60 protein-coding genes and 1 pseudogene (2 of these 61 cut by a window edge) are annotated in these 57,078 nt (G+C 38.9%); 25 read left to right on the top strand and 36 right to left on the bottom strand.

Annotated features, from left to right (window positions below; translation table 11 throughout):
* The 3 genes from BTO08_RS20755 to BTO08_RS20745 all read right to left on the bottom strand — a co-directional run.
* Positions 1-1,349, bottom strand: partial view of an ATP-binding protein gene (locus BTO08_RS20755; protein WP_105062462.1) — the 5' portion only. 382 nt of this gene lie to the left of the window's left edge; the window shows 1,349 of its 1,731 coding nt (coding positions 1-1,349); the start codon lies at positions 1,347-1,349; its stop codon lies off the left edge, out of view.
* On the bottom strand, positions 1,349-1,885 hold the full coding sequence (locus tag BTO08_RS20750) for a heme NO-binding domain-containing protein (protein WP_005364648.1): 537 nt from the start codon (positions 1,883-1,885) through the stop codon (positions 1,349-1,351). Before BTO08_RS20750 ends, BTO08_RS20755 begins: the two co-directional genes overlap by 1 nt.
* A gap of 162 nt (positions 1,886-2,047) precedes the next feature.
* Entirely contained in the window at positions 2,048-2,569 is a 522-nt protein-coding gene (locus BTO08_RS20745; RefSeq protein ID WP_005364653.1) for a hypothetical protein, read from the bottom strand.
* A 266-nt stretch (positions 2,570-2,835) separates the two neighbouring features.
* On the opposite strand from BTO08_RS20745, the gene BTO08_RS20740 reads away from it, so the two are divergent.
* From BTO08_RS20740 to BTO08_RS20730, 3 genes and pseudogenes are all read left to right on the top strand, one after another.
* Positions 2,836-3,294, top strand: coding sequence for an Ivy family c-type lysozyme inhibitor (locus BTO08_RS20740; protein WP_105062461.1), 459 nt, complete (start codon positions 2,836-2,838; stop codon positions 3,292-3,294).
* A gap of 159 nt (positions 3,295-3,453) precedes the next feature.
* Positions 3,454-4,408, top strand: a pseudogene (gene dmeF / locus BTO08_RS20735) (CDF family Co(II)/Ni(II) efflux transporter DmeF).
* Positions 4,371-4,787: a MarR family winged helix-turn-helix transcriptional regulator gene (locus BTO08_RS20730; protein ID WP_005364659.1), complete on the top strand. Its 417-nt coding sequence runs from the start codon at positions 4,371-4,373 to the stop codon at positions 4,785-4,787. The pseudogene dmeF and the gene BTO08_RS20730 overlap by 38 nt, the downstream one beginning before the upstream one ends.
* Before the next feature lie 117 nt (positions 4,788-4,904).
* On the opposite strand, the gene BTO08_RS20725 is transcribed toward BTO08_RS20730, so the two are convergent.
* Positions 4,905-5,240 (bottom strand): hypothetical protein, encoded by a 336-nt coding sequence (locus BTO08_RS20725; RefSeq protein WP_005364661.1) that lies wholly within the window; start codon positions 5,238-5,240, stop codon positions 4,905-4,907.
* Between the two features lie 210 nt (positions 5,241-5,450).
* Between BTO08_RS20725 and BTO08_RS20720 the strand changes: the two genes are divergently transcribed.
* On the top strand, positions 5,451-6,089 hold the full coding sequence (locus BTO08_RS20720) for a glutathione S-transferase family protein (protein WP_105062459.1): 639 nt from the start codon (positions 5,451-5,453) through the stop codon (positions 6,087-6,089).
* 363 nt (positions 6,090-6,452) lie between these two features.
* Here the strand turns inward: BTO08_RS20720 and BTO08_RS20715 are convergent, their stop codons facing one another.
* Complete coding sequence (locus BTO08_RS20715; RefSeq protein ID WP_105062458.1) at positions 6,453-7,244, bottom strand: nitroreductase family protein; 792 nt, start codon at positions 7,242-7,244, stop codon at positions 6,453-6,455.
* 432 nt (positions 7,245-7,676) lie between these two features.
* Here BTO08_RS20715 and BTO08_RS20710 point away from each other — a divergent pair, with 432 nt between their 5' ends.
* The 3 genes from BTO08_RS20710 (at position 7,677) to BTO08_RS20695 (ending at position 11,919) form a co-directional block, all read left to right on the top strand.
* Positions 7,677-8,369, top strand: a complete 693-nt coding sequence (locus BTO08_RS20710; RefSeq protein ID WP_105062457.1) for a hypothetical protein — start codon at positions 7,677-7,679, stop codon at positions 8,367-8,369.
* 455 nt (positions 8,370-8,824) lie between these two features.
* A complete protein-coding gene (locus tag BTO08_RS20705) occupies positions 8,825-9,616 on the top strand; it encodes a hypothetical protein (protein WP_146108452.1) in 792 nt (263 codons plus the stop codon).
* A 707-nt stretch (positions 9,617-10,323) separates the two neighbouring features.
* On the top strand, positions 10,324-11,919 hold the full coding sequence (locus BTO08_RS20695) for an LA2681 family HEPN domain-containing protein (RefSeq protein ID WP_105062454.1): 1,596 nt from the start codon (positions 10,324-10,326) through the stop codon (positions 11,917-11,919).
* A gap of 373 nt (positions 11,920-12,292) precedes the next feature.
* Here BTO08_RS20695 and BTO08_RS20690 read toward each other — a convergent pair whose 3' ends face one another.
* Positions 12,293-13,777 (bottom strand): transcriptional regulator, encoded by a 1,485-nt coding sequence (locus BTO08_RS20690; protein ID WP_105062453.1) that lies wholly within the window; start codon positions 13,775-13,777, stop codon positions 12,293-12,295.
* 349 nt (positions 13,778-14,126) lie between these two features.
* Here BTO08_RS20690 and BTO08_RS20685 point away from each other — a divergent pair, with 349 nt between their 5' ends.
* Positions 14,127-14,342, top strand: coding sequence for a DUF3955 domain-containing protein (locus tag BTO08_RS20685; RefSeq protein ID WP_105062452.1), 216 nt, complete (start codon positions 14,127-14,129; stop codon positions 14,340-14,342).
* Between the two features lie 82 nt (positions 14,343-14,424).
* Here BTO08_RS20685 and BTO08_RS20680 read toward each other — a convergent pair whose 3' ends face one another.
* Positions 14,425-15,522: a YdcF family protein gene (locus BTO08_RS20680; RefSeq protein WP_105062451.1), complete on the bottom strand. Its 1,098-nt coding sequence runs from the start codon at positions 15,520-15,522 to the stop codon at positions 14,425-14,427.
* Between the two features lie 356 nt (positions 15,523-15,878).
* Here BTO08_RS20680 and BTO08_RS20675 point away from each other — a divergent pair, with 356 nt between their 5' ends.
* Positions 15,879-16,265 (top strand): lysozyme inhibitor LprI family protein, encoded by a 387-nt coding sequence (locus BTO08_RS20675; protein WP_105062450.1) that lies wholly within the window; start codon positions 15,879-15,881, stop codon positions 16,263-16,265.
* 114 nt (positions 16,266-16,379) lie between these two features.
* On the opposite strand, the gene BTO08_RS20670 is transcribed toward BTO08_RS20675, so the two are convergent.
* The 3 genes from BTO08_RS20670 to BTO08_RS20660 form a co-directional block, all read right to left on the bottom strand.
* A complete protein-coding gene (locus BTO08_RS20670) occupies positions 16,380-17,012 on the bottom strand; it encodes an SDR family NAD(P)-dependent oxidoreductase (RefSeq protein WP_105062449.1) in 633 nt (210 codons plus the stop codon).
* Positions 17,013-17,263: 251 nt separating this feature from the next.
* Positions 17,264-17,950: a hypothetical protein gene (locus BTO08_RS20665; protein ID WP_105062448.1), complete on the bottom strand. Its 687-nt coding sequence runs from the start codon at positions 17,948-17,950 to the stop codon at positions 17,264-17,266.
* 163 nt (positions 17,951-18,113) lie between these two features.
* Positions 18,114-18,977: a LysR family transcriptional regulator gene (locus BTO08_RS20660; RefSeq protein ID WP_105062447.1), complete on the bottom strand. Its 864-nt coding sequence runs from the start codon at positions 18,975-18,977 to the stop codon at positions 18,114-18,116.
* Between the two features lie 196 nt (positions 18,978-19,173).
* Between BTO08_RS20660 and BTO08_RS20655 the strand changes: the two genes are divergently transcribed.
* From BTO08_RS20655 to BTO08_RS20640, 4 genes are all read left to right on the top strand, one after another.
* A complete protein-coding gene (locus tag BTO08_RS20655; protein ID WP_105062446.1) occupies positions 19,174-19,779 on the top strand; it encodes a glutathione S-transferase family protein in 606 nt (201 codons plus the stop codon).
* A 23-nt stretch (positions 19,780-19,802) separates the two neighbouring features.
* A complete protein-coding gene (locus BTO08_RS20650) occupies positions 19,803-20,105 on the top strand; it encodes an NIPSNAP family protein (RefSeq protein WP_105062445.1) in 303 nt (100 codons plus the stop codon).
* A 19-nt stretch (positions 20,106-20,124) separates the two neighbouring features.
* On the top strand, positions 20,125-20,601 hold the full coding sequence (locus BTO08_RS20645) for a DUF3291 domain-containing protein (RefSeq protein ID WP_105062444.1): 477 nt from the start codon (positions 20,125-20,127) through the stop codon (positions 20,599-20,601).
* 99 nt (positions 20,602-20,700) lie between these two features.
* Positions 20,701-21,147: a GNAT family N-acetyltransferase gene (locus tag BTO08_RS20640; RefSeq protein WP_105062443.1), complete on the top strand. Its 447-nt coding sequence runs from the start codon at positions 20,701-20,703 to the stop codon at positions 21,145-21,147.
* On the opposite strand, the gene BTO08_RS20635 is transcribed toward BTO08_RS20640, so the two are convergent.
* Both BTO08_RS20635 and BTO08_RS20630 read right to left on the bottom strand, forming a co-directional pair.
* A complete protein-coding gene (locus tag BTO08_RS20635) occupies positions 21,125-22,294 on the bottom strand; it encodes a YibE/F family protein (protein WP_105062442.1) in 1,170 nt (389 codons plus the stop codon). The genes BTO08_RS20640 and BTO08_RS20635 overlap by 23 nt on opposite strands.
* 76 nt (positions 22,295-22,370) lie before the next feature.
* Positions 22,371-24,494, bottom strand: coding sequence for a bifunctional metallophosphatase/5'-nucleotidase (locus BTO08_RS20630; RefSeq protein ID WP_105062441.1), 2,124 nt, complete (start codon positions 24,492-24,494; stop codon positions 22,371-22,373).
* A gap of 199 nt (positions 24,495-24,693) precedes the next feature.
* On the opposite strand from BTO08_RS20630, the gene cutA reads away from it, so the two are divergent.
* Complete coding sequence (gene cutA / locus BTO08_RS20625) at positions 24,694-25,011, top strand: divalent-cation tolerance protein CutA (protein WP_105062440.1); 318 nt, start codon at positions 24,694-24,696, stop codon at positions 25,009-25,011.
* A gap of 250 nt (positions 25,012-25,261) precedes the next feature.
* Positions 25,262-26,284, top strand: a complete 1,023-nt coding sequence (locus BTO08_RS20620; RefSeq protein ID WP_105062439.1) for a methylenetetrahydrofolate reductase — start codon at positions 25,262-25,264, stop codon at positions 26,282-26,284.
* Positions 26,285-26,389: 105 nt separating this feature from the next.
* Here BTO08_RS20620 and BTO08_RS20615 read toward each other — a convergent pair whose 3' ends face one another.
* From BTO08_RS20615 to BTO08_RS20605, 3 genes are all read right to left on the bottom strand, one after another.
* Complete coding sequence (locus BTO08_RS20615; RefSeq protein ID WP_105062438.1) at positions 26,390-26,689, bottom strand: hypothetical protein; 300 nt, start codon at positions 26,687-26,689, stop codon at positions 26,390-26,392.
* A 164-nt stretch (positions 26,690-26,853) separates the two neighbouring features.
* A complete protein-coding gene (locus tag BTO08_RS20610) occupies positions 26,854-28,326 on the bottom strand; it encodes a DASS family sodium-coupled anion symporter (RefSeq protein ID WP_105062437.1) in 1,473 nt (490 codons plus the stop codon).
* Between the two features lie 127 nt (positions 28,327-28,453).
* On the bottom strand, positions 28,454-29,320 hold the full coding sequence (locus BTO08_RS20605) for a LysR family transcriptional regulator (RefSeq protein WP_105062436.1): 867 nt from the start codon (positions 29,318-29,320) through the stop codon (positions 28,454-28,456).
* A 103-nt stretch (positions 29,321-29,423) separates the two neighbouring features.
* Between BTO08_RS20605 and BTO08_RS20600 the strand changes: the two genes are divergently transcribed.
* Positions 29,424-29,798, top strand: coding sequence for a YybH family protein (locus BTO08_RS20600; protein WP_105062435.1), 375 nt, complete (start codon positions 29,424-29,426; stop codon positions 29,796-29,798).
* 65 nt (positions 29,799-29,863) lie between these two features.
* Here the strand turns inward: BTO08_RS20600 and BTO08_RS20595 are convergent, their stop codons facing one another.
* The 3 genes from BTO08_RS20595 to BTO08_RS20585 all read right to left on the bottom strand — a co-directional run bounded on the left by BTO08_RS20595 (position 29,864) and on the right by BTO08_RS20585 (position 34,206).
* Positions 29,864-32,284 carry a molybdopterin-dependent oxidoreductase gene (locus BTO08_RS20595; RefSeq protein ID WP_105062434.1) on the bottom strand — a complete coding sequence of 807 codons (2,421 nt, stop codon included), beginning with the start codon at positions 32,282-32,284 and terminating at the stop codon, positions 29,864-29,866.
* Between the two features lies 1 nt (position 32,285).
* Positions 32,286-33,386 (bottom strand): NapC/NirT family cytochrome c, encoded by a 1,101-nt coding sequence (locus BTO08_RS20590; RefSeq protein WP_105062433.1) that lies wholly within the window; start codon positions 33,384-33,386, stop codon positions 32,286-32,288.
* Between the two features lie 316 nt (positions 33,387-33,702).
* The gene (locus tag BTO08_RS20585) at positions 33,703-34,206 is read right to left on the bottom strand and encodes a cyclin-dependent kinase inhibitor 3 family protein (protein ID WP_105062432.1); all 504 of its coding nucleotides are present in this window, start codon (positions 34,204-34,206) and stop codon (positions 33,703-33,705) included.
* A gap of 170 nt (positions 34,207-34,376) precedes the next feature.
* Here BTO08_RS20585 and BTO08_RS20580 point away from each other — a divergent pair, with 170 nt between their 5' ends.
* Positions 34,377-34,925 (top strand): flavodoxin family protein, encoded by a 549-nt coding sequence (locus BTO08_RS20580; protein WP_105062431.1) that lies wholly within the window; start codon positions 34,377-34,379, stop codon positions 34,923-34,925.
* Between the two features lie 12 nt (positions 34,926-34,937).
* Here BTO08_RS20580 and BTO08_RS20575 read toward each other — a convergent pair whose 3' ends face one another.
* On the bottom strand, positions 34,938-35,804 hold the full coding sequence (locus BTO08_RS20575) for a lipase family protein (RefSeq protein ID WP_105062430.1): 867 nt from the start codon (positions 35,802-35,804) through the stop codon (positions 34,938-34,940).
* Positions 35,805-36,134: 330 nt separating this feature from the next.
* Between BTO08_RS20575 and BTO08_RS20570 the strand changes: the two genes are divergently transcribed.
* On the top strand, positions 36,135-37,832 hold the full coding sequence (locus BTO08_RS20570) for an SgrR family transcriptional regulator (protein WP_105062429.1): 1,698 nt from the start codon (positions 36,135-36,137) through the stop codon (positions 37,830-37,832).
* Positions 37,833-37,897: 65 nt separating this feature from the next.
* Here BTO08_RS20570 and BTO08_RS20565 read toward each other — a convergent pair whose 3' ends face one another.
* Both BTO08_RS20565 and BTO08_RS20560 read right to left on the bottom strand, forming a co-directional pair.
* Complete coding sequence (locus BTO08_RS20565; RefSeq protein ID WP_005364730.1) at positions 37,898-38,116, bottom strand: helix-turn-helix domain-containing protein; 219 nt, start codon at positions 38,114-38,116, stop codon at positions 37,898-37,900.
* 9 nt (positions 38,117-38,125) lie between these two features.
* The gene (locus tag BTO08_RS20560; protein WP_105062428.1) at positions 38,126-38,677 is read right to left on the bottom strand and encodes a DUF2975 domain-containing protein; all 552 of its coding nucleotides are present in this window, start codon (positions 38,675-38,677) and stop codon (positions 38,126-38,128) included.
* A 272-nt stretch (positions 38,678-38,949) separates the two neighbouring features.
* Here BTO08_RS20560 and BTO08_RS20555 point away from each other — a divergent pair, with 272 nt between their 5' ends.
* The gene (locus BTO08_RS20555) at positions 38,950-39,318 is read left to right on the top strand and encodes a hypothetical protein (RefSeq protein WP_105062427.1); all 369 of its coding nucleotides are present in this window, start codon (positions 38,950-38,952) and stop codon (positions 39,316-39,318) included.
* Positions 39,319-39,357: 39 nt separating this feature from the next.
* On the opposite strand, the gene BTO08_RS20550 is transcribed toward BTO08_RS20555, so the two are convergent.
* The 4 genes from BTO08_RS20550 to ltaE all read right to left on the bottom strand — a co-directional run bounded on the left by BTO08_RS20550 (position 39,358) and on the right by ltaE (position 42,906).
* Positions 39,358-39,819, bottom strand: a complete 462-nt coding sequence (locus tag BTO08_RS20550) for a hypothetical protein (RefSeq protein ID WP_105062426.1) — start codon at positions 39,817-39,819, stop codon at positions 39,358-39,360.
* Positions 39,816-40,778, bottom strand: coding sequence for an ABC transporter ATP-binding protein (locus BTO08_RS20545; protein WP_105062425.1), 963 nt, complete (start codon positions 40,776-40,778; stop codon positions 39,816-39,818). Before BTO08_RS20545 ends, BTO08_RS20550 begins: the two co-directional genes overlap by 4 nt.
* Positions 40,778-41,620 carry an ABC transporter ATP-binding protein gene (locus tag BTO08_RS20540; RefSeq protein WP_105062424.1) on the bottom strand — a complete coding sequence of 281 codons (843 nt, stop codon included), beginning with the start codon at positions 41,618-41,620 and terminating at the stop codon, positions 40,778-40,780. Before BTO08_RS20540 ends, BTO08_RS20545 begins: the two co-directional genes overlap by 1 nt.
* A 278-nt stretch (positions 41,621-41,898) precedes the next feature.
* A complete protein-coding gene (ltaE, locus tag BTO08_RS20535) occupies positions 41,899-42,906 on the bottom strand; it encodes a low-specificity L-threonine aldolase (RefSeq protein ID WP_105062423.1) in 1,008 nt (335 codons plus the stop codon).
* Positions 42,907-43,151: 245 nt separating this feature from the next.
* On the opposite strand from ltaE, the gene BTO08_RS20530 reads away from it, so the two are divergent.
* Positions 43,152-43,445 carry a hypothetical protein gene (locus tag BTO08_RS20530; protein ID WP_105062422.1) on the top strand — a complete coding sequence of 98 codons (294 nt, stop codon included), beginning with the start codon at positions 43,152-43,154 and terminating at the stop codon, positions 43,443-43,445.
* Between the two features lie 92 nt (positions 43,446-43,537).
* Here BTO08_RS20530 and BTO08_RS20525 read toward each other — a convergent pair whose 3' ends face one another.
* The 3 genes from BTO08_RS20525 to BTO08_RS20515 are packed head-to-tail and all read right to left on the bottom strand — an operon-like array spanning position 43,538 to position 45,763.
* Entirely contained in the window at positions 43,538-44,875 is a 1,338-nt protein-coding gene (locus BTO08_RS20525; protein WP_105062421.1) for a sensor histidine kinase, read from the bottom strand.
* Positions 44,865-45,524, bottom strand: a complete 660-nt coding sequence (locus tag BTO08_RS20520; RefSeq protein WP_005364746.1) for a response regulator transcription factor — start codon at positions 45,522-45,524, stop codon at positions 44,865-44,867. Before BTO08_RS20520 ends, BTO08_RS20525 begins: the two co-directional genes overlap by 11 nt.
* Positions 45,521-45,763 (bottom strand): PepSY domain-containing protein, encoded by a 243-nt coding sequence (locus BTO08_RS20515; protein ID WP_230626936.1) that lies wholly within the window; start codon positions 45,761-45,763, stop codon positions 45,521-45,523. The genes BTO08_RS20520 and BTO08_RS20515 overlap by 4 nt, the downstream gene beginning before the upstream one ends.
* 352 nt (positions 45,764-46,115) lie before the next feature.
* Here BTO08_RS20515 and BTO08_RS20510 point away from each other — a divergent pair, with 352 nt between their 5' ends.
* On the top strand, positions 46,116-46,442 hold the full coding sequence (locus tag BTO08_RS20510; protein WP_105062419.1) for a peptidylprolyl isomerase: 327 nt from the start codon (positions 46,116-46,118) through the stop codon (positions 46,440-46,442).
* A gap of 222 nt (positions 46,443-46,664) precedes the next feature.
* On the top strand, positions 46,665-47,324 hold the full coding sequence (locus BTO08_RS20505) for a tellurite resistance TerB family protein (protein ID WP_105062418.1): 660 nt from the start codon (positions 46,665-46,667) through the stop codon (positions 47,322-47,324).
* A gap of 60 nt (positions 47,325-47,384) precedes the next feature.
* Here the strand turns inward: BTO08_RS20505 and BTO08_RS20500 are convergent, their stop codons facing one another.
* The 3 genes from BTO08_RS20500 to BTO08_RS20490 form a co-directional block, all read right to left on the bottom strand.
* A complete protein-coding gene (locus BTO08_RS20500) occupies positions 47,385-47,705 on the bottom strand; it encodes a hypothetical protein (RefSeq protein WP_105062417.1) in 321 nt (106 codons plus the stop codon).
* A gap of 161 nt (positions 47,706-47,866) precedes the next feature.
* Positions 47,867-48,148, bottom strand: a complete 282-nt coding sequence (locus tag BTO08_RS20495; protein ID WP_105062416.1) for a hypothetical protein — start codon at positions 48,146-48,148, stop codon at positions 47,867-47,869.
* A gap of 153 nt (positions 48,149-48,301) precedes the next feature.
* Positions 48,302-49,270 carry a hypothetical protein gene (locus BTO08_RS20490; protein ID WP_242446314.1) on the bottom strand — a complete coding sequence of 323 codons (969 nt, stop codon included), beginning with the start codon at positions 49,268-49,270 and terminating at the stop codon, positions 48,302-48,304.
* A gap of 491 nt (positions 49,271-49,761) precedes the next feature.
* Between BTO08_RS20490 and BTO08_RS20485 the strand changes: the two genes are divergently transcribed.
* Positions 49,762-50,040: a hypothetical protein gene (locus BTO08_RS20485; RefSeq protein ID WP_005364766.1), complete on the top strand. Its 279-nt coding sequence runs from the start codon at positions 49,762-49,764 to the stop codon at positions 50,038-50,040.
* Between the two features lie 3 nt (positions 50,041-50,043).
* Here the strand turns inward: BTO08_RS20485 and BTO08_RS20480 are convergent, their stop codons facing one another.
* From BTO08_RS20480 to BTO08_RS20460, 5 genes are read right to left on the bottom strand one after another with little or no spacing between them, the layout of a single operon-like run.
* Positions 50,044-50,985, bottom strand: a complete 942-nt coding sequence (locus BTO08_RS20480; protein ID WP_105062414.1) for a hydroxymethylglutaryl-CoA lyase — start codon at positions 50,983-50,985, stop codon at positions 50,044-50,046.
* A complete protein-coding gene (locus tag BTO08_RS20475; protein WP_242446313.1) occupies positions 50,969-51,772 on the bottom strand; it encodes an enoyl-CoA hydratase-related protein in 804 nt (267 codons plus the stop codon). The genes BTO08_RS20480 and BTO08_RS20475 overlap by 17 nt, the downstream gene beginning before the upstream one ends.
* A gap of 16 nt (positions 51,773-51,788) precedes the next feature.
* Positions 51,789-53,396 (bottom strand): carboxyl transferase domain-containing protein, encoded by a 1,608-nt coding sequence (locus BTO08_RS20470; protein ID WP_105062412.1) that lies wholly within the window; start codon positions 53,394-53,396, stop codon positions 51,789-51,791.
* Between the two features lie 10 nt (positions 53,397-53,406).
* Positions 53,407-54,567, bottom strand: a complete 1,161-nt coding sequence (locus BTO08_RS20465) for an isovaleryl-CoA dehydrogenase (protein ID WP_105062411.1) — start codon at positions 54,565-54,567, stop codon at positions 53,407-53,409.
* A 31-nt stretch (positions 54,568-54,598) separates the two neighbouring features.
* Positions 54,599-54,985, bottom strand: a complete 387-nt coding sequence (locus BTO08_RS20460; RefSeq protein WP_105062410.1) for a MerR family transcriptional regulator — start codon at positions 54,983-54,985, stop codon at positions 54,599-54,601.
* 201 nt (positions 54,986-55,186) lie between these two features.
* Here BTO08_RS20460 and BTO08_RS20455 point away from each other — a divergent pair, with 201 nt between their 5' ends.
* Positions 55,187-56,461 carry a thiolase family protein gene (locus BTO08_RS20455; RefSeq protein ID WP_105062409.1) on the top strand — a complete coding sequence of 425 codons (1,275 nt, stop codon included), beginning with the start codon at positions 55,187-55,189 and terminating at the stop codon, positions 56,459-56,461.
* A 41-nt stretch (positions 56,462-56,502) separates the two neighbouring features.
* A protein-coding gene (locus tag BTO08_RS20450) for an enoyl-CoA hydratase/isomerase family protein (protein WP_105062408.1) crosses the window boundary here: on the top strand, positions 56,503-57,078 show its start. 624 nt of this gene lie beyond the right edge of the window; the window shows 576 of its 1,200 coding nt (coding positions 1-576); it begins with the start codon at positions 56,503-56,505; its stop codon lies beyond the right edge, outside the window.

Raw genomic sequence — 57,078 nt, 5'->3', positions numbered from 1 at the left:
TTAGGCTTCCTAACTTTGGCATTAAAATGAGCATGATCACTAATAGCAAGGGGTAAGGAAACATTAAAGCAAGCCCCACGCCCGAGCGAGCTTTCAACGCGGATTGAACCGCCCATTTGTTCACATAGTTGTTTACAGATCACCAATCCTAGCCCTGTGCCTTCATGGCTTCGCTTGCTGGTATTATCCACTTGGCTAAAAGGTTTGAATAACTTGTGTTGGTCTGAGTGGTCAATACCACAACCGCTGTCTTTTACCGTAAATTGTAGATGTTTGTTTTGCCACCAGAGCTTTGCGTGTACAAAACCTGCTGGGGTAAATTTAATCGCATTAGAGATCAAATTAACAAAAATTTGCTTAATTCTATCTTCATCACCAATGAAAATTTTCGGTAAGTCATTGGAGTAGTAAATATTAAAATCTAATCTTTTTTCGTGGGAACGATGGGTAAAAATATCTTCTAGTTTTACCGCTAACAAATGACAATCAAAGGGTTTTTCAATCAGCTCCAACATACCTGCATTTATTTTGCTGTAGTCGAGTAAGTCATTAATGATCGCCCGTAGCAATTCACCTGAGTGATTCAATGTGGTTAAGAGTTTCTGTTGGTCATTATCAAGCGGTGTATCTTGCAGTAATTCAGCAGCACCAAGAAGTCCATTAAGTGGTGTACGTAATTCGTGGTTGATCATAGCGAGAAAGTCACGGGTTGACTGCTCCGAATCTTCTGCACGTTTTTTAGCATCAATAGCTTGATTAAATGTTATTTGCCTACCAATAGCGGATCGAAATAATTCACCAAACAGCGCCATATGCTTTTGAATTGCTGGCAATCGGTCGTCGGTACATATAATTCTGACGGCTAATACACCTATTTTCCCTCTGTTATTAATAATATTTATCCAAAGGGTATGGCCGCTTTTATCCCATAATGAATTGGTTGATTCTAGCTCTTCTGGAGGCTCCCATTGTTGTAAACGACCGCTGGAGTAGCTACCTGATATATTAATATTATCGGCAGGGTCAATGGTGATATGACAACCTGATATGTAATGACCATCAACGAGGCTGTCTAATAATTGTTGAATACTTTCCCTTGTCGCACTGTGCTTTAAAAATAATCGGGCATAACGAAGTAACAAGTTTTCCATTTTGTTCTGATAGGTTAAAAGCTCAGAATCAAATTTTGCCTGCATTTGTAACTTTTCGTACGAATCATTAAGCATTTGATTTGCATTATAAAGCTCATGACTTTTCGCTTCTAATAACTTTTCAGCGGCTAATCTTGATGCATGTTCGCGCTCGAGTTTTTGTTTTAATAAAGCAATATGTTTTTCAGGATCGATCATTAATTATCACTCAATGACAAATGAAAGCGGACACTGTTTTTGCTCGTTGTTGGTTCAAGTACGATATCAAGATGTTGCTCAAAATAATCCGCACATCCCTCTAATAAACCTAAACAGACATAACCCATGCATCGAGCTGAATGATAGTCCATTGTCAGGGTTGTTTCTGTTTCATTAGAGAATTCAAAGCGAGGAGGCGTTGTATCAGGGTAAAGTTTTTTTACTTCTTGGTGTATGTATGACTCCACACTGCGAATAAAATCAAAGGTGTTGGAATCGGTAAAATCATAGTTGGGTAATAAAGTGAGTAAACGGGGGAAAACAGCGCGGCCAAACGTTTGTTGAAGGTTTTCGGGAGAAACGCCAGTGACCTTATGTAAACAAATAATCAGTTTGACTAATCGTTGGTGCTCATAGCTACCAACAGAGGTATATACACCCGGATCGTCTGCCATATCTAGCATTGACTGGCACACTTCCAGATCGAAAGTACGTTCAACAATATCGAGAAATTCAGTAAAAATAATCCCTTTCATACTCTTCTCCGATGTCTTCTAGATATAGACTCTAAACACGTAATGCAGGAATTAAAGTCTGTAACTTAGTATGGCAGAGATTGAAGGTTCGTCAAAAACAACAGGTTAGTTGTTGAAGAAAGGGCTAAATCACGAAGCTGATTATTAGCTTCGTGATTATTCTTATTTTTGGATAACGACAGCTTGCGAGAATTGCTGTGCTGAATGGATAAGGTAATTTTCCATATCCGTTATTAATTGCTGCTGGTTCGGTAACGGCAATGCATACACGTCAGACACAAGGCTATATTGCTCACCATCTTCTGCATGAGTATAAATCATGCCACATGCGGCAGGTTTACCTTTGAAAAAGCCAACATAAAGTGTCGCTTCTGCATTAGGCTCAAACATAATTTGAGTTAAATACTCTATAACAGCTTCTTTTTCTTGTTCATTTTCCCATTGGGATGCACGAACTAAAGAATAGCGAATAGTAAGAGGGTGGCAATCAACAGGGTAGAAAGATAAAGAGGGTTCGAGTGCCGATAAAGGAGTATCAATGCAATGCGTAGTTAAAGCTGTTTGAGATAGTTGATACAGTTCTAATCCCTTTACACTTAGCGGTGTTGGAAACTCAGCATCGGTAATATGGCTTGCCATCCAAGCGTTTTTTAAAGTAATTAGTTGTTCTGTAATAACCTGCATATCGTCACTTCTTTTATTTAAGTGCTTATACCTTAACTTAATTACGGTAAAGAAGGTATGTTAATTCAAGTAATTGAATGAAAAACACACACATATGTAAGTGTAACGTCAGTATTTTGCTTGTTTAATAATGTTTGCCAAATTATAGATACTTTTTGCTCTTATATTGGATAGGGTGTGAGCCGAATAAGCGTTATCTTGTAAAGAGTATTAGTGCCGCAGGCATAAAATGATTTGAGCGGTACTCAAATTTAGGAATGAATAAAATGAAAAAGCTATTACTAGCAACATCCATTGTTTTGTTACTTGCAGGTTGTAATGACCAAGCACCTAAAGATCAATCGCCAACAGATCAAACGCAAACTGTCGCCACAACTGAAACCGTTGTTGTTGAGCAAACTCAATCTGTCGCGCCAGAAACGCAAAAAATCCCTAAATGGGTATCAGAAAATAAAGTGACAGCGCCGCTAGATAATATTGTAGATGGTGATGAAACTTACAAAGCCGTTTCTTATTGTAAGCCGCATGATTGTGCCGGTGATTTTATGATCACCCTAACAGGTAAAGACAACAAAGCATACTCCATGGTAGTACATGTTAAAGATACCAATGGTGCTATTACCAAGCCAAGTGAATACGCGAGTTACCAATTTATTGGCAACCCTGATGACAACATGAAAGGGTTGCTCCAACAAGCGTTGCTACAAAATCCTAACTGGAAATAAACCTAGCAATTATTGTTATAAATCATAAGAAACGTGCCGTACTCGTAACGGCACGTTTTTTTATGCCTGAATTTTATTGGCAACCTCCATTGACATTGTTTGATGATCAAACTAAATTTACGATCAAATAATTTGATTATCAAACTAAATGGCAGATTTATGAAGTTGGAACTACAACACGATCATGATTTCTCATCTCATGATCAGCAGGGAGAAAAAGGGACGCTGTATGTGCTCTTACTGACTCTGACAACAATGCTTATCGAAATTGTTGCAGGGACAGTTTATGGCTCTATGGCCCTATTAGCGGATGGATGGCATATGGGTACCCACGCTGCCGCATTTTGTATCACGCTATTTGCTTACCGTTACGCAAGAAAACACAGCAATAATGACCGTTTTTCCTTTGGTACTGGCAAAGTTAGCGTGCTGGGCGGATATACCAGTGCGATTGTATTAGGCATTGTTGCGGTGTTAATGATTGCGGAATCTATCCACCGTTTATTTAACCCACACGCGATTCAGTTTAATGAAGCGATAGTGGTTGCGTGTATTGGTTTAACCGTAAATTTAGCCAGCATATTTTTACTTAACGGGCACGGTCATGATCACGGCCATAGCCACGATCATCATGATCACAGCCATGGGTATCATCATCATCACGACCACAATTTAAGAGCCGCTTATTTACACGTGCTTGCTGATACCTTGACCTCATTACTTGCCATTGTTGCGCTATTGTTCGGGAAATATTATGGCTGGGATTGGATGGATGCAGTTATGGGCATTGTTGGTGGGTGTGTGATCATTAAATGGACAATGAACTTAATGAAGCAAACAACCCCGATCTTGTTAGATGAGAACATTGATTCAGACTATAGAAAATCTATCCATGATGCGCTGTCACCTTATGCAAAGGTTATGGATTTACATATCTGGAAAATTAGTGGTAATCACTATTCTGCAGCGATAACACTACAGTCAACCAGAGACTTTATCATTGATGATTATAAACAAATCCTGTCAAAATTTGATAAGATTAGTCATCTTACTCTCGAAGTACACTAATAATAATCATGAAAAACATAGAACGCCTAAACCAATTACTGACTGAATTTTATGACAAAATGTCATCATGGGAGCAATCTGTTGTTAAAGAAACAGGTTACACCTTGGCGCAAGTTCATACGATTGAAGTTTTAGGCGTTCAAGGCCCTCTAAGAATGAAAGAGCTTGCCGATAAATTGGGGATAACAACGGGTACATTAACCGTTCAAATTGAGAAATTAGTGAAAGCGAACCTAATTGAACGTTGTGCTCACCCAACAGATCGCCGCGCGATTGTGGTGACGTTGACAGAAGCAGGGCAAGCCATTCATGTTAAGCACAATCAATTGCACCTCGACTTAGTGAATGATTTAACCATGCACATCGAGCCTGAGCATGAAGAGGTATTAATTTCGTGCATTGAAAAGATGAATAAAGAGTTTTAAACGAACTTTAAAATCAACGTATTGTTTTACAACAGTCGGTTATTCATTGAGCTATCTTGAAACAGTTGCCAACTTGTATAAACAGTGTTGGCAACTTCTTATCTAAAATATCGAATTTTATACTAGCTCAACAGGGCCGTGATCATCACAGTGATCGCCATGTTGATGATGTAGCCTACCATTTACAATGTAATCAATATGATCACCATGTTGGATAGCCTCATGACCACAATCAGGGCCGTGAACATGATCGCCACATGCATGACTATGATTACATTCATTAGGATGAGCATCATCAAATTCGATGACATGTTCATCACAATGATCACCATGCGGATGGTGTAATTTACCATCAACTAAATAATCGACATGACCATCATGACGAATAGCGGTATGACCACAATCAGGACCATGGGTATGATCTTCGTGCGAATGAGTGTGTAAACAAGACATTATCCAATCTCCTTTTAATCGATAAATGCCATTTAATAATATGCAATCAACCTTTTATGTTTATGACAGATATGTAGAAATGCGATTTATCTCACGGGTTACAACGGGTTATAAATCAATAGTTTCATTAAATTCATGCTTTATTTAGTAAGATAGATGTGTGATTTTTAAAACGAATGATTAATCTGTTTTACAGGCAAGGAGCCAAAATTGTTCAAGCTTTACTATTACCCCAATAACGCGAGTTTAGCGCCGCATTTTTTACTTCATCATGTAAAAGCGGATTACCAACTATTGCTGGTGGATAAAAAGTCTAACGTTCAGAAGTCAGCCGATTATCTGAAACTCAATCCAGCAGGGCGCATACCGACATTGGTGATAGGGGAGCAAGCCATCTTTGAAAGCTCTGCTATATGTATGCATATTTGCGAACTCCATCCACAGTCAGGGTTAATGCCAGCAATCGGAAATCCTTTACGCCCGATGTTTTATCAATGGTTAGCGTTTCTTAATAACACCTTACAAGCCGAGTTAATGGTACGTTATTACCCACACCGCCATACCAATGATGCCGAGACGATTCCGAATGTTGTTGCCGCGCAAGATGACAGAATTGCTGATGCACTCTCGATTATTAATAACCAACTAAAACACAATACATATTTGCTTGGTGACAGCCTAACCGCTTGTGACTACTTCTTATTTATGTTGGCAGAGTGGTCGTTACCAATAAAACAATCACCACTGACATTTCCATATCTTGCAAAGTACCTAACGAACCTTTGTGATAACCCGACCATTAAAGCCGTGTGTGAAATAGAAGGTATCGATCTCACGCCGTTTAAATAACAAACGCCTGTTAATATCTGTGTTTTCTGTACCTAGGCTGACTTGCAGATTGAATTAGCGCGTAACTGTAACAAGATGTTTATGCGCTATATTCAAGTGCTTTTTAAATGAAGTAGTTTTAGATAAAACACCATTCAATTATAAAAAGCGCGCATTAACCATGAAACTACTACTACTCATATCTTGCTTATTTCTGTCGGCTTGTAGCTTAACCCCAGATAAGACATCGCCTAAATGTATGCCCTTACCGGTAGGTGTGATTCTTTGTGGTATATAGCAAGTAATTATTGTGATTAGCAAAAGCAGAAGGTGGGGAGAACTGGCGGAAGACTCATTCATTCCGCCATATTGTTAGGCAAGGGATCAGTGCTTAATAATCACTTCGCTGTTGTCTACACGATGGCGGTCGCCATAAATGCCATCTTCAGCACGAGGGCCACAACCGATAATCATCGTGATTTCATCTTTAGGGTTTAAACCAAGCAGTTGCTTAACACGCTTAGAATCAAAACCTTCCATTGGGCAGGTATCGTAACCTTCCGCGCGCATTGCCGTCATAAAAGTCATTGCCGCAAGGGATGTGCTTTTATGTAAACACACACGTAAATCCGCTTTGCTCACTTCACGTACCATCGGCTTTTTACGCCCTAAATACGCCACAATTACCTTACGAATAGCGCCCATAATGCCAAAGCGATCGTTACGATATAAAAACGGGATCAGCTTCTCGTAGTATTTAACAGCGCGTTTAGATGTAGCATCTTCACGACCATCAAAGGCATCACGAATTTGTGCCGCATTCATTTTCGCACGTTGTTTCCACTTATAAGGCGTAGTGGTGATAACAATTAACTCGCGTGCCGTTTTTGCCGCATTTTGTCCCATACACAGTTTTGCAAGTTGCTCACGTTTATCGTCACTGATTACACGATGAAATTGCCACAATTGCATGTTTGAACTGTTAGGGGACAAGGTTGCGAGGTTAAGTGCACGAGTTACCGCTTCATGATCAAAAGCGCTGTCTGCATCATATTTACGTACCGAACGACGGCTATGCACCAATTCGGCATATTGTTCGGCTTTGGACGATGTTGTTAATGGTGAAGGCGCTGGTGAACTAGACGCATTGCGTTCTTTTTCAGGTGTATCGATCATGTTGTAAACAACCTATATAAGATGAAAATCGCTGTGCGTATTTCTACCTGTTATTGGTTTGTGAAGCAAGTCGGTGATCACAATGAGTTAACTATTCGGCTAACTCATATTTGCCCCATTGTGTGTTAGAACTTTTACTCATTCATATCGTGTTAACGTGACTTTGATTAGCTTTATTTAGTGTATATGAACAGTTTAATGAACCGTGGTGATTTTATTGCATGAGTTCTGATTTTAATAAGACTCATTAAATATATTTTTTACTTTTCACACCCTATTTCAAATCTGTGGTGTGAAAAAGTGCTATTAACCTCATAATATGTAACGATTATATCGTGTATAATATAAGTATATTTTTACGTAAAAGTAAGAATGCTTATTAATATACTGTTATGAAGATGCGGAAAGTTTTTAAATTGGAATATATTTACAGTGAAGAAATCTCTTAAAGAGAACCCTACGTTATTGCTTACGTTTGGGTTTATCTACATCTCAATCCTAGGCTATTTTAGTTCTAGTAAATTCCTCAACTATTTCAATATCAAAGCAACGGATTACTTTACCTTTGAAGATTTTGTTCTTTCTATTGTTAGGGAGGGAGATTTGTTTCTATTTCTACTACTCATTATTCCAGTAAGCTATATGCAATTTTTCTGGTTTTTGTGCCAACAGAAAAGTCATGCCAAAAGGATTAGTGATCTTATAGATGAGATCGATTGTGCTGGAAATATTGAAAATTTATCTAAAGAAGGGAAAGAAAAATTAGTTACTAAAGCTGAGAAGTTAAAGATGTATAAAATTGCTCTGGATAGCTACCCTGAGAAAATTAAAAAGGCAATCTCAAGTGCACCAATATATTTTTGTCTCTTAAGCATACCTACGGCATGGCAAGTTGCTAACTTAAACTACTTAGATGTTAAAACAGGTCAAGTTGAATCTGTAAGATTTGAGGTTAGGGATAAGTTAAAAGAGCTGGATGCTAAGAAACCATATGTATTATTGCTTAGAACAACAAACCATACATTCTTACTTAAAGACAAGGGTGACAATTCAAGCGCTATGGTAATTCCAAACAGTAATATTATTTCTGTCTATTATGGTGCGAGCAATGAAAAATCTTCATAATAAACAGTTCAATAGGGATTCGCAACGCATGGCATTTTCACTATGCGTTGCTCACCCTTTAACAGGGCATTAACCTTACTTTTTTATACTACTAGCCTAAATAAGCAAATTGCCTAACTCGAATTTGTTTACATTCAAATCAGCCAGATCTACGCTGACGCAGCTATGTTCCCTCCCTTATTACCATTTACGTTATCAATAAACAATTTTAAACAAAAAATACAAACAAGCTCATGATATTTATGAGTTAAATAGATTATGATCGTAGGGCCTTAGGGGCATTAAAATAAGAATGCTTACTAAGTAAGCTGTAAGCCTTTATTTTAGATTGTTCTAAATGAGTAAGTTGTATGTTATTTAAGCTACATCCTGTTGTAACAGTCCCATTTATATACTTTTTAATTGTGTCGAGACTTTTTTATCGATATGCATTAGGGACTGTGTGGGGAGTATTCGTGCTGAGTCTTCTTCTTTATTTCAATAGTGAGGCGATACTGGGTACAACTCCAATCTCATTCCAAGATCTTTTTGTTTATCTGATGTTGGCAAGTGAAACAACTAAAGCAGCCGTTCTAAGTTCGTTGATCACTATCATCGGTTTTATAGTTGCTTACGCCACTGCGTCGGCAAACTGGAAAGATCAGATGAGGGCTAACTTAAAGGTACAAGCTTCTTCTGATTGTATTGGATTTTACTCCGAAGCATCTAGAAACGTGTCTACATGCGTCATTTATGCGAGAGCTCTAGTATCTGCGGTTGAAAAAATACGAAGTGGTTGTACAAAAGAAGAGGCCGAGTTCTTAGTATATTATCAACGTAGTAATTTAGATAAATTTCTTTTGGCTAGGGAATCCATGATTGCTTCGAGTATTAATTGCCACACATTCCTATCTAAATATGACACCATCTTATTTTCTACTCCCGGCGCTAAAGAAAATGTCGAGCTTGCGAACGAGGCATTGTCCAAATTAGTAAATGACTTATGGTTTAATGTTCCATATAAAGTTGCTCCAGATACAGACCAGATAGGTACCTTTCTTGCTCAAGTGGATGTGATAAAGTGTAAAAAGTTCTTATCAACAGCTAACGAGTATGAACAAGCGCTAGCTTTCCATTCAGGTGCGACTTCAGGTGTTTTGCTAGATCAGATCGTTGGTGCAAGTTGGGCTACTACGAAAACTCAACTAAAAAATTATCGTAGTGTATGGCATGAGATGAACATTTTGTATCGAAGACATAAAGGCTAAAAATCTGTTTAAGAGTGATTCGCAACGCTTGGCATTTTTGCTATGCGTTGCGTTTAGTGTTTAAGGTGGTATACAGGCGCTTCGGAATTGCGTTGCTCACACCTTAACAGGGCGTTACCCTTACTTTTCTTAATACTACCAGCCTAAATAAGCAATTTGCCTAACACGTTTTTTCCACATTCAAGCTAGCTAAACAATGCTCCTGAATGTTACAGATCTAACCTTCATTTCCAGTCAATCTGTCAGTTATAAGATACAAAATTAATGGATGACGAAAAATAAGACTTGGCTCGATTGGATATTATTGTTTTCGCTGCAGCGTAACGCCTCAAAAACTATCATTAAAATATGTAATTAATTGATTAATAGTTATTTCCACTAGTATATTGGCCAAAATGGTTGGAAGCTGGAGTGTATTATAACGATCTTAGTCTAATAAATTGTTAGCCTCACAAATTAGAGGTTGAAAATAGAAAATGAAGACAGAAGCCAACAACTTACAGAACTGAGAATAATTCGAAATGCACAGGTGCATTCAACCGCTGAAAATATCGACAAAAAAGCTATCTAACTGGGCGTTGAGATAGTTGAAACGTTACTAAAAAATTAAAAGTTTAACAAGCGTATACATAAGCCAGCAGTTTCTTTACAGCCTATTACTCGGGCGTAATACGCAATTCTTATTACAAATAAAAATGGGATATTTGATGGTAGGAGATCTATTTGTAGAAAAGCATCGAGCTATTTATGCTTTGCTTGATGTCGGTGACTTTTCCATGGCTTTTACTAAAGCTCTAGAATTACTTAAAACCATCGAAGCCTCGAATGGTAATGATAATACTGAGTATTATTTAAAGCTTTTTAATATGGCTGGCTCTTTCATTGATATTGGGTCAATGAAAGCTGACATTGAGATAGTGACTATTGGTTACAAGCTAATGAACGATCATCAATCGAAAATGTTAGAGCTAATACCAGATAGTGATTTCTATTATAACTTTGCAAATGCCAAGTCGAGTATGATCTCTGAACCAAACTCGTTTAATCATACATTTGATACTATAGAAGAGCTTGTCCAGCTAAAGCATTTGTACTGGAAAGCGCTAAAAGCAACAGTTACTACTAAGAATGAATCTCCTTATGAGCTAATTGTCAATTTAGCGAACTCGCTAAAGCGTCAATTCCGCCTTGTCGAAGCTCTTAGATTATATGATAAAGCATTAAGTCTAAATTATCAGTGTACTCAAGCATGGGTAAATCGTAGCGAAACATTATTGATGTTAAACACCATTACATCGAGCCATTCATTACAAATGCTTGATCAGATTGTGTCAGGGTATAGGGAAGCAAGTAAAGGAGCCGAAATTCCTGACAGTTGGGCTAACTATTATCTTGATTTGGCGCAATATCACCAAAAGAAAATTGATGAGCTTTGTTTAAAAGAGAATATCACTAGAAATAATGAAGATAGTCATGAAACAGAAGCTGAGTTTAATGAACTTAGCGATTATAGAAAGTACTGTCTTGAAAATCATTTGTCTCTTTCTGAACACGGTTTGTATTGTCATTGTGCTGGAAGCGCAAGGGATGACTTAACAATACCGAATTTGAGCGGAGTAACTGGGGACTTTATAGTTCCAATGGAAATGGTTTTGAATCGGTTAAAGTCTGAATTTTCTTTTGCAAGAAAACTTTATTATGACTATTTAACTCAAGAACAAAACGAAGACTTACTGCATGAGTCTTGCTTTTCCGAATTATTTAATGATGAACTGCTGGGTGTGGACGTAGAAAAGCTCAGGACATCATTTAGATTGTGCTTTGGTATTCTTGATAAAATTGGAGTTGCTGTATGCGAATTGTTTGATTTGTATCCATCAAATAGAAATGTCTCATTTCAAAGCTTTTGGCAGCTTGACCGTGATAAAAGACGAGAGAAGTTTGAAGCAGTAAGATCCCCTGGACTATTGGCATTGTATAGTATTGCTAGCGATCTAAACGATCGTAAAGACGGTGAGTGGGCGTTCTTCAAAGCATGGCGCAACGATTTGGAACACAAGTTCGTTGTAGTCCATAAAGGAGACAAACCAAATGATTTATATAACTCTTACTGTTTTGTCGATGATATGGCTTTTATTAAAGAATCCGATTTTATCAATTCTCTCGAACACATGCTGCAAATCACTAGATCTGCGATCTTTTCTTTCACGTTGATGGTACGGCATGAAGGGACAAGAGAAATAGATGACAATTCGATAATATTATCACAGAGCATGAATAGGCAAGATTTCAAAGATTGGTAAATTGCGTATAACAATGACCATGGCGAATATGTAGTCGCTTTGGGTTGAAGTTTTGCTTATCTGAGTTAATCCGTGAAAGGATCAATTAGATTAAACGCTAACTCGAAAATGTCCATCAACGAGTCAGTAGAGCTGTGCTGACTCTGTGATGAGTTGTAACACACCTTTGCCCCAAAACGTCATGTCAGCACCGCTTCTTACTTGGGTTTGAATTCGAGAGTTTTGTAATATTTGTACTAATGACAGGCAAAAAGCAAGACCTGAACCTGATTTAGGGCGACCAGCTCACAACTCCACTAGATAAGTTTATAGAACAACTTATCTAGTAGAGAGCAGCAAAAAGTCACTCGGGTGAGTAGCTTTCTTTAACTAATTAATCGCCTAATCTTTCTGATTTTACTTGAGATAAAACGCTAATTACTTCAGTTTGAAACTGTTCGATTGAGCATTCGAAATGATGGAACTCATCATAGCACCGGTTGAATGCCCGGCCCTGAAAGCTTTTATACCAACTGATATCGGTTAACCTATATTCTTCGATATGAGGTTGTATTACATCTATACAGTTCATTTGGAGTAGCATCAAAGATAGTTTTTCTAGAATCATAGAACCAAAGAAATGTTTGGATATATAAGCTTTGAGTTCTTCCTCATCCATTTTATTTACGTAAGTGATATGTTCTTCAACTAACCGGTCATAAATCTCCATATATTTTGACTCTGAGTAACACTCAAGTAGTGCTGTAGACTCAGCGATTTGTTCTCTAGTTAAATACCCAAAGAGTTTCTCTCTTAATTCAGCTCGTTTTTGTATCTCATGTTTCATTTTATCGAAGTCGGGTTTATATACTCTGATTTCAGTTTTGGTTTCAGCTCGTTTATAGTCCGTTCGATATTCATCTACAGGTTTATAGTCAAAATATACTTCAAATATAACGCCGATAGCTTCCGCACTTAGATGCTTTGGTTCATTAATCATATTGAGACTATGGTTTAAGTAGTGATTGCATTTGATAGCGGAAATCGTTTTGCTATATATGCCGCCTGATAATCCATATTTATCTCTAACTACTTCTTTTGCTTGTGCTGCTATTGGTTCACCTTCTTTATCTTCATACTCAGCCAACACCAACGATATTGATTGTAGATCGTGGTATGAAAGTTGATTTGGTGTGTCAACCCAAGAGTACTCATATTTCATTTCCTGAGTTATTTGATCCTGAAAATCAAAAAGCTTAAACAACATAGTAAATCTGAGTTCAAGTATTCTGATGTTAATAAGCGGTGTTTCAGCTAAGTGAACTTGGCTATCGTTGCTGGCTGGGTATCTGAAAGTTTGGCCTGTAGGATCAATATCGGCAATATCTTGGATGTAAGGGTCTAACAATGGAATGAGCTTGCTGAAACGCGAGTCTATTACTGATGCATATTCGGTTACCAGATTCCACAGTTTAGATAGATCGTGTGTGGATGCCTCATCTATTGTAGGAAAGGGGTCTAGCTTTCCTCTTAATGAACGATCTTTTGCAACTTTGGCGTCTCTATGCTGTTTTAGCTTAACCTCTCTTTTTGAGGCTAACATTCCTAAGTCTTTCCACCATTTTTTCAGCCGTAATTCCACAGCATGTCTCATGTTGAAACAAATAGGATAAACCAAAAAGTCGAGGTGAGTTCTAAACTCAGAAGATTCTTTCGCTGATCTAATCAGTTCGAGTGCGGCGCTTGAAAAACCAAGAGCATAATCTGTATTTGAACGAGCTTCTCCTTCCGGAGCAAAGCTGCCATTATTACCAACAGTTGCATTCAGGTGAGTCGTTTCACCTCCCGAGAAAGTATCGTTTTCAATTCTTTGGTTCATTATTATATCCTGCAATATGGCCAACATACTATTCGATGAATAGCATATTACTACGATTGGTAATTGGATGATATTTAAATGAAATATGCGTTGGCTTGTGAACCAATGGGGGCAGGTCTTGCTTTTTGTTAGTTAATTTTTGCCATACGCTAACTAATCCGACTTTTACTAAATAAGCAAAACTACTAACTTACTTTTGTCCAAAAACGAGTTAGCCATCTCCATGAACTGTGTGATCACAAAGCGATTATTTCGGTACTGAGTTAGCGTACTTTTTAAAGTAGATTAGATAAGGTATGTACAATCCACAGTGGGTTTCGCTTAAGTGAGTATTTAAAGGAAGGCTCAGATGACGTTAATCAGTAGATACAGAGTAACTATCCTCTTAAGTCTTATCGGGTGGGGTTGTCTGGCTATATACGCTTATGAAGGTTCTTATGTCGATGACAATGGCGTGTTAATTGAATCGTTTGGTTTTATTCCTCTGTTTTGGTTGTTTCAATTATTGGCATTGGTGAGTCTGATTTATACCGCCTTGAAACACAGAAAGCGAGGTAAGGTATAAGGTTTAAATAAAAGCGATGCTGTATCTCTACGGCATCGCTTTTTTATTATCTTTTCTTCTCAAGTAAAGTGGGTTTTAAACCTTAACGTGACTCCAACGGATATGAACGGTAACTCCACATACCATAAGTACGTAATGCATCACGGTAAATACCTAACAATTCACCATCGTTCGGTGTTACTAACTCTTTTAGTGGTTTGTCTGGGTAACTTACCGTATCAAAAGTGATGCTTTGTGGGCCAGTCTGCCAACTTGCGATCTCAAACAGGGTTTGACCACGGCGAACATGGCTTGCCGAGCTAATAATTGTGGCATGTTTAATATGATGGCGTGCTAACGCATAGCTACTGAATAGGGCATTATCCACGGTGCTGGTGGCGTAGTTCTCTTCAATAATACGATCTTTACTAATGCCTTTTTCAATAAGCCAATCTGCCATTAGCTTACCTTCGGTTTTATGGTTCATTGGCACACCACCTGTTAATACGATTAACGCATCAGGGTTGGCTTTTGCCATCGCAAGGGTTGTTTCAAGACGTTCAACTAAGATGGGATGCATCGAACCATCTGGGTTTAGTGCATAACCTAAGGTGATGATTGCGCCTTTGTCGTCTAACTTGCCTTTCGCTGCTTTCTCTTTTAGTGGTGTTGCCACAATGCGATCAACAGTTGTGAAAATACGCTCAATATCAGCCGCTTTGCCCGGGTTTAATTTGGCTAATGTTGCCATATGCTTGTCAGATTCAGCTTGGTTGCCTTTGAAACGCTGCCAAACAGCAAGGTAGGCATGTAAATCGACATCATCAGGTGCAACCGAAAGAGCTTGTTGGAAAAGTGAAATGGCTCGGTCTGCATTCTTGTTGTAGATCTGTGCATTAGCAGCAGAAATCAGTAAGTCGGTACGGTATGGTTCTAATTGGTAGGCTTCAAGTAATCGGTTGGTTACGATTTCCATATTGCTTGGCATTTTGGCGGTAGAGCCTGCATGGGAAACACGAGCCGGAGATTTAAACGCTGTTACTGCATCATTTAATAGTTGATCGACAACTTGACGCTTAGTAACGAATTGCGAGTAATCGGTAGAAGATTGAACCGTTGCGTCGTTAGCTGCAAAAGAATATGGCGCAGCAGTGAGTGCTAATGCACCACTAAGGGCTAGGGCAAGTAGGTTACTTTTCATCAATATATCCAGAGTTTATTGCTGTTTATTGTCATGGAAGTGATTTTTTATTCTATTTTTAATGGGTATATAAACTGTGAAAAGTATCCCGTTTTGTAACCTTTTGTTTTAATGATATTTGTTATTGTGATTAATCTCTTGTAATTGAGCTTTAGTGATTGATTATTACTATGCTTGCTTATTTTAACTGTTAACAATGAAATTCTGCATTGTAGGGCTTTAGTCTTTTGGTTTGTTGGCTAAATAGTATGCAAATCAGACATATAGCCTGTATTGTTTTGGAATAAAACCATTTACCATCTAATATTCAGTTACTTAAGATTGTGGTTAGTGATGGGGATGAACAAGGAAGTATGATGAAAAAACGGTTTTATTACCCAATGGTTGCGGCTTTCATTTTGCCAACCTTCTTTAACACTGCGTTTGCCGATTACAGTAAAGAGTTTGATCAGTGTATTGATACTTGGGGAGCCTCGACTCCATCCGTTGTTAAATGTATGAACGAGGAATTATCGAAAAGGGATAGATTGCTTAATACGGCTTATAAGCAATATATGGCGAGAATCCAAGATTTTCGTAAAGAAGATTTAAGAAAAACCCAACGATTATGGATTCAATACAGAGATGCTAAGTGTGGCATGTTTTATCATAGTGAAAGTGGCTCTGGTGGGTTAGAAGATTTAAGTGATTGTATGATTACAGAAACTATCCAGCGCACTAAAGAGCTAAAAGAGGGTTGGTAGTGTAAGCATGAAAGGGCGGTAATCTCTTTCTATCAAGTTATAAAAAAGCCCGATTTTTTAAATCGGGCTTTTTTATCTATTCGTTCTGGTTCTTATTTGCTAATAACGTGATGGTTAGTAAGGGGCGATGCTTGGATCAATACACTGGAAAATCTGACCATTAGCATCATTTCTTAACAGCAATTCATGGCTTAATCGTGCGACTTCTCCCCGTGTAATCGCGCCGTGAACTTCTTTATGTTGTGATAACTCGCCTAGCTGGGTTGGCTCGCCATCTTTTAGTCCGCCAGGTCTTAGAATCGTGTAATTCAAACTGCTGCTTTGTAGCCAAGCTTCAGCGAGTGTTTTTTCACGCACTGCGCTGCCAAAACCCGCTTTGGCGCGGTCTGAAAGGTATTGCCAACTATCACCACAACCCAGTGAAGTAATTAACAATAAGTGTTGTGAAGTGCTTTGTTCTAATGCATTTGTTAAGTAGCGGTGACCAATGTAATCGACAGGTGTATCAGAGCGAAAACTGCCCATTGTAGAGATATTAAAGGTGTTGTCGGGCAGTGCTGATACCGCCGCTTCAACTTGTTGTTTATCTGTTGCGTCACAACAAACGGACGTTATGTTGTGCTCGGCAAGCTTGGTATTTTTATTAGGGTTACGTGCTATGGCGATAACGTTCATGCCTTGAGCATAAAAGTAATCTACCATTGCTGCGCCTAATCCAGTTGAAGCACCCCAAATTGCAATATTCATTACGTAAAAATCCATCTCAAATAACAGTAATGATAATAGTTTGCATTATTCTAATGGCGGAGTCATTAATTTGGTTGATTATCTGTTTGTTATTAGTCTGCCTTAGTGGATTGCGCCAAAGAAAAAACGTTGCCATCTCAGTGATGACAACGCTTTGATTTATTGACTGGTTTTTGTTTCAAAGCCTGCGCTTGCCTAACTCTCTTTGTTTTCAAACAGGGCGTTTGAGTCTTCGGCTTAGCCGCTTAACATTATTCTGTTAGTGGTAACTCTACCTCACCGGTGGCACTGGTTCTCCAGTTAAAGGTTTTATCGTCTTTCCCTGTAATTTTCGCTGTGCTGTTTGCCAGCCAGCTATGTTGGCTATTGGTATCTTCATCATAATCAAATGGGGTAGTACCTAAAGATTCTGCCGTCCAATAGGTGACATCTACGGTTTTATCGTCACGGAAGAAGCCTCTGAACGATGCGCTATCTGATCCTGTTTCATTCACAATAAAGTGAATCGCGTTATCATCAACAAGGCGATAATTTAATGTGCCATCGCTAATGCTAGCAGCATGAAACTTGACGTTATCTTTGGTTTGAATTTTGAAGTCGGTTTCGCTAGAACGGGTAATATCAAGCGTGCCGCTGATCAGCGAAATGCTAGAAAACTGAGTTTGGCTTACTGCGTCTTTATGATCGGCGATGTTACAGGTAAAGCCAGTGAGCGCTATATTAGAATTTCTTTCTGATTCAGCAGTAAAACACTGACCACCAATATAAATAATCAATGTATTAATGTCGGTTGAGATCTGGGCATAATTTTGTTTTTGTTGGCTCGATAAGCTATCGATATTTAGCCCAACGGTTTCTACAATAGCATCTTCAGCATCATTTGAACCACACCCCAGCAATAAAGCCGATGCCAAAGCTAAAAGACTCCATTTTTTCATAGCATATTCCTATTGTTTATGTATGAAAGATCCCAACAAAAAAGTCAGTATCTAAGTAATCGTACTTTTGAGATTAGCTAAAGCTTTTTGATTTGAGTGTCTTGAAAGTAATACTGTTATTCAATTAAAGATAATCGTTTCTTATTTAATAGGCGCTCAGTGTTTAGCACTTTTCTGCCGCAAATTGTTCACACTGGTAACGATCAATCATGCGGTTGATACTTTCAGGTGAAAGTAAGAGGTGTGGCTTACTCGGCAGTGATAACACTATATCAACCACGGGTAAGCTAGGCAGATGAGGGGCGGTAAGCTCAATTAAATCATTCGGCATGCTGCATTTCGCCATCGCAGAAATTGCCAAGCCTTGCCTCACTAAGCCTTTGTTGGCTGTTGCGCTGCTACAACAACTGACAAGTTGATAATGTCGGTTACGTTTTATTAAGCCTTCAATGGCTGCACTGTGGAATTTACAGTCGCGTTGGAATAATACAATCGGTAAGGGTTGTTGGTTAACAATGTCGTGATGTGGCGAGCCAACCCATATACCTTTGTCGGTTTGGAGAAAGTAGCCTTCTTGCGAGGTTGGCGAACGCGTAACAATAGCGAGATCAAGTCGATTACTGTCGAGTAAACCTTTTAAATGTACGCTTGGTGCACAGGTGATTTGCAGGCTAATGTGTGGGTGTTCTTCACGGAGCAGAGCCACAATATAGGGCAAGATAGATTCAGCATAATCATCAGGACAACCAAGGTGGATGGTTTGTTGCGGTAACTTGTTTTTAAGCTCTAACAAGGCTTCATCGTGGGTTGCGATAATTTGGGTAGCATGCGTTGCTAAGCGTTGCCCATCTTCTGTTAATACCAGCATTCGACCATCTTTAGTAAATAGCTGAGTATTGAGCTCATCTTCGAGCTTTTTCATCTGCATGCTAATCGCAGATTGAGTTCGAAAACTTTGCTTTGCTGCGCGAGTGAAACTGCCTGTTTCTACGAAAGCTAAAAAGCTTCTTAATGCATCAATATCCATATGAGATCCCTCTATTTAGCAATAAAAACATAGCGTTAAATTACTCTTATAACAAGTGATAAATACTTCAATATTATTGATAGTTGGTATTCGTATTTTACGATAGTCGAATGGTGCTTTGCTGATTACAGTTAACTTTGTCAATGAGGGCAGGAAAGTGCTTTTAGTATGAATCCAGACAATACAAGGAGTGGTTATGGTTGTGTATGGCGATTTACAGTCGGGAAATTGTTTGAAAGTGAAATTGATTTTGTCACTGCTAGGAATTGAGCACCAGTGGCAGCATATTAATATTTTGGAGAACGAAACCCATACGCCTGAATTTTTAGCACTGAACCCTAATGGAAAAATCCCTGTTGTAGTGTTTGATGATGGTCGGGTGCTGTATGAGTCGAATGCGATTTTGAGCTATTTCGCAGAAGGCTCTGAGTATTTACCCCAAGACAATTTTCTAAAAGCTAAAGTCTATCAATGGTTGTTCTTCGAGCAGTATTCGCATGAACCTTATATTGCGGTAGCACGTTACATTCAAGTCTATTTGGGTATGCCAGCAGACAGAGTTGAACAGTATGAAGCGTTACATGCAAAAGGCTATAAAGCCCTCGATGTGATGGAGCAGCAATTGTCGAAATCAAACTTCTTGGTAGGTGACAATGTCACGATAGCGGATTTTGCATTATATGCTTACACCCATGTAGCTGATGACGGTGGTTATGATTTACGTGGCTACCCACACATTAAGCGTTGGTTGAAAGCGGTGGGGCAGTTACACGCCAGTGTTGATATGGAAGAAGCGGTTTAGTGTGTAATTAGAGGGATAAAGGCATGATCACTTGTTATGTTAGATACGTTATTGATCCGAAAAAGGTTAATGAATTTGCATCTTATGGACGCAAGTGGCTGCCTTTGATAGAAAAGTTTGGCGGAAAACATCACGGTTATTTCCTTCCATCTGAGGGTGCTAATAATATCGCCTTAGCTTTATTTAGTTTTGATAGTTTAGCTGCTTATGAACAGTATCGAACCGATTCTATGTCCGATCCTGAATGTATAGAGGCGTATAACTTTGCAGAGCAGACAGATTGCATTATCAGCTATGAACGTAGCTTTTTTAAGCCGATGCTTTGAATAAGAGGGATGACGAATCATGAAGCTGGCACAACTCAATATCGCAAAGGCAAAATACCCATTAGATGCGCCTGAAATTAAAGAGTTTGTTGATAACTTAGATAAGGTGAATACGATCGCTGAAAACAGTGATGGCTTTGTGTGGCGCTTAAAAGATGAATCTGGTGATGCGACAAATATTCAGCTATTTGATGATCCTTCTATCATCGTCAACATGTCGATTTGGGACTCGGTGGATGATCTTAAAAACTTTATGTTCCGCACGCATCATAAAGACTTTATGCGCCGTAAAAGTGAATGGTTCTACCGCTTAACTGAAGCTAATTATGTTTTATGGTGGATTGAAGATGATGAAATTCCTACGCCACAACACGCTGTGTCGCGACTTGAGTATTTACGAGAGCATGGTGAAACGCCTTATGCCTTTTCATTTAACTCCCGTTTTACGCCAGACGATTTGTTGTTGCTTGATGAGTTAATTTCTAGCAAGAGATGAGAGAAGGGTATTAAAAATTCAATCTCAGTTTGTTTGTCAGTTGGCGGCTATGATTGGTATTAATGGGGAGAAGAATCTAAGCAAAAAAAGGTGTATGTCATGTTTACTGTTAAAGAAGCCACCCTTGATGATTTAACTCACGTTGCGCCTTTGTATGAGGCATATCTGACTTTTTATGAAGTAGATTATAGCGAGAAAAACCCACTTCAATACCTGCAACAACGCTTAGGAAATAAAGAGTCGGTTATCTACTTTGTGGTTGATGAACAAGGGCAATATGTTGGTTTTACTCAGTTATATCCGCTGTTTTGCTCGCTTGAAATGAATCGTACTTGGTTGCTTTATGATCTGTTTGTAACCGAATCTGCTCGCCAACATGGGGTTGCGCAGTTGCTGCTTGATCGCGCTGATCAGCTAGCGAAAGAAACTCAGGCCTCTTTCATTATGCTAAGTACTGCTGTCGATAACTTAAAAGCGCAGAACTTATATGAAAAAAATCACTACGAAAAAGACACTGAGTTTTTTACTTATCTAAAGCATTGTTAACGTTAGCGTTGATTACTGGCTTTTCATTACTTTGATAGTTAAAGATTTTACTAGCAATAAAGGCAGTAAATGGAATGGTAAGCACAATACCTATGCTGCCTGCTAAACCGTGAATAATGCTTAACGCGATCACTGGGGTATTCATAAACTGTTCAACAGGCATTGAAAGCCCCCAGACCATCATGATAGTGGTGAGCGAGCTACCTGCAAACGCTAAAATTAACGTGTTTGTCATGGTTCCCATGATGTCTTTGCCTATGTTCATGCTGGCAAGCATCAGTTGTTTGGGAGTGAGTTTAGGATTGGCTTGTTGCAGCTCTTGATACGATGAAGCAATTGAAATGGCAACGTCCATCACGGCGCCTAGCGCGGCAATCATAATGGTGACAAACATCAGCCAACGCACTTGAATAGGATTTTCTGTAGCAAGGTAAATGACATCCTCACCTTTATCTAAGTAAATACCTGATAGGTGTGCCCATTCGCCAAAGGTTTGAGCAAAAATACCCGCCATGATAACCCCAACTAAGGTGCCTAATATCGCACACAGACTTTTCTTGTTATAACCAGAAACTAGGATGAAATTAACGACAATTTTTATTGCCATTAATTCGATAGTGACCAAGGCTGGGTTTATTCCGTCAAATATGGCTGGAATTAATACGCCAATGATCAGTGCGGCAGTGAAATACAGAGAAATCACAGCGTTTAAGCCTGCGCGCCCACCAAAGAATAAAATAAGCCCTATAAAGACCAGTGCCATGGTGTAAATGGGAGTAGTACGTTGGTGGTTAAATGCCCAAAAATGGCTGCCGTGAATGGTTTCGCGGATCATCAATATGAATTCTGATCCTTTATCCAATAACACGTTATGTTGACGACTTAGTGGGTTATTAATTTCAACGGTTTCATTGGCATGTTCACCTTCAAGTACTTTGATTTTTAGGTGTTGTGTACCGCGATAAATCCCAGGCGCTAAATCATCTTCAAATACATTTTCTTCTATGATGTTTTCTACTTTTGCAGAAACGAAATGCTGAGACTGTGTTTTATTTGGATGGAAAGATTGGCTCAACAAAGGGGAGTAAAGAAAAATAGCTGTTGAGAGCGCAAAAATCATGATCGGGAAAACGTATTTTTGAAACATGTGGCCTACAGAGATAGTCAGAGAAAAAAAGCGGTAGAGGGTATCTACCGCTTAGGGTCTTGAAAGCTATAAACGATTAAATTTTGTTATTTGGATCAACAGTCCAGCTACAGCCAAGGTTTAGTGCTTCTTTCGTTGCACTGCCGTCTGCTTTATAGGCTTTGTTTTCGAAATAACTGGTTGGATCGTTCATGTTTAACGCATGACTAATACTTGGGTATTTCACATTATCTGGGTTGATATGAATACACAGTTGTTGATGAGTAAACTGTTTCCAGATATCGCTATTAGCACGGTTCTTTGTGATTTCACCGTTCGGTGCTAACTGCTTAATTTGCCAGTTATTCGTAGTGTTTAGGTGCTCATCGTTGATGCTAATACCGTTATGCTCTGTTACATAAGCGGTGATCATATCTCGGATTGCAGGTACTGTTGCATCACTTGAATCGTAGAACACATCATCTTTCGTGAACCAACCGTTAGTGACCCCTTGGGTACCAAAGCGGTATGAGTTCAGTGCCAGTTTGTATGTCGCATTTGGATCAAACGCTTTGCCGTCAACAAGGGTGATGTCAACACGTTCACCTGCAGGCTTTGTAAGGTCAACGGTGTATTCAATGGCACCATCGAATAAGTCGTAGTTATACGCTTGAACTTCTGGGTTAAATGAAACGGTTAAATCACCTTCTTTGTAAGTATTGAAGTAGTTGTATGACCACTCCATGTACTCTTTAAGGTGTGCACCTGTGATGTTTACGCCAATGAGTGCGTTATCGTATTTGTACAGGTTTGCGGAGTCTTTACGTTGGTAGTCTTGACCATCACGTAGGTTAGAGGTGTCGCTAAATAACGCAGCAGCAGAAATTGTTGCACCTGATTTTTCACGCTCAATGAACTGAATTAAGTCAATCAGTGCGCTGTCTTGTACTTTTGCTTTGTGAATGGTGCTGTATAGTCGCGTGCCTAAGTCATCAACAAAGTAGTCATCGTTTGTTGCTTCATCAGCACCGCCACCGTTAACAAAGTCACCGTCTACTTTGCCCAAAGTTTCACGAGCATCTTCTACAGAACGATCATGAATATCTTGGTATTCATCAACCATGTTCTGATTTTCTGCGATCTCTTTGGTATCAAGGTTAGAAAGGGTGGTATCAACGATTTTCCATTTACCTGACGCATCTTTTTCAACGTCAATTTTCGCCATTGCTAAATCTGAACCCCATTTACCCGGTTCAATGATTTTTACTGAACCTTGGCGATTACTGTCGTCGTATTTACCTGATTTTGCTTTGTCTTCAACTAGGCCACTTTTTACACTGATGTCGTTACCGTTAGGATCGCCTTTTTTCACGGTTTCAATATAAGTTGCGTGTTCGTGTCCTGCCATGATCACATCAAACTTGTCAGCTAGCTCTGCGGCAATGTTGTATACACCAACACCTTGATCGGTTCGACCTAAGTGCAGCGCACCGACAATAATATCCGGCTGGTGGCGAGCAATAACATCGTCAACGACAGCACGTGTTGCATTTAGCTCGTCTTCAAACTTTAAGCCTTTGAAATGCTCTGGTGCTGATGCTTCCCAGTTAGGTACATAAGAAGGAGTTAAACCAATAACCGCTACTTTACAGCCGTTAACGTTATAAATTTGGAAGCCACGCAGATAGTTTGCGTTATTTGATTCCCATTTGATGTTGCTAGAAATTACCGCGCCATCGAAGTGTTCTAAATTACGGTCAAGGAATGAGCGATCAAAGTTAAATTCGTGGTTACCGGGCACCCATAAGTCGTAATTAAGATATTGTAACGCTTCGATCATTGGATGCGTTTCCATATCATTAAATAGTTGTGCTGAGTTCCCTTGTACCGTATCACCGATATCTAACAGAATAAGGTTAGGATCTAAAAGGCGTTGTTGCTCTAAGATAGTAGCAATACGGGTTAAACCTGCGTGTTTGTCTTCAGCATCAATGGCGTAGTCATAGCCGCGTAAGCGACCGTGTAAGTCAGAAGTTGCGGCTAATGTGATCGTTTGTTTACTTACTTGCTGATCACCTTTACTCACCACTTCTGGGGTGTGGGTCAGTGTTTGTCCATCAATAACTTTATTGTTGTCATCATGGTGGTGATGGTCATCATTACAGCCAAAAAGGGCAATAGAGACAGCTAGGCTTAATGATAGAATTTTAAATTTGCGCACTATTCGAGTTCCTTAACGAATAAAAGATAGTTTCTCTGTAGGGGAGAAACGGCGCGATAATAGGGGGCAAATGTAAGCGTCGTGTCAGAGTTATATGATGCTTCTGTCATTGATGTAAAGAATGAGACATTGCTTGTAAATTCTTATTCTGAATAATTTGAAATATTAAGATAAAAATATTAATAAGGGGGAAATAAGCATGACTGGTCAATATTGTGTTGTTTTAACAACGTTTTCAGATCCTAAAATAGGGAAAACAATTATCAATGAGCTGATTAGCCAGCGTTTAGCGGCGTGCGTACAGGTGATGCCTATTCAGTCTTATTATCATTGGCAAGGTGAAGTGAATTGCGATCAAGAGCAGCAGGTGCTCATTAAAACAAAAACAACACTGTTTGAAGAGGTTAAAGCCACGATTCTTGCGCTTCATGATTATGAAACCCCTGAAATCATTCAACTACCGATAACAAATGGTTTTGGTGATTATCTTTCATGGATTGACAAAGAATGTCGCTAATTTAACCCAGTAAGTGAAAAACAGTGACTTTTCTTTGATTTATCTATTATGTTTAGGTAAAACTAAAGCGTATATTGTGTTGCTAATTTGATAAATAACATAAATTTTCACCTTAAAAGAGAACGGAAAGGTAAGGCAACACACAAGGATGAGATAAACCGTGGCAAAAGACATTGCTGCGGTTTTATAAAAAATTAAGCAGGTGTTATCTATTGGGTAATACACTGTGACAACATGGAAGTGAGCATTTATGTCGGAACAATATCAACCTACCCCTGAATCTGAACTGCGTGTCCGTTATAACGATATTACACGCGGTGTTTATTTTATTGGTACAACACCACCAAAAACCAGTACACCGATTGAAGATGTTGAAGGCATTGCTGATCGTTTAGTTGATCGTATTCGTGATCTCGCGATTGATGGTTTGATTGTTTACGATATTCAAGATGAAGCATCACGTACCAATAAGCCTCGTCCGTTCCCTTTTAAATCGACCCATGATCCTCGTCATTACTCATCACTATTGAATAAGAAAACAGATCGTCCTGTGATCACTTATAAGAGTGTGGTGCAGTCGGAAACGGAAGCGTTTGATGAGTGGCTAAATGAAGCGTGGGATGAATACCGTGTACGTGACATGGTATTAGTGGGTAGTCCATCAGCGAAAAATGATGTTTCATTGCCATTATCTACGGCATATCAAACGCTGGCTGAAAACCGTAATGACTTCTTTACTGGCGGCATTATGATTGCTGAGCGTCATGCTAAGAAAGGTAATGAGCATGAACGTTTGATTGAAAAGTATAAGCAAGGTTGTAACTTCTTTATTTCTCAAGCTATTTACGATACTCAGGCGACGATTGATATTCTGACTCGTTACGCGATTGAGTGTAAAGAGCAAGGCTTAAAACCGCAGCGTATTATCTTAACCTTCTCACCTTGTGGTAGTGCAAAAACGTTAGAGTTTATTGAGTGGTTAGGTGTAAGCGTTCCAGAAGCAACAAGTTTGCGTATTTTGAATGCGGAAAACCCACTGCATGAATCGATTAAGATGTGCTGTAACAGCTTAAATCAGATCTTGGATGCGGTAGTGGAGTATGACTTACCACTAGGCTTAAATATTGAAAGCTTAACTAACCGTAAAGAAGAAATTGACGGTTCTATCTTACTTTACAAGTTGCTACGTTCGTCAATGGACAGTCATTTAGCAAAGCATGAATTCCGTTTGTTAAAGCGTAAAGCTCGCGCGAATAAACTTGCATCTGCTTAAATTGTTCTAGTAACAAAGATTGCAAATAAAATGGCTACCGACTTGAAAGAGCGGTAGCCATTTTTGTATCTGTTTCTTTTTCAATTCTCTTTAGAGAGAGTAGCGTTAAGGTTTAGGTATTTGGCAATTCTTTTCTGATGCGGGTTCGCAGCCTCCGGTACATAAAATATCACCAAGGTCGTTTTTTATCGCAAAGCCACCATCTTGTTTGGAGCATTGGTAGTTATCTTGTCGGTCTTTGATGCATTGCCCTTTACCACATAGTGGGTTGCCGAGTTTATCTGCGTAAATATGACCAAAAGGCGGCGGGCATACATAGTCACCTAAGGTTGTTTTTAGACAGTAACTAGCACTCCATGACGGGAGAGAAAACAAGAGTAATGTTGCTAATAATATCGATCTCACAATGTATTCCTTTTCGCTAGTTTTAAAGCTGTAACGTTATATAAGTTATATGGCTTATTAAAAATCTGGCTATAGACCAAATTATAATGAAAAAAATGGCTACCATGTGGGTAGCCATTTTTGTGTTGTTACTTATTAGTAGTCGGTTACCGATAATAGTTCAATCACATTAAACCCAGTATCGACCACCAAATTAAGCCTGTGGTCATAAAGATAATGGCACCACCAATGGAAATGACCAGTCCGATTTTCATCCATTCTTTATCGTTGTGGTATTGGTAGCCCATCAAAAGTGGATTACGGGCGTGACTATAAGTGGTTAAGTTACAGCCAATGTTAGTAATACCGGCAACCGCTAAAATAGCGATTAATGGATTAACACCTAAGACCATTAAGGAGCCGATAATTACAGGCCCAAGTGCCACGACTTTCGCTGTACCCGACGCAAAAAAGTACGCTGTTAATAAGTAAAAGCCCATCATCACAAGCAAAATAAGGGTAGGACCTGCATTGCCCATACTGCTACTGATCATATCTGAAACGCCATGTCCCACCCAACCAGTAAAGCCTAAGGTTTTTAATTGGCTTGCCATGCCCATTAATACCGCGAACCAGATCAAGGTATCCCATGCGCCTTTTTCTGCTTTAACGTCATTCCAATTTAAAACGCCAAGCACTAATAGTGCAGATAAACCAATAAATGCTGCTGTGGTTGAGTGAAGGCTTAGTGCTTTACCGCCTACCCACATTATGATTAAGGCGATAAAGACGGCGATCAGTTTCCATTCTGCTTGTGTCACTTTGCCCATTTTCTTTAATTCAGCACGGGCAAATTCAGGCGCTTCAGGAGTTTTTTTGGTTTCTGGATTAATAAACTTATAAAGAATAAAAGGGATGGTGATTAATAACGCTAATGCAGGAATTAATAAGTACATTGCCCAATGGGTAAAAGTCATATTGATATTTGCAACAGAGGCTGCAATACCGACTAATGCTAAGTTACCTGCAAACCCTGTTTGAAAACCTACAGCTGATGCATCGTTCATTGCACTGACCGATGAGATCAAATACTTGCCCAGCTTACTGTCGTCTTTATTAATGGTTTTCGCGAGAGAATCGGCAATAGGAGAAACAATGGCGGAACGTGCGGTATTGCTAGGCGTTGCAGGCGCAATAAGGAAATCAGCCACACCTAAACAATAAGCAATACGCAGTGAAGATTGACCGAAATAACGTAATAACACTAACGCAATTCGGCGACCTAATCCTGTTTTGGCGAAGGCTCTTGCGATCATAAAGGCGATCACAATAAGCCAGATCAAGACGTTATTAAAATTGCTGGTGGCTGCCATAATTGCTGCTTTGGCGCTGGTTTCACCTCCTGCGTGCAATACGGCATAAACCGATACTGAAATAATAGCGACAGCACCTGTTGGTAAAACATTAGCGACAATCGCAGCAATCGTTGCAATAAAGATAATTGCGGTGTGGTAGGCCGGTAATGATAAACCTGTAGGAGGTGTGAATTGCCAAGCGAAAATACTTAGGAGAATGATAACAACAGAAGGGATAAGTTTAATCGCTAATAGCGGCTCTGTAGGACTGGCTATAGACGATGATTGTTTCGCGTGTTCCATAAAAGCTCAACAGTAATCAAATTATGCTCTTATGGTATTTAAAAGGTAATGCGTTGCCTATGATCTGGATCAGGAGTTACTACCTCTGATAATGATCTTTTACGTGATATTTAATATGTCAGACATATTATGCTAACTGCTTTTCTAGCGCAGTGATACACAGTGTGACTGCCAATGGCGGGGTTTTATCAAAAGGGCTTAACGCATAAATTGGATTAGTGGCTAGACTCATATTTGGCAATAGTGATGTAATTGTATTGTCGTTGTGTGAATGCAGTTGAGACAGATAAAAGTCAGGAATAATTCCGATCCCTGCGCCTGCTTTGATTAATGCCACACAACTGTGAAAGGAATTGGTTGTGCAGTGGGCTTCTGCTTCATAAACCAGAGATTCGCCGTTCGTTGCAGTGAATGTATGTTCAATTTGTTTGCCTTGCCATTGATTAGCAATATAGGGCAGTTGGTGAATATCGGTTGTGTTTAATTGTGTTGAACCACACAGCACGTCTTTAAATTTACCGAGTCGTTTTTGCTTAAGATTACTGTCTTGCGATTGTCCTACGCGGATCGCTAAATCAATATCATATTTCATTAGGTTAACGTGCTGATCATCGCTGATAAGCTCTGGTTTCAACTTTGGGTATTGCTTCATTAAATCGGCAATAACAGGAGACACTAATGTGTCCATTAAGGCATTAGGCGCGGTAATACAAAGTCTTCCTTGTGGCTCTGTTTGCATTTCTAGGGCTTGATCCCACGCAATATCAGCAATGTTATTAATTTCACGGCAGCTTTGATAAAACGCTTCGCCAGCTTGGGTTAGTGTATGGCGGCGAGTGGTTCTTTTAAGCAACGTAATGCCAAGTTCTTGTTCTAATGCTTTTAGATGTTGGCTTACGACGGATTTAGATAAATCAAGTTTGTTTGCCGCTGCGGAAACTGAGCCTTCTTCCACGATGTGAGCAAAAATCGACATTTGTCTTAGCTTGTTCATGATTGTTCTCTTTTATTAAACAGTCATTTCTATTATCTCTGTTTTTCGCAATAAGTGATACGGGTAATCTTGCAATCAAATCACAGAATAAACGGAGACAATCATGGTAGATCACAAGGTACTTGAGGCATGTAAAGCAGCGCTAACGGCATGGCAACAGGCATTTAATGGTCAGGATGCGAAAGGATGTGCAGCGCAATACACTAAAGAATGTGTGATGGAAGCGCGTCCGTTTGGTGTGTTTGAAGGCAGAGATGCGATTGAAAACTTCTGGCAAGGCATTATTGATCAAGGCTTTGATGATGTGAATTACACCGATGTGTTATGGGAGCCTGAAGGTGATGATAGCTATATTTTGACAGCGAAATGGACCATGAATAAAGCGTTTGGTGTGGTTCACAAAGAACATTGGGCTATGCAAAGTGACGGTAGTGCAAAATTAGTATCAGATTGCTTTGAAGTGCAAGGTGAACGTTAAACTAAGCATAAGAAGTTAAAATAAAAGGCTGAGCCATATGATATGGCTCAGCCTTTTTAGGCGGTTTATGCTTTCACAATTTTGGGGCCATCAAAACAATCAATATTAGGTGTTGAACCTTGATATTTTTTGATTTTGACTAAGCATGTCTGTGCTGATGGTCCTTGAGACCAAGATGACGCACCACGATCCGCCGTTAATATGTTTACATTGCCATACAAACAGGTATCACCGTCAGGGCTATACCAACCACCTTCTTGTGTTGCCAATACACCTTGGCTCACTTTATCTGAAACAATAGCACCTAATAAAACCTTACCTTTCGCGTTATATGTTTCGACAATATCCCCCGTGACAAGGTTAAATTCTTTCGCATCAGCAGGGTTAATCCATAGTGGTTCATGCTGATTGGCGTTAACAAGATCTCGCAACTCTTTCACGCCACAAAGCTGTGAGTGAAGCCTATTTGTTGGGTGTAGCGATATTAGGTGGAAAAACTCACCTGATGAACGATCTTTCCAATCTGACGTCTCCATCCAACTTGGATAGGGCGGGCAATCTTTAAGGTTTGCATTAGCTATTTTTTGTGAAAATAGCTGTATTAAACCAGAATCAGTCGCTAATCCATCAAGGTCTGGATCTTCTTTAAAGTCGGCATAACGTACAAAATCATTTTGACCGGGATATTCAAAAATAGCGTTATCTTGGGTCCAGAACTTCTCAAACACAGGCATGTTGATACCTCGGTTTTGATTATCGGTGTATGCCTTATCGTAAAACTCTTTTAGCCACTGAATTTGGGTCTTCCCTTCAGTAAACTGTTTTTCACGGTCGAACTTAGCTGCAAATAAACGCCATATTTCAAAGTCATCTTTTGACTCATACATCGGCTCTACCAGTTTTTTCATACCAATAACACCACGGTTAGTTGCATTACCGTATGGTATTAATTCATCACGCTCCCAAACTGTTGTTGTTGGTAACACTAAATCTGAGAAACGGCAGGTTGCAGTCCATTGACAGTCAATCGTTGCGATAAAATTGAGTTTATTTAATGCTTGTTTGAGTTGGTTTACGTCTTGATGAGTCGATAATGGATTAGCACCAGCAACAACAAAGACCTTTAAGTCAGGGTAAGTAATATCTTTACCTTTAAACGGTACGACTTTTCCTGGATTGTTGATGACATCCACCATACGTGATGTAGGGAAGTATGGAGTACTCGTATAGGGCTTATCATACTTCGGTGATGCATCTTTTACTGTTGCGCTCATTACGCCAAGTCTTGAACCGTTTGAGGTTGCTGCGCCTGCATCATTTGCATTATATCCAAAAGAGAAGCCGCCACCGGGCAAACCAATCTCGCCAATCATTGATGCTAATGCCACTAAAGACCAACAGTAATGTTCGCCATGCTCTGCGCGCTGTGCAGACCAACCACTAGAAAGCAGGGTACGTTTAGTGGTGAACTTTTTAGCAAGTGACTTAATGGTAGTAACTGGCAGTCCACAAATTTCCGATGCCCATTCAGCTGTCTTTTTTACGCCATCTTTTTCACCTAAAAGGTAGGCAAAAAATTCTTCATGACCATCTGTGTAATCTTCGATGAAGCGCTTATTATACGTTTCTTGTTCCAACAGCTCGTAACAAAGTCCCAGCATTAAAGCGGTATCTGTATGCGGTTTGATGGCGATATTTTTAGCATTTAGGTAATTTTGGGTATCTGTCGTAACAGGATCAATAGAGATCACCTCGATTTTACCTTGGTCGATCTTTTGTTTTATTTGTTGCCAGTATTTATAAGGTGAGAAATCTGGAACACTAAATCCTATCTTTAAGTTTTTGATAGGATCACAACCCCATAAAATGAGCAGTTCTGTATGTTCTGCCACATAGTTTAAGGTTGTCTGTTCAGAGGTTACTTCAATATCACCAACAATCTCAGGCAAAATAGATTCAGCAGCAGCGAAAGAGTAAAAACCTGTTGAACTCATCGTTTTACCATGAAGATTTAGAGCACGCTGCATTGCTGTACCGCAATTACCAAACTGTCCAAACATACCCCAATGCGACAGTGGGAATATGGATGAAGGCCCATGCTGTGATTGTGCGTTATCTATTTCTTTGTACAGAATATCAATGGCTTTTTCCCAACTAATAGGGACAAACTCATTACTACCGCGATCGCTATTGTCACCAGATAAATAACCTTTACGAACCATAGGTGTTTTAATTCGCGATGGGTTATTAATTGTTTTATAAGCGTGGTAAACCATTTTAGAGTGGATATTATCCACGGAAATCTTTTTGATGGAATTACCATTCAATTCAGCTTCAAATGTACCAAACTTAGAACCAGTTAAAACACGTCGTAAATTAGGATCTGCCTGTGATGCAAATGCGAGTGGACTTAATTGCATAGCAAGTGCTGCTTTCGTACTTACCGAGCAAGTCTTTTTAAGAAAATCACGCCTTGATAATACCATTTTAGTTTTCCACGTTATTTGTTATATCTGATGAATGATATTGAAGGTATTTTAAAATCCCTTGAGTTTCATTTTTTGTTAATTTGGCTTGACGTGCCATACCTTTAAATTGAGCTGGCCAATCATTGCTACTAAAATGATGCTCTTGTACCTTCTGGTGACATTGCGCACACTTGGATTCGTACTCGAATTTATTCTTTTCCCATTGCTGATTAATATTGGTAGTAACAGGTGTACTCTTTATCCAAGCAATTATACTTAGCTCTTTCCAAGACTTTTTAGTGTTATGGTTGTAATAAGTTTTACCGGTTTCTTGAATATCATCTAAACCTCTTATTACAGCGTCAGTAATTCGTTTACCTTCCATCGCGTAGAGCAAGTTCTTATGTGCTTCTTGCCAACCATTGAGTTTGATTTTGATGGCACCATTTGCTTTATCTAAAACAGTAAACTGGGTATAAGGTAGAATTTTTGCTTTAATTGAAGCAAAGTCTTGGTCGTTATAAAGTGGTGAAATTGTTGTTGTATAAGCCGTTGAACCACTTTTTAACTCATTGATATCAAATGTATCTGACTTGACTTTAGGTAAGCTATGCGCAATACCTTTGTGACAGTCTATACAACTTTGATTTTTACTAGCGGCAATCTGCATTTGCTGTTTAGCTTTTGCAGACATCTCGTCGAAATTCATTTTATCGTAAGAGTGACAATTACGACACGTAGCGGAATTATTGGCTTCCATTTGTTTCCAAACAGTTTGAGCCATTTCCATTCTATGTTCTTCATATTTTTCTTTAGAATCTATTTTACCCGTTGTCTCAAACCAAATATCTTTTATTCCACCTAACTTCGCAGTTAAGTATTCGATATTACTTTTCTCATTAATATGGCAATCTTTACATTGCGCAGAAACACCATGTTGATTGGCATAGTGTGGGCTTTTTATATAATCATCATATGGAATTGTCATTGAGTGACATGAAATACAAAATTCAGTTTCAGACGATTTGTGTAATGCAAAATCAGTCGCTTTTACTATTCCAAAAGAAAGGATGAAAATAATAATAACAAAGAGGATAGTTTTCCTTTTTATTCTTCCCATGTTATATCTCTAATAACCGTATAAAATATACTGCTATTGTAGGGTTTAATATAATTAGGCAACTATCAAGAAAAGGACAAAAAGTATTAAATAGAAGACAAATATAAAATTATAAATACAGTTAGATAAGCTATTTGAGAGAATGTTAAAAATTATTAACAGTTGGCTTTTTCATAAGGGAAATACATATGAAAGTGCAAAACCTATCTATTATATATTGCGAAGTAAATTTATTGATAATGAAATGCATTGAACATCGAGTAAACGAAAACAGAGGAGAGCCTCTGCTTCCGTCATAGTAAGATTAAAGCTATCTTTAATCATTAATAAGAGCAATATCACGAATATATTCAGCTTGCACCTCTTTAGTAAAGGCATTGGGTCTTAATGCTTGAACTTGGCTAATGATATCTTCTAATTGCCAGTTTTTTTCCAATAATAGGTGGGCCGCAAGTAAACCAGTCCGTCCTGAACCACCCATACAATGTAGCGCGACTTTTTCCCCGTTATCTAATGCTTGGTGTAATGCTGGGGAGATTGCATCCCAATGAGGCTGAAAGCTTTCATCTGGGGCACAATCATCTTCTATAGGGGTATTGAACCATTGAAGTCCGACTTGCTGAACAACCAGTGGTAAAAGCCCAACGTTCTTTGCTTCCATTTCCTTCATGCTTAATGCTGTGACAACAATTGTGACACCTTGTGCTTTAAGTTGATCAATGCTTTCAACTAATGGCGTGCCTTTTGTTCCTGGACAAGGGGTAAGTACCAATCCTGCTGAGTTGTTGTTTATTGGTAAGTCCCATGTTGGATGTGTCATGCGGTATTTCCTTATCGTCTTTTCCATTTCTAAACAGTTATACACGGCAATTATGACATATATGATTATTCATATGTATTGATTTAAAAAATCTCATTAACGGTTGACCTCAGGTTAACTTGAGGTTTTATCTTGTGTTGAGATTTACACACTTATATAAGGACGTTTTAATGAAAGCGATAGGTATTGTTTATTTCTCGAATACAGGTATCACGGAAACTTTAGTAGAAGCATGTTGCAATGAGTTGGGGTCAGAGCCTGTAGAAGTGATTACGCACAAGATTACGGGAACAGAAATCATAGAAGGGCGATTTGTTAATCATGAAATAATGGAAAAACTTCAGCACTGCCAAGCGATTATTTTTGCCTCTCCAACTTATATGGGATCTGTCGCGGCACAGTTCAAAGCCTTTGCTGATGCAACAAGTGATAAATGGTGCGATCAGAGATTATCAGGAAAAATAGCAGCAGGAATAACTTCTGGTGGCTCACTGAATGGCGATCAAACTGAAACGCTACGGTATTTCCAAATATTAGCATCACAGCATGGCATGATTTGGATGGGAATAGATAGCCCTTCAAACTTCAACGCATTGGGAGTGAATCGTTTAGGTTGTCAGTCTGGCGTTGTTGCTACCTCTGAGGACGGTAAACCTGATGCTAAAGATATAAATACTGCAAAATACTTAGCTCGTCGTATTTATCAGTTTATTCAGTAAGTTGAAGTTGGATCAGTGCTTATCAAAAAAGTCTTTATTACGAATATATTTTTGCATGAAGTGATAGCTAAAAGGGCGCATGATCCAACTTATTATCGATCGTGATAATCGTATTATGGTGGGAATGTTTTGATAAATTTTACCGTTGTGTAACCAGAGCATTTGTCCAACATGCCAATGCATAAAAGGAATGGCGGGCAGAAAGGTGACAATATCTAGATCACAACAAATACGGTAGGTTTGTTGATGTAATGGGTAGTGTTTTTTAAAACTCCAAAATCCTGTTGCTGGCTGCCCAAAAGTAACCACACGCTTTATTGCATTTGGATAATATTGGTGCAAGTAGTCAGCACTGAGTACCGCCATTGCACCACCAGAGGAGTGGCCAGTTAAGCTAATGTGCTTACCAGATTCAATTAAGGGTTTTATTACGGCTTGGATCTGTTTAATGATTTCGTTGTAGTTCGATTGATTGCGGTAAGAAGTTAAATGTGATGCTTGAAAGATATCAAGCTTTTGACTATCGCTTAAGTCTGGATGACATTGATGAAAAGCATAGTTACGTCTTATGCTTTTTTGATGTATTAGATAATGATAACCCCAATGAACATGATATGGCTTAGGTTGTGATTCGATTTTTTTCGGGAAACATGCGAGGTTGAGTAACCAATCCCATATGTTTTGCGAACCTTTAAAGACTAAGACGACTTCTTTACTCTCACCCCATAAAATACGAATAATAGGGCGTCCCCAGCGATCGATAATTTCTTCTCTGCCTTCAGGTAAAAAACCATATTGGGTATGATCAAAATCATCAGGATAAGCAAGATGACATAAAATTGCATATTGTTCATATTGATAGCGTTTGAGTTTTTTCATCGTATTCTTGATGTAGTTTACTTATCACCAGCATAAACATGGTATTTATCATTCTAATGACAATAAAAGAATACAGGGAAAGTCCAACCTAACACGTTCTGTATTAGGTCGGACTTAAATTAATGAGCACTCAGGGTAAATAAACTCTTTTGGGGGAAAGAGCCTAAGTTAATGTTCATTAAGCTACAAATGGCTTTGTAGACTTATCAATATTTATATAGGTATCACACTGTAAGTAGAGCAAAACCTGTTTTCATATCGACTGTTGTATTTTTACGCTAAAATGAGGAAGTTAAAAGAGAACAATATAGGAAGTAAGGTTTCCTCTTTATGAGCGGTCAACGATTAAAATTGCAATTCCAGCGTTTGTACAATCATTTCTCAGGTAGGAATACTGAGACAAATCTCCATGATATTTCAGAAGTTTTATTTTGTACGCGTCGTAATGTGCGTATGGTCATAAATAAAATGGTCGATAAAGGCTGGATCGATTGGCAACCTGCCGTTGGGCGTGGAAAGCAATCACGCTTAATATTTAATAGCACTGACAGTGAGTTACAATTTATGCAAGCGCGTAAGTTAGTAACTGATGGTAAACTAGAAACAGCATTGTCGGTGTTAGATAATAATGCTGAGAAACTGGTGCAATTGATTCATGAACAACTTGGTATTTCTCATGTTCATGGCAGACAAATTGTGCGACTACCTTATTACCGTAGCTTCGGTAATCTTAATCCTCTCAAGCCGCTTCGACGCTCTGAACAACATCTTGTTAGACAAATATTCAGCGGATTAACCCAATTTAATGAGGAAAAAGGGGAAGTTGAAGCTGATATCGCTCATGCTTGGGAAATGATCTCGGTAAGACATTGGCGTTTTCATATTCGTCCAGCAATCCGTTTTCATGATGGGCGGTTACTTGAAAGCGATGATATTATTCAAACGTTTAAGGAAGTGAAACAGCAAGCATTGTTTAAGCATATTGATGATGTTATTTCGCCCTTTGCTAATACGATAGATGTGTATTTGAAACGAGATGATCTCCACCTTCCAGCTTTACTCGCGAATATTAGTGCTGTTATTCAGCCTGCAAGTCATCATCGTCGTTCTGATGCAACCACATTTCCGGTTGGTACGGGGCCTTATAAAGTCACGATTAATGATAAGCAGCGTTTAAAACTTGAAGCATTTGATATGTATTTTGGTTTTCGTGCATTAACAGACGTGGTGGAAATTTGGATATTAACGGGTTTTTCTGCTTGTTATTTAAAGCCATCACTAGAGTTAGCGCAGACACAAAGTGCAACGGTATCTAATAAGTTAAGTTTAGATCAAGGCTGTAATTATTTATTATTAAATAGAAATAAAGGCTTAGCTCAACAAAAAGTTTGGCTAGATTATTTTCAATCTCGTTTAAACAGTTTGAGTATTATGCGCCATTTAGATCTTAATAAAGTCTCTAATTTTAAGATGATTAATGCTTATGGTCTATTACCTGGATGGATTTGCGCAACGGAATATCCACACGATATTGTTGTACCAACGACTAAACGCTCTGTGACACTGGCCTATCAACAAGAACATCCTATCTATCCTTATATGGCTGAATTAATAGCTGAAATATTAGCTAAAGATGGTATTACGCTAAAAGTAATTGAAATTGCCTTTGAAGATATCATGCAAGGTAAACAAGCCGATAAAATAGATCTCTGGTTAAATGGTATGAGCCTTGGGAGTGATAGAGCCGATGCGATATTACCGTGGCTATATAACTTTGAGCAAATTGAACGAGCGATGCCGTCTCAAGCATTTAAACAACTTGATACTCTTATTGATAATTGGCGGATGAATATTACACCTGATTTTCCATTGGAAGAGATTCAGAACTTATTGGTCAATACCGGTCAAGTATTACCATTATTCCATGCGTGGTTAGGTGTTGATGGTAACGGTGAATTGGAAGGGATGGCGTCTAATCAATTAGGTTGGTTTGATTTTAAATCGGTGTGGGTAAAACCAAGACACTAAGTCATTTTATTAAGTTTTGAAGTGAAAATAATAAGTAGGCGTTAAATAACACCTACTTATTTTATTTAATTATCGTTGTGATTTTCTTCAAATTCGAGAATATCACCAGGTTGGCATTCAAGTAATTCACATAACTTATCTAAAGTTGAAAAGCGTACTGCCTTCGCTTTACCGTTTTTGAGAATAGATAAGTTTGCCTCTGTCATCTCCATAGCTTGAGCCAATGCTTTTAATCGCATTTTGCGTTTAGCCATCATGACATCTAAGTTAATACGTATTGTCATCGTCGGCTCTTAAATGGTTAAGTTTTGTTCATCCGCAAGAATATAAGCTTCTTTCATCACCCATGAGATTATCAGTACAACGAGTCCCATAATAAGGGTTAAAAAGTCTACACCTACAAAACTAAAAGCAATCATTCTTTGTCCTGGTGGATTATTGAAACTGAGTACGAGAGTCATGATTGCTTGGTAAATCATTGATCCGCCGACCCAATAAAATATGCTGTAGCCAAGCTTCTGGTAAATAGTTGCATTTTCTAAGGTAAAGATATTGCTATTTTCATAATTACGGAAGAGTTTAATTAACTTTGTTAAAGCATACATGATAATTGAGCAATAAATTAGGCTAACTAACGTTGCTATGAGTCTTGTTGTGAGTGTTAATGGCACTTGAGTAATATTATGTAAATCATCATATGATGTTTGTACTATTCCAGCGTTCGTTAAGTAGGCATATGGCGTATCTATGGTTAGCCAAAAATAGCAAACTAATATAGGCGTTAAAACAAAAAATAGTTGAAATAGTATACGAGCTCTTTTACTTTGCTTTTGGATATTAGACATGTGCTACCTCTTAAGTTGATGAGGCAAGGATAGAGACTAAACTTGAGATAAGCAATAAAAAATTATCGTTTAACAATAATTTTATGTTTGATTGGGTTAACCTTTACTTGTCAGGAGGTGAGATAAGCAAGGCTTTTATTTTCATATGAAGATTTATCACTTCTTGAAATATATTAATAAATTTTCATTTGTTATGCGAGATACAATATAAAACAATAGGAATATTAATCTTGTGTTGTATGTATAATTGAAATTTTAAGGAGAATAAAAATATGAATAAATTAGTTATTGTTTTTTCGGTGTTATTAAGCTTGTTGGGTTGTGGTTCAGATGAGAATAATATAATTGGTTATTGGCAACAAAGAGATAATGATGAAAATTTTTTACAAATATCTAAAAATGGCAACGACTATATTTTAACGAAATATTCAGTAAGTTCTTGGCATAAAAGTATATTTATTGAAAAAGAGTATCCTGCAGAAATACAAGGCAATACAGTTAAAACAGGTGAGTTAATTGGATTAAATGCTTTTTATAAAGAATCAGAAAAAGAATTAATATTAAATGGTTCAAAAAAATATATTAAGGTCGCGGCGGAAAAAGCATTAGAGAAAATTGATAAGCTTAAAAATCAATCATAATGAGGACAGCGAGTGTAAAACACTCGCTGTATTAATTTTTTAAGAAGAGTATTTTAAATTCAAATGCTGCTGTGATTCCATAAAAGCGACATGTAAGTTAATGAGCTGGACACTTTCTTGCTGCCATTGAGGATCGGTTTGATGTTGGCAAAACTCCACCATAGCAACAATGATTCGATCTAGCTTTTTTAGGCTCCAACGCTTTAGTTCTATACTATAGCTGGCATCACATACCACGGCTTGAAGCTTGGCATAAGAAAGCTGAATGTAACCAAATGCCTGCTCGTTATAGCCTTGATGTTGATAATATTTAGTTAAGCGAAAACACGCATCTAGCCAGTAGGCTAAAGCTTCACTGCCAGTCTCATTGTCTAATTCATCCATCATGCTGCTAGGCGTTTGTTGAATGAGAGTAACCAACTCTGAAAAATCATGGTTATGGTTATGGTTGGGTTGGTACCATCCTTTAACTGATTCTAACCAGCAGTGAAGTGTCATCATGCGATTTTTTCCTCTTTAAGTGCGTTGGCTTCCGTTTCATCCCAGTTTGCAACAAAGTGATTGTCAGCAACTTGGCGATGTCCTGAAACAGACTTCAAACTTATTGCACGGATCTTATCGGCACTCTGTGAATAATCTGGTTCTGAATCCACGAGTTTATTAAAGGGTAGATCAGGATCGGGCACTGCAGAGATTAATAATTTAGTATAAGGGTGCTGTGGGTTACGTAAAATAGAGCGAGTGTCTCCCCACTCAACAATACGGCCACGGTACATTACTGCGGTTTCTTCTGCGATATAATGTGCAGTTGCTAAGTCATGCGTAATGTATAAAAAGCCAATACCAATTTTATCTTTCATTTCTTTCATTAGGTTCAACACGCCTAATCGAATAGAAACATCAAGCATTGAGGTTGGTTCATCGGCGAGGATGATTTCAGCACCAACACCAATTGCACGCGCTAGATTCACACGTTGACGTTGACCACCACTAAGCTGATGGGGGTATTTATCAAGATCTTCAATCGGTAATTCAACCAATTCCATTAGCTCATTTAAACGCTGCTCTATTGCGTTTTTACCCTTTACTTGTTTATGAATTAACAGTGGGCGAGTGAGGTGGTGGCGAATAGTATGAGTAGGATTTAACGATCCAAATGGGTCTTGGAATACCATTTGGACTTTACCGCGATAATTCAGTACATCTTTACGTTTACGAATGGTATCGACGTTATCGCCTTTAAATAAAATCTCGCCTTCCGTTACGCCGTGAACTTTAGTAATGAGCTTTGCACATGTACTTTTACCACAACCGGATTCGCCAACGAGCGCTAAAGTACGCCCTTTATAGAGCTTAAAGCTGATATTATCGAGAGCACGAAAGATTTCAGTCGAACCAAAACCACCGCCAGCAGTGAACTCTTTCACCACATTATTTAATTCAATAATTGGTTGTTCCATTACGATATTTCCTCTGCTGAGATAGAAACGTGTGGCGCATCTTCATGAATGTTAGGGAATGATGCCCATAACTTTTGGGTGTATGGGTGTTGAGGATTGTTACGTATTTCACGTGCTTGATTGACTTCAACAATTTCACCGTATCGCATTACGGCAATGCGATCACAAAGTTGACTCATAAGCGCAAGATCGTGAGTAATAAATAAAACAGAGAAATCGAATTCTTTACGTAGTTGATAAATTTGCTGCAAAATTTCACGTTGAACAACAACATCAAGCGCAGTGGTTGGTTCGTCCATAACGATAAGTTTTGGGTTTAGACACAGCGCAATCGCAATAACGAGTCTTTGACGCATACCACCACTAAATTGGTGTGGATATTCAGATAAACGTTCGCGAGGGATATTAACCAGATCTAATAGCTTTTCTGCGCGTTCTTTTGCTTGTTCATTGCTGTAGCCAAGGTGATGGCGCATTACGTCAGCAAATTGCTCTTGAATAGGCAGTACGGGATTTAGTGAGTTCATTGCACTTTGGAATACCATGGCAATGTCTTTCCAGCGAACAACACCCATTTGTTGTTCAGTTAATGCGATAAGGTTTGTACCGTCGAATTCAATACTTCCTTTAGTGATAAGTGCTGGCGGCTTATGTAAGCGATTAATAGCAAAAGCGATAGTACTTTTACCACATCCTGATTCACCCGCTAAGCCGAATATTTCACTTTTACCGATATCAAAACTTACTGATTTTACGGCTTTAAAGTCGCCATTGTCTGTAATGTAGGTGACTTCGAGATCACGTACTTTCAGTATTGGGTCTGAATGAAACGCTTGTTCCATGATGCTCTCCCTGCAAATATAAAACCATATGATAATGAAACTAATTATCATTAATATTTGCATAAGCTAAATGAGTGGGAATAGGGTTGCAAAGGTTCAAGTTAAAGAAAGTGAGGCAGGTATCAAAAAATCATGTAAAAGTTGAGTATCTTAAAAATATATACCCATAAAGATAATCGTTATTTGTAAAAAGGTTTTGATAGTGGCAATAAAAGAGATAAAGAAGAAAAGCCCACACAAGATCAGATTGTAATATTGTGTGGGGGAGAGATGAAAGATCAGACAGCGGCTTTTAATGCGGTAATAAAAAGATCAATATCGTCTTTTGTAATGTCTAAATGAGTGACAAATCGCAATGGGTTTCCTGTTGAGATCAAAATGTTTTGTGCTTTTAATGTTGTCGCTAATTGGGTTTGATCTATCTTGCTATCGACTTTCGCAAATAAGATATTTGTTTGTACGTGACTCGTGTTTACTTCAAAACCATTCACTGTATTTAATTGTTCTGCTAAGTATTTAGCATTGCAATGGTCATCGACTAAACGTCCTGTATTTTCGGTTAGTGCAATTTTACCCGCAGCTGCAATGATTCCTGCTTGGCGCATGCCACCACCAAGAACCTTACGCCATCGACGAGCTCTGGCTATTAGTGCTTGATCACCCAGTAATAGCGATCCAATCGGCGCACCTAGACCTTTTGATAAACAAATGGTGAAAGAATCAAAGTATTTAACAATTTCTGTAATATCGACATTAAGTGCGGTGGCTGCGTTATAAACACGCGCACCATCAAGGTGAAGTTTTAGGTTATGCTGATCAACAAATTCACGCGCTTGTTGAAGGTAGGTTAGTGGTAACACTTTACCATTGATGGTGTTCTCGAGACTTAAAAGTGTTGTGCGGGCAAAATGAGGATCGTCAGGTTTAATTGCGGCCGTTAATTTTTCAAACGGAAGTGTACCGTCAGCAGCATTTTCTATTGGTTGAGGTTGGATCGAACCTAAAACTGCTGCACCACCGCCTTCGAATTTATAATTATGTGCCTGTTGACCACATAAATATTCATCTCCACGTTCACAATGCGCCAATAATGCTAGTAAATTAGCTTGAGTGCCAGAAGTACAAAAAAGTGCGGCTTCAAATCCATGGCGTTCCGCTGCAAAAAGTTCTAAATCATTAACGGTTGGATCGTCACTATAAACATCGTCACCAACGAGTGCTTGGGACATCGCTTGACGCATTGAGGGAGAAGGGCGAGTTACCGTATCTGAACGAAAATCTATCATTTATTATCAGCTTCCTATTCTGTTTTATTTACTATATCACTGTGTACTCTTTGGTTTCTATAGTCGTAGATTCTTGTTGTTAAGCATATGATGGCATTATGTTTAAAACGGCCTATATGACAATTATATTAATATTACATTCTTATAAAATATATTGTGTAAAGCATCTACACTTAAAAAGTCGGTTATTTATTGTGCAATTATTGAAGAGACTCTGAGTACGGCCACACTAGGAGGATGATGTGATGTTAGTGGAACAACGAGATTTTACCTTATTAGGCAAAAATCAGCGGCATGCTCATATTAGCGTAATTCCAACGGGTAAGTTGCGCGTTAATATTCTTGAGGATAATGCAGAGCAAGAAGCTGAATTCTCACAATTATGGTTTAGCAAGACCGGAACAAAAACATTATTAGTCTGCCGAGATGAATCAAAAATCAATTGGCAACTAGATCTTAGAAACCAAGACGCGAAAGAGCTCGAACACCTTATTGAGTCGGCGCAAGAAGATTATGAAATCTTAATGCGAGATTTATAACTATCATCAATCTTGTTGAATGGTTTGGTGGGTCAATTTGTGATTTTGCGATATGAGTGTGTTTAACCCTGCCAGTAACTAGCAGGGTTTTTTCAGTTTCTAGGCACAGGTAAAGTAAGGCTTGCCTTCAAGCCCCCGCGCTGGCTCTTACTTAAAATTAAATCCCCACGATAGCTATGCGCTAGTTCATTTACTATGTTTAATCCAAGCCCTGTTCCTGGGGTGCTTTCATCTAGTCGCACTCCACGGTTAAGTACTTGTTTGCATTTTTCTTCAGCAATACCAATGCCGTCATCTTCAATGACAAGGGTAATTTGTCCTGATTGGCTGGACTCTTGGTAGACGCGAATCAAAGAGTTAGCCCATTTATAGCTGTTTTCGATTAAGTTACCGATCATCTCATCAAGATCACTGCTTTCTACAGCAACCATCACACTGCTATCAAGTTCGTTAACTAAGATCAGCTCTCGATTTGCGTAAACCTTATCCATTGCTAAGGAGATCGCATCTACTCGACTAGAAACCGCTGTTTTTGCCGCTAAAATGTTAACAGCGCCAGCCATACGAGCACGACCTAAATGATAATCAATGTGCTGTTGCAACTGTTGGAGAGCCGGTACCAGCTTGGCTTTTGTTGGTTCATCGAGTAACGCGACTTCATTATTCAAAATAGCAATGGGTGTTTTAAGTGCGTGAGATAAATTGCCTGAATGATTACGTGCGCGCAATAATAGCTCTTGATAGTGGAAGAGTAAGGCATTTAGGTCATCAATAACGGGTTGTATCTCAACAGGATATAACCCTGTTAGCTCCGTAGAATGTCCTTCTCGCACTAGCTTTAAATTACGACGTAATTTACGCAGAGGCCACAGTGACCAACTGACTTGTAGCGTCGTAAGCGTAAGAATACCAATTGCCATAATGGTTAAAATTAACCATAAACCTCGCGTTAGCTGTTGCAAGGTTTTGAGTAATCTATCCTGATTGACAGCAACAGATAGTTCGACTGGATAATCACTATCAGGCAGTAAAAATTTACGTTTAACCACGATTAAGGATTGTTTATTAGGACCTTCAAACCCCTCTTCGTTATTCCCTGAAATGGTGGTATCCCATAACGAGCGTGAACGTAGATGTTGGTTGTTTAGTTGGAGTGACCAATACAAACCGCTATAAGGGGAATTAAATCGTGGGTTTGATAATCGACCATCAAGATATACGCGACCATGCGCATCAATGTCGACGAGCGCTGTAATTTGATCAAGATATAAATAAAGCTGAGTCTTTTCTTGGTCAATGAGGTAGCTTTTAATAAAGCTTGGCACAAGATAACCAGCCGTTAGTGTGATCGCTAATAGCCATATTGCAGCAGCACTTAATAGGCGATTACGAATACTTGGCTGGCCTTTTTTCCGCTTATTAATTCGCATTAATCCGATATCCAAGACCGCGAACTGTTTTTATTACGTCATTGCCAATTTTTCGACGAATACGGCCAATGAATACTTCAATTGTGTTTGAATCGCGATCGAAATCTTGCTTATAAATATGTTCAACTAATTCTGTTCGCGAAATAACCTTGTCAGTGTTATGCATGAGGTAAGACAGCACTTTGAATTCAAGTGCTGTAAGATCAATGATTTGACCTTCCCAAGTTACCTTGGATGTACGTGTATCAAGGCTTAGATTACCTGCTTGAATAACAGGAGAGGCATTACCTGTTGAACGGCGTAGTTGGGCTCTAACTCGAGCGACTAATTCCACCATCTGAAAAGGTTTAGTTAGATAATCATCAGCACCTGCATTTAAACCATCGACACGTTGTGTGAGTTCATTACGCGCACTTAAAATAACGACAGGGCAGTTTACATTTTCTTCACGAATACCTTTTAATACGGTAATACCATCAAGTTTAGGAAGACCCAAATCTAAAACAATAGCATCCCAAGGTTCTGATGTTGCACGATAAAGGGCATCAATACCATCACATGAAAGCTCTGCCACCCAACCGCTTTGTTCTAAACCAGCGATAATTTGTTCGCCTAAAGTTACTTCGTCTTCTACAACAAGAATTTTCATTTTGGAGCCCTGATGACATTTTCTAAATGTCGTCCTTTAATATTTAACATTTGTAAAGATTGAGCTTGATATTCAACTTTTATTATATTGTTTTCAGTATCAATAAGCTTTAATTCATAGATCCACTCACCATTATCTTCGTTGAGCTCTACTTTAATTATACGTGCTGATAACTGTTGAGAGACTTTATGTTGAAGGGCTGAATAAGGCTTGATTAATCCTTTTTCGACAGCTGTCATTACATCATCGTGATGCTCTTCATCGTGGGTTATCGGCGTTGCTAACGCACTGAAAGTTAACGATCCGAGAAGCCCGATTATATATAAATATCTATGACGTATTTTCATATTTATAATTGTAACGTAACGACCATGAATGGAAAGTGAATGAGACGATTATAATAACCTTTATAGTGACCTTAAGTCGTTAAATTTTTAAGCTTTTATTCGAAAATTATGATCCCGTTATAGTTGAATTAATATTGCATTAATGGCGTGTTTATATTTTATTCAAATTTCGTGAATAGCTTGCTAGTTTAAGGTATTTATCGCAAAATTGCGCAATAAAAAGTAATGAAATAGGTAACCCACCATGGCTTCTAGCGCACACGCACTTCATATATTAGTGAAACACAAAGAATTGGCTGATGATATTCTAGAGCAGCTTAAAAAGGGTGCAAAATTTCAAGATCTTGCTAAGAAACACTCAACGTGTCCATCGGGTAAAAAAGGTGGAGATCTTGGTGAGTTCCGTAAAGGAGCAATGGTACCGCAGTTTGATAAAGCGGTCTTTTCTGGCAAAGCAATCAGTACCAGTGAAGCATTAAAAAAGAAAAATAATAATTTACGTGGATTAATTCCAGAACCAGTAAAAACTAAATTTGGTTGGCATATTATTAAAGTTCTCTATACAGTTTAATGTATTTATCGAACTAGTTTTAATTTATATTAACGCTCTATTCTAGAGCGTTTTTTATGCTTAGTAGATACATAAAAAGTTATTAATTATATCTATTAGTTGCTATTAATGAATTGCTTGTGTGAATAAGGCTGTCAATTTACATTGATTTACGCTTTAAAGCTGTTTAATTAATCTTTTTTTCCATAGTATTAATATATGCCCTTTTTATGGAGAATGACGATGAAAGGTTTATTCGATCAGCTAATAAATCAAGCCAGTAATTATATGGATAAGGGAAAAACCACATCGAGCTCTAGCACCTCTGATTTATTAAAAGGCGCGACGGCCGGTGGAGTAGTCGGCGCATTATTAGGTAATAAAAAAAGTCGTAAATTAGCAAAGAAATATGGTGGTAAAGCTGCCTTAATTGGTGGTACTGCAGTGATTGGCACTGTAGCTTATCAGGCTTATAAAAAGTGGTCGCAAGAGTCATCACATGCCTCTAATACGGCAATGGACTCGCAGCCAGCTATTACTCAAAATACTCAGCTAAAAACAAACCAAGATTTACTAGTTCAAGCAATGATCTTTGCAGCAAAAGCTGATGGTCATATTGACGAGCAAGAAAAAACAGCGATAGCACAATGGATGATTGAAAATGGGATCACCCATGATATTGAAACTGTGATTGTTCGCTGGCTAAATGCGCCGTTAGATCCTCAGGTGATTGCAGCGCAAGTTAGTGGTTTAGAGCAAGCTTCTGAAGTTTATTTAGTTACCTTATTGGCTATTGATGTCGATCACTTCTTAGAGCGTGCTTACCTCGACGCATTAGCTGAAGCATTAAAATTACCTGTGGGCTTAGTTCAACGAATTGAAGAACAAGCAAATGTTATGTAATGATTGATTTAACACAGCTAATATAAGGGGCTAATTAAATATAGCCCCTGAATGCAAATGTTATTTTGTTTGACCCGCTGGCATAGAACTGTTGATTCTAACTGGACCTAAACCAATAACACACTGTTTATAACCTTTTTCCCAGCCTTTTAGGTATGCCACTCTATTTACAGTGTCATAGCTATTTACTATATCTTTGGATGGTAAAAACTGTGCTTCCATAGCATTTTTACAACCATCGTCATAACCTTTTTTTTCTGCTGGCGCTGTATCTTGTTTTACGATTTTTGTGATCACTTGTGGCTCAGGCTGCGGTACAGTTTGTGTCGCGCAACCTGCAATCAATAAAGATAAGCCAATGAATGGTAAATATTTATTCATAATATACTCAGCTATATGTTCAATTTTGCTGTGGTTTATAAAGCTACAAGCAAAATTCTTATAATTCTTTATGGGTATATTATAGCTATATCCTTAATGAAAGCGTAACCAATGCCATAGTGGTTGATAATGTGAGTATTTTAAGCGATAAACTAAATGCACTATTGCTTAAGCGATACAATGATCTCTTTCGAAGAGCGAGTATCACTCCAGTTTAATAATTTTGAATAAAAGTGCTTCAGCGTTATCAGATAGATACTGATGAGACTGAAACTGGTTATAGCACTAATACCTTGTTGAAAATGATTTTCACCAGAAAGAAGTAATATTAAACCCAGACTGACACCAAGAGATGAAATCATTATCCATAGCGGATAACTAACTCTAAAAAACTGATAGAAATGGAACAATACAGAGAAGATCACTTTCTTTAAATGAAACATAATACACTCCTAAGCGAAATTGTTGCCTAGTTGTTAAATTATTCCAGTTGGTGATGAGAGTGAAGTGCGATAATAAGATTTTGTGTCGTTGTTCATAGTTTGATGGTAACGATGAAGCAATATTTATGCTTCATCGCTATAGACATACCATTATTAGTCTTGTGTCTCCGGCAGGGTAGGTTTAGGAATGTAACGACCTAAGCGATCAATTTTTCTGTTTTTAGAGAAGAACATTTCAAGCTCAATCATAACGCCTGGGTTAGCGTGATAGTTGTATTCTCGAGGAAATTCTAGCTGCGGACGAACACCTAAATATAGCCAATGTTTGTAAATACGTTTAGTCCACTTTGCAGATACCCAATAGTTTGTGACTTCTTTATTTTCTCCAGTATCAGCACTGATCCCTGTTGAGTATTCGAATAGATTTTTATCGTCGTAGCGATGGAACAATTCAAATTGCTGCAACAGTTCCCATTTGTCGTCTTCTTTTAAGTACTGTGCACTCGTCGTAGTTTTGAATATTTTCGAGTGTTCAGGGTTTATTGCGTAATAGCCACTAAGTGCACTTAGATAACCTAACCCTTTTGAGTGGTAATAAAAGACTTGCTGTTCTAGTTGGGTTGTCCAGTTTTCACTAATAGGATCAACGCGTGTAAATCGCATTTTTGTGAAAGGATCAAGCGGAAGCTTTAATTTAATACCAATATCAAAATCTGAATTCCAGTTTCCAAAATGGGCATCTTGAAGGCGAAATGCACCAACGGTATCGCCAGATGTGGTTTTGTTGCCTGTGGCAATACCACGTTGCTTATTTTCAAGGCTATCAAAGTCGCCGGGCTCTGAATCAATGATCAGTTTCCAGTCTCGTTTCACATGGGGCAGGTCAAGTTTAAAATAAACTTTGAAGTCATTATCAACTTTGCCGCGGTATGAATAGGCCAAGCGGTTACGAATACGTAAATAGCTTCGATTGGTTAGTGCACCTTCGTCCTCGTCTTTAGCTAAGCTTTCGTCAAGGTATTCGCCAATATCATGAACGGTGTCGGTGAGTGATTGGTGTGAGTCATCAACCCAATCTGCCATGCTTGATTGATTGTCGGGATCAGTACTCGTGTCGCTCACGGGTTCAGCTTGGCTAATACTGGGTATTATTGAGAATAAAAAAATGGGCAAACAAAGCTGTTTATAGCGAGTTTTCAATGAGAATAACGGTTTCAATTTGTTCAAACTTCCTTTCTGAATTCGACACTATAGATCTAAAAAAACATCGGAATCCAGATGTTATTTTTACTGAGAATAGAGGCACTTAAATTGTGATGATAGTGTGCTAACAAAAGTTAGTTGTCTCAGTTGTTACATATTCATCACCAAATCATCATCTTTATCATGTGTAATCGCACTATACTGAAGATGGATTTTTATGATTACGTCCTCATAGCTAGGATATTATTGATACACAGTATTTATCAATCGATTTTGAATATTGTGGCTGATAGTCACAAAGTTTTTGTGACATAAAGTGTAAATATTAATGGTTTGTTCTAGAACTTAATGACGGTTTTAGATATTTCTGTTATTAGATCGTATGAAACTAAGTGCACTCGAGGGAGTATATGGATAGTTCAGAGATAGAAAGCATGAAGCGGGATATGTCAGTTAAAGTTCATGATATTTTTGATAACTTTGAAGAACATAATAATCGATTACCAACGATGGAAGAGTTTCGAAGTATCTTTCATGATTGTGCTGATAACTATTTAGGCCCATTAGATAAACAGATTGTCGATGGTATTAATGCCAACTTAGAACGTCAACGTATTCGTGAACAACAGTTATGGGATGCTGTGAACGAGCTTGAATCTGAAGAACGAGTTCGTAGAGACGCAGAATAAAGTTTATGGGCGATGCGCCATAGCTAAAGCAACTTTAGACTGTGGGCGTATCCCCAATTGTTGGCAAAATGTTTGACTAATCAATGTGATTTTTTCTAAATCTATGCCGGTATTGATGTTAAGCCCTTGGCATAAGTAAATAACATCTTCTGTTGCTACATTACCACTTGCTCCTGGTGCATATGGGCAACCACCTAATCCCGCAATACTACTGTCTATTGTCGTAATTCCCATTTGCATTGCTTGATAAATATTCGCTAAGGCTTGTCCATAACTATCATGGAAATGGACGGCGATGGCTTTTGATTGAATATGTTGACTTACACATTCTAACATTGCAGCAACTCGTAACGGCGTTCCTGTTCCTATTGTGTCTCCCAGTGACACTTGATAACAGCCCATGTCGGTGAGAGTCTTTGCAATTTCTGCGACTTGTTGTGGTGGTGTTTTTCCTTCGTACGGACAATCTATAACACAGGATAAATAAGCACGTACAGGTATTAAGTGTTGATGGGCTATCGCAATAACAGACTCAAATCGTCGAAGGCTTTCATCAATACTGGCGTGTATATTTTTTTTAGTGAAGGTTTCAGAGCAAGAAGTAAAGATAGCGACTTCATTGGCATTAACGTTAATGGCCGCTTCTAGCCCTTGTAAATTAGGAGTCAGAGCTGAGTAAAATATATTGGGATGACGTTGAATGTGCGAGAATACACTATCTGAATCAGCCATCGTTGGGATCATCTTTGGCGAAACAAATGCACCTGATTCGATATGTGTTAACCCTGTCTGACTCAATTCATTAATCAGCGCTATTTTAAGAGCTGTTGCTTTATCACCTAATGCTGAAAGGTGAGGTTCGTTTTGTAATCCATCACGGGGGCCAACCTCAAAAACGGTAATAGCATCGGGTAGCGATAATTGAAGCTTATTCGTTAATGTCATTGGCTTTACTCCAACTTGGTGGGACTTTATCGAAAAAAGCTTGTATGCCTTCTTGTGCTTGTGGTGAACATCTGACTTTGGCGATTAATTCACTGGTATAACGAATTAAACTCTGATCAATTATTGTGATTTCGCATTGGCTACATAAGGTTTTGACTGTTGCAAGCGCTGCTGGACTATTGGTTAAAATTTGCTGAATTATTACCTGTTTTTCTTGTTGTATATCATCACAAATATGATGAATTAAACCAAGTTTGAGTGCTTTTTCTACCGTGATTAACTCTGCGGTTAACATAAAACGTTTTGCTTGGCGGATCCCTATCGCACGACAAACATACGGGGCAATTGTTGCTGGCACTAACCCTAACCTTACTTCACTTAAACAGAATTTAGCGTTGATACTTGCAATAGCAATATCACAGCAGCAAATTAACCCTAATGCGCCCCCAAAAGCAGCACCTTGAACGACGGCAATGGTGGGAGCTGGAAAGTGATTGAGTTGATTTAGAAGTTCAGCAAGTTGAGCTGCATCTTTTTGATTATTTTCCTCTGTTTCTAAAGCCATGTTTTTCATCCAATGCAGATCAGCACCCGATGAAAAATGTTTACCATTGGCTTCAAGTAGTAGGCCGCGTATCTCTTTGTTTATTTTAAGTTGATTAAGGGCGGTGAGCAGATCACCGATGATTTCAGCATTAAAAGCATTCGATTTATCGACACGGTTTAAAGTAATGGTCGCGATATTATTAGGTGAAACCGACACTAAGATATTTGGTTGTGTTTTCATAATATGACCTAAAAAGTTACATGCGGAAAATACCAAATCGGGTTTCTTTTATAGGGACATGCTGAGTAATTGAAAGCGCCTGAGCTAATACATCACGTGTAGATTTAGGATCAATAATGCCGTCATCCCATAGCCTTGCACTGGCGTAGTAGGGATGACCTTGTTTGTCATAGAGCTCTAAAATTGGCTGTTTGATTTGTTGTTCGTCTTGCTCCGTCCAAGGTTTATTTTCTCGTTGGCGGATAGCCTGAGTGATTTGTGATAGGACTTCTGCGGCTTGCTCACCACCCATGACGGATATGCGTGCATTAGGCCACATCCATAACAGGGTTGGATCATAAGCTCTCCCGCACATGCCATAATTCCCTGCGCCGTAAGAACCTCCGATGATAACGGTAAATTTGGGCACATTGGCACAGGCAACAGCCATCACCATTTTTGCGCCGTGTTTTGCAATACCTTCTGCTTCAACCCGTTTACCAACCATAAATCCGGTGATGTTTTGTAAAAACAACAGAGGGATTTTCCGCTTACAACATAGCTCAATAAAGTGAGCGCCTTTTTGTGCCGATTCTGAAAATAGAATGCCATTATTAGCAACAATGCCAACAGGGTGGCCTTCAATAGCGCCAAAGCCACAAACGAGGGTATTGCCATACATAGCTTTAAATTCATCAAATTCAGAGTTGTCGACTAAACGGGCTATGAGCTCTTTAATATCAAATGGAATACGGATATTGGTACCCACAATGCCGTAGATGTCATCCATGCTGTATTTAGGTGGAGATGCAATGGAATCATGATGAATACTAGCACTTGCCATATTGCAGCTAGCAATAGCATCACGTGTAAGACTCAATGCATGCGCTTCATCATTGGCATAATAATCAGCAAGACCTGATTTTTTACAATGAACATCTGCTCCACCCAATTCCTGTGCTGTTACTTCTTCACCTGTTGCTGCTTTTACTAAAGGGGGACCAGCTAAATAGATCGTTGCTTGATCTTTTACCATGATAGACACATCAGACATGGCTGGAATGTATGCGCCACCTGCAGTGCACAGCCCCATAACAACGGCAATTTGAGGGATCCCTTTCGCTGACATTTGAGCTTGATTGAAAAATATGCGACCAAAATGATCTTTATCGGCAAAGACTTCGGCTTGGTGTGGTAGGTTAGCGCCGCCTGAATCAACAATATAAATACAGGGAAGATGACACTTTTCAGCGATTTCTTGGGCTCTAAGGTGTTTCTTTACCGTTAGTGGGAAATATGTTCCACCCTTAACCGAAGGATCATTGGCAATGATCATACACGCATGCTGGTGGATGTAGCCGATGCCAGCAATAATCCCAGCACAAGGCACGGCTTCGCTATAGACATTTAGTGCGGCAAAAGGTGCTATTTCTAACCATGGACTGTGTTTATCAAGTAACTGATGAATTCTTTGTCTTACCGGTTGTTTACCTTGTTTTTTTTGATGTGCTAATGCCGATTCTCCACCACCTTGATGGATTATCTCTAGGTGGGTGTTTAAGTCGTCAACCAACAATTGCATCTCATCATTATTGTTTTTGAACCATTGGCTGGTTGTATCTACTTTTGAGGTAAGTTGAGCCATGGCTTACTCCTTAGCGAGCTGATTCTGAGAATAATTCACGTCCAATTAGCATGCGTCTTATCTCTGAAGTTCCTGCACCAATTTCATAGAGTTTTGCATCTCTTAATAAACGTCCGGCAGGGTAATCATTGATATAGCCATTACCACCGAGTATTTGAATAGTTTCTAACGCCATTTTCGTGGCTAGTTCTGCACTGAGTAAAATCACTCCAGCTGCATCTTTACGGGTGACTTCACCGCGGTCACAGGCTTTTGCAACGGTGTAAACATAGCTGCGAGCAGCATTGAGTTGGGTATACATATCTGCAATTTTGGCTTGGATCAGCTCAAATTCACCAATCGCTTTACCAAATTGTTTTCGTTCATGGATGTAAGGGATCACGACATCCAAACATGATTGCGCAATACCGAGTGGACCAGCGGCAAGTACTACGCGCTCGAAGTCTAATCCACTCATTAAGACTTTTGCGCCGTGGTCTACTTCACCCAGTACGTTTTGTTTCGGTACTTTGCAGTTAATAAAAACTAACTCGCAAGTATTTGAGCCACGCATACCTAATTTGTTGAGCTTTTGCGCAGTAGAGAAACCATCAAATTGTGATTCAATAATAAAGGCAGTAATTGCGTTGGATGAGGTGCGGGCATAGACCACAAGCGTATTGGCCTCTGGTCCATTAGTGATCCACATTTTATTACCGTTGAGTACAAAATGATCACCGTGATCTTCTGCCTTTAACTTCATACTCATAACATCAGACCCAGCATTAACTTCGCTCATTGCCAGTGCACCAATGTGTTCTCCTGTGATTAATGCGGGTAGGTATTGTTGCTTTTGAGCATCATTGCCATTTCTGAATATTTGGTTTGTACATAAGTTGGAATGGGCACCGTAGCTCAATCCGATTGAGGCAGAAGCACGACTGATCTCTTCCATCACGATAACATGCTCTAAATAGCCCATAGCAGCCCCACCGTATTGTTCAGCAATGGTGACGCCAAGTAAGCCCATTTGACCTAATGATTGCCAGAGGTAATGGGGAAATTGATTGTTTTGATCTATTTCGTTAGCGATAGGGGCAATATGTTCAGCAGCATATAAGTTAACCTGTTCGCGCAGCATATTGGCAGTATCACCTAAATCAAAGTTGAGCGGTGCGTATTGGCTATGCATGGTAAAGCCTCCTTTGCGGAAACATTTGTGACTACTTGTTTTTGTATAAATCTGATTTTATTAAGGCTTGCTTGCAGCGTTTTTTTGCGCGTTCAAGTTCAATAAGAGTGATATCAATATCAGCGCGTTGATGAGTTAGTTGTCGTTGTTTTTGAACGATGATATCGATCATTGAAAGTAGCTGATCATGGCTTTTATTGTCATCGTATAAACTGAAAAGTTCACCGATTTCTTGTAAAGAGAAGCCTAAACGCTTACCGCGAAGTATTAAACCGAGCCGAATTTTATCTCGTCGTCCATAGACACGATTAACGCCATCTCGTTTAGGTGAAAGCAAACCTATATCTTCATAAAAGCGAATACTGCGTGGTGTTATTTTAAATTCGTTTGCAAGCTCGCTGATTTTGAAAGTCATCACATTGAGTCTCCTGCAACGTTAGATAGGTAAAAACTTTTCACCTATCGGTTAAGCAGAGCAGTGATTTTGAGTATTAAAATCCCAGCAAATGTTTCTTAACGTTTACGTAAATGTTAGTGCTATGCTTACAAAAGCGTCAAGAAATCCCCTAATATTCCTGCAAGGCAATGTTTTCTAAATTGACGTAAAGAGGTGATTGGTATGAGTAAGGATATTCTGATCGTTGCTGCTAAAAGAACGCCAATTGGGAGTTTTCAAGGCGATTTACGGCATTTTTCCGCATCTCAGCTTGGTAGTATTGTTATTGAAGCTGCATTACGAGATGTCAAGCGTGTTCAGCCAACAGATACGACTTTAGAACATAATAGTGAGATAGAGTATGAGCACATTGCACAATTGATTGATGAAGTCTTTATGGGCTGTGTATTAACGGCAGGTGTTGGGCAAGCACCTGCAAGACAAGCTGCTTTGATGGCCAAAATTCCTGTATCGGTTTCCTGTACAACGATAAACAAGGTTTGTGGCTCAGGGTTAAAATCTATCTTATTGGCTTGCGATATGATTAAAGCTGGGGCGATCCGAGCGGCTGTAGCAGGGGGTATGGAGAGCATGACCAATGCCCCTTATTTATTAACAGACAGCCGAAATGGTATGCGAATAGGCCATAAAGCGGTACTGGATCATTTATACTTAGATGGATTGCAAGATGCATTTGATGGGCATTTAATGGGTGTTTATGGCCAACAAACGGCGACTAAGTATGATATTTCACGCGAAACCATGGATGAGTGGGCTATAAGGTCAATCAATAAAGCCCGAGAAGCGGATAATCGTCAGGCATTTCACGCTGAAATCGTCCCTATTACCGCTCAGAGTAAAAAAGCCTTGGTGACAGTTGAAAAAGATCAGCACCCAAATGAAGTTAACCCAAAGAAAATACCAAATCTCCCACCTTTATTTTCGCAACACGGTGAACAAGGCACGATCACAGCAGCTTCATCAAGTGCTATTGGTGACGGCGCTGCAGCTCTAGTGTTAATGGAAGCAGAGCAAGTTCGCCGACAAGGCTTAGATCCACTGGCGATAATTAAAGGGTATGCAAGTCATAGTCGTGATCCTGATGAGTTTACCATTGCACCTATTCATGCCATTAACCAATTATTAGATGATCTTAATTGGTCCATTGATGATGTTGATTTGTGGGAAATTAACGAAGCTTTTGCTGTGGTAACAATTGCCGCGATAAAGCAGTTAGGCATTGATGCTGAAAAAGTGAATGTTAACGGTGGAGCTTGTGCGTTAGGCCATCCAATAGGAGCAACGGGAGCAAGAGTTGTGGTGACATTGACCCATACATTACGACAAAAAGTACAAATGTTGAGTAGCACTAAAACGAAAACGCTAAAAGGTGTTGCTGCTGTATGTGTTGGTGGAGGGGAAGCATTGGCAATTGCGATTGAAGTTGATGTTAAATAGTATGACGTTGAAGATCGGAAATTAAGGCGAAGGAGTAAGTGATGACAGGAATGGTTAATGTTTCCTATATACGTTGTACTGATGGACATAGTATTGGTGTACTAGAGCTGGATAATCCATCATCGCTTAATGCACTAACGTTAAATATGCATAAAACGATTTACCAGTATTTACAGCTTTGGCGTGAAGATGAAAGCATTGTTGCTGTAATTTTTAAATCGAAGGGTGATCGCGCTTTTTGTGCGGGTGGGGATGTGCGTAGTATGTATTATGCAATGGAAAATGATCCTGCTTTAAATCATCAACATAAGCCACCACAAATAGATTTAGATCAAATCGATAGCCACGTAGCTAAACCGTTTTTAACTGAATATTTCTCTGTCGAATATAGTTGTAATTTACTCATCCATCACTATAACAAACCCGTTATTGCGTGGGGACATGGGTTCATCATGGGGGGAGGGTTAGGTTTATATATAGGCGCAAGTCACCGCGTTGCTTTACCTAATACAGTATTAGCCATGCCAGAAATAACTATTGGTTTATATCCTGATGTTGGTGCGACATGGTTTTTAAACCAACTTCCTGCTGGTATCGGTTTGTTTTTGGGATTAACA

It is taken from the genome of Photobacterium angustum, assembly GCF_002954615.1.
GTDB classification, from domain to species: domain Bacteria; phylum Pseudomonadota; class Gammaproteobacteria; order Enterobacterales; family Vibrionaceae; genus Photobacterium; species Photobacterium angustum_A.
Note: the sequence above shows the minus strand (reverse complement) of the source record. Positions and strands in the feature narration are given on the sequence as shown.

Bases quoted from the DNA above. Each gene is read 5' to 3' on its own strand.
- ltaE (WP_105062423.1), bottom strand. From the start codon at position 42,906: ATGATAGATTTTCGTTCAGATACGGTAACTCGCCCTTCTCCCTCAATG.
- BTO08_RS20560 (WP_105062428.1), bottom strand. From the start codon at position 38,677: ATGTCTAATATCCAAAAGCAAAGTAAAAGAGCTCGTATACTATTTCAA.
- BTO08_RS20670 (WP_105062449.1), bottom strand. From the start codon at position 17,012: ATGAATATTGCAATTTGGGGTGCTTCAACTGGATTAGGCGCAGCAATG.
- BTO08_RS20645 (WP_105062444.1), top strand. From the start codon at position 20,125: ATGAAGCTGGCACAACTCAATATCGCAAAGGCAAAATACCCATTAGAT.
- BTO08_RS20680 (WP_105062451.1), bottom strand. From the start codon at position 15,522: ATGAAAAGTAACCTACTTGCCCTAGCCCTTAGTGGTGCATTAGCACTC.
- BTO08_RS20515 (WP_230626936.1), bottom strand. From the start codon at position 45,763: ATGACAGCTGTCGAAAAAGGATTAATCAAGCCTTATTCAGCCCTTCAA.
- BTO08_RS20715 (WP_105062458.1), bottom strand. From the start codon at position 7,244: ATGATCGATACACCTGAAAAAGAACGCAATGCGTCTAGTTCACCAGCG.
- BTO08_RS20730 (WP_005364659.1), top strand. From the start codon at position 4,371: ATGAAAAACATAGAACGCCTAAACCAATTACTGACTGAATTTTATGAC.
- BTO08_RS20500 (WP_105062417.1), bottom strand. From the start codon at position 47,705: ATGAATAAATATTTACCATTCATTGGCTTATCTTTATTGATTGCAGGT.
- BTO08_RS20635 (WP_105062442.1), bottom strand. From the start codon at position 22,294: ATGTTTCAAAAATACGTTTTCCCGATCATGATTTTTGCGCTCTCAACA.
- BTO08_RS20520 (WP_005364746.1), bottom strand. From the start codon at position 45,524: ATGAAAATTCTTGTTGTAGAAGACGAAGTAACTTTAGGCGAACAAATT.
- BTO08_RS20480 (WP_105062414.1), bottom strand. From the start codon at position 50,985: ATGACATTAACGAATAAGCTTCAATTATCGCTACCCGATGCTATTACC.
- BTO08_RS20530 (WP_105062422.1), top strand. From the start codon at position 43,152: ATGTTAGTGGAACAACGAGATTTTACCTTATTAGGCAAAAATCAGCGG.
- BTO08_RS20550 (WP_105062426.1), bottom strand. From the start codon at position 39,819: ATGATGACACTTCACTGCTGGTTAGAATCAGTTAAAGGATGGTACCAA.
- BTO08_RS20640 (WP_105062443.1), top strand. From the start codon at position 20,701: ATGTTTACTGTTAAAGAAGCCACCCTTGATGATTTAACTCACGTTGCG.
- BTO08_RS20675 (WP_105062450.1), top strand. From the start codon at position 15,879: ATGAAAAAACGGTTTTATTACCCAATGGTTGCGGCTTTCATTTTGCCA.
- BTO08_RS20455 (WP_105062409.1), top strand. From the start codon at position 55,187: ATGAGTAAGGATATTCTGATCGTTGCTGCTAAAAGAACGCCAATTGGG.
- BTO08_RS20580 (WP_105062431.1), top strand. From the start codon at position 34,377: ATGAAAGCGATAGGTATTGTTTATTTCTCGAATACAGGTATCACGGAA.
- BTO08_RS20565 (WP_005364730.1), bottom strand. From the start codon at position 38,116: ATGACAATACGTATTAACTTAGATGTCATGATGGCTAAACGCAAAATG.
- BTO08_RS20570 (WP_105062429.1), top strand. From the start codon at position 36,135: ATGAGCGGTCAACGATTAAAATTGCAATTCCAGCGTTTGTACAATCAT.
- BTO08_RS20470 (WP_105062412.1), bottom strand. From the start codon at position 53,396: ATGGCTCAACTTACCTCAAAAGTAGATACAACCAGCCAATGGTTCAAA.
- BTO08_RS20585 (WP_105062432.1), bottom strand. From the start codon at position 34,206: ATGACACATCCAACATGGGACTTACCAATAAACAACAACTCAGCAGGA.
- BTO08_RS20695 (WP_105062454.1), top strand. From the start codon at position 10,324: ATGGTAGGAGATCTATTTGTAGAAAAGCATCGAGCTATTTATGCTTTG.
- BTO08_RS20750 (WP_005364648.1), bottom strand. From the start codon at position 1,885: ATGAAAGGGATTATTTTTACTGAATTTCTCGATATTGTTGAACGTACT.
- BTO08_RS20740 (WP_105062461.1), top strand. From the start codon at position 2,836: ATGAAAAAGCTATTACTAGCAACATCCATTGTTTTGTTACTTGCAGGT.
- BTO08_RS20595 (WP_105062434.1), bottom strand. From the start codon at position 32,284: ATGGTATTATCAAGGCGTGATTTTCTTAAAAAGACTTGCTCGGTAAGT.
- BTO08_RS20655 (WP_105062446.1), top strand. From the start codon at position 19,174: ATGGTTGTGTATGGCGATTTACAGTCGGGAAATTGTTTGAAAGTGAAA.
- BTO08_RS20495 (WP_105062416.1), bottom strand. From the start codon at position 48,148: ATGTTTCATTTAAAGAAAGTGATCTTCTCTGTATTGTTCCATTTCTAT.
- BTO08_RS20510 (WP_105062419.1), top strand. From the start codon at position 46,116: ATGGCTTCTAGCGCACACGCACTTCATATATTAGTGAAACACAAAGAA.
- BTO08_RS20465 (WP_105062411.1), bottom strand. From the start codon at position 54,567: ATGCATAGCCAATACGCACCGCTCAACTTTGATTTAGGTGATACTGCC.
- BTO08_RS20660 (WP_105062447.1), bottom strand. From the start codon at position 18,977: ATGGATATTGATGCATTAAGAAGCTTTTTAGCTTTCGTAGAAACAGGC.
- BTO08_RS20505 (WP_105062418.1), top strand. From the start codon at position 46,665: ATGAAAGGTTTATTCGATCAGCTAATAAATCAAGCCAGTAATTATATG.
- BTO08_RS20555 (WP_105062427.1), top strand. From the start codon at position 38,950: ATGAATAAATTAGTTATTGTTTTTTCGGTGTTATTAAGCTTGTTGGGT.
- BTO08_RS20725 (WP_005364661.1), bottom strand. From the start codon at position 5,240: ATGTCTTGTTTACACACTCATTCGCACGAAGATCATACCCATGGTCCT.
- BTO08_RS20665 (WP_105062448.1), bottom strand. From the start codon at position 17,950: ATGAAAAAATGGAGTCTTTTAGCTTTGGCATCGGCTTTATTGCTGGGG.
- BTO08_RS20545 (WP_105062425.1), bottom strand. From the start codon at position 40,778: ATGGAACAACCAATTATTGAATTAAATAATGTGGTGAAAGAGTTCACT.
- BTO08_RS20600 (WP_105062435.1), top strand. From the start codon at position 29,424: ATGGTAGATCACAAGGTACTTGAGGCATGTAAAGCAGCGCTAACGGCA.
- BTO08_RS20685 (WP_105062452.1), top strand. From the start codon at position 14,127: ATGACGTTAATCAGTAGATACAGAGTAACTATCCTCTTAAGTCTTATC.
- BTO08_RS20475 (WP_242446313.1), bottom strand. From the start codon at position 51,772: ATGAAAACACAACCAAATATCTTAGTGTCGGTTTCACCTAATAATATC.
- BTO08_RS20690 (WP_105062453.1), bottom strand. From the start codon at position 13,777: ATGAACCAAAGAATTGAAAACGATACTTTCTCGGGAGGTGAAACGACT.
- BTO08_RS20485 (WP_005364766.1), top strand. From the start codon at position 49,762: ATGGATAGTTCAGAGATAGAAAGCATGAAGCGGGATATGTCAGTTAAA.
- BTO08_RS20610 (WP_105062437.1), bottom strand. From the start codon at position 28,326: ATGGAACACGCGAAACAATCATCGTCTATAGCCAGTCCTACAGAGCCG.
- BTO08_RS20745 (WP_005364653.1), bottom strand. From the start codon at position 2,569: ATGCAGGTTATTACAGAACAACTAATTACTTTAAAAAACGCTTGGATG.
- BTO08_RS20575 (WP_105062430.1), bottom strand. From the start codon at position 35,804: ATGAAAAAACTCAAACGCTATCAATATGAACAATATGCAATTTTATGT.
- BTO08_RS20605 (WP_105062436.1), bottom strand. From the start codon at position 29,320: ATGAACAAGCTAAGACAAATGTCGATTTTTGCTCACATCGTGGAAGAA.
- BTO08_RS20590 (WP_105062433.1), bottom strand. From the start codon at position 33,386: ATGGGAAGAATAAAAAGGAAAACTATCCTCTTTGTTATTATTATTTTC.
- BTO08_RS20650 (WP_105062445.1), top strand. From the start codon at position 19,803: ATGATCACTTGTTATGTTAGATACGTTATTGATCCGAAAAAGGTTAAT.
- BTO08_RS20525 (WP_105062421.1), bottom strand. From the start codon at position 44,875: ATGCGAATTAATAAGCGGAAAAAAGGCCAGCCAAGTATTCGTAATCGC.
- BTO08_RS20620 (WP_105062439.1), top strand. From the start codon at position 25,262: ATGTCGGAACAATATCAACCTACCCCTGAATCTGAACTGCGTGTCCGT.
- cutA (WP_105062440.1), top strand. From the start codon at position 24,694: ATGACTGGTCAATATTGTGTTGTTTTAACAACGTTTTCAGATCCTAAA.
- BTO08_RS20540 (WP_105062424.1), bottom strand. From the start codon at position 41,620: ATGGAACAAGCGTTTCATTCAGACCCAATACTGAAAGTACGTGATCTC.